The 55,173-nt window shown below is 64.3% G+C and carries 57 protein-coding genes (2 of these 57 running past the window's edge); 30 read left to right on the top strand and 27 right to left on the bottom strand.

Annotation, left to right across the window (positions count from 1 at the left end; genetic code table 11):
* A protein-coding gene (locus JMJ54_RS12730; protein ID WP_203538938.1) for a histidine kinase N-terminal 7TM domain-containing diguanylate cyclase crosses the window boundary here: on the top strand, window positions 1-878 show its 3' portion. Its footprint begins 745 nt before the window's first position; only the last 878 of its 1,623 coding nucleotides appear in the window; the start codon falls outside the window, past its left edge; it ends in the stop codon at window positions 876-878.
* On the top strand, window positions 871-1,617 hold the full coding sequence (locus JMJ54_RS12725; protein ID WP_203538937.1) for a UDP-2,3-diacylglucosamine diphosphatase: 747 nt from the start codon (window positions 871-873) through the stop codon (window positions 1,615-1,617). The genes JMJ54_RS12730 and JMJ54_RS12725 overlap by 8 nt, the downstream gene beginning before the upstream one ends.
* Window position 1,618: 1 nt before the next feature.
* Here JMJ54_RS12725 and JMJ54_RS12720 read toward each other — a convergent pair whose 3' ends face one another.
* Genes JMJ54_RS12720 through rnhA form a run of 6 tightly spaced genes read right to left on the bottom strand, consistent with a single transcriptional unit; the run spans window position 1,619 to window position 5,241 of the window.
* Entirely contained in the window at window positions 1,619-2,383 is a 765-nt protein-coding gene (locus JMJ54_RS12720; RefSeq protein WP_203538936.1) for a hypothetical protein, read from the bottom strand.
* Window positions 2,384-2,390: 7 nt separating this feature from the next.
* Window positions 2,391-2,891, bottom strand: a complete 501-nt coding sequence (gene ispF, locus JMJ54_RS12715) for a 2-C-methyl-D-erythritol 2,4-cyclodiphosphate synthase (RefSeq protein ID WP_203538935.1) — start codon at window positions 2,889-2,891, stop codon at window positions 2,391-2,393.
* Entirely contained in the window at window positions 2,888-3,376 is a 489-nt protein-coding gene (gene msrC / locus JMJ54_RS12710; protein ID WP_203538934.1) for a free L-methionine (R)-S-oxide reductase MsrC, read from the bottom strand. The genes ispF and msrC overlap by 4 nt, the downstream gene beginning before the upstream one ends.
* Before the next feature lies 1 nt (window position 3,377).
* Complete coding sequence (gene ispD, locus JMJ54_RS12705) at window positions 3,378-4,070, bottom strand: 2-C-methyl-D-erythritol 4-phosphate cytidylyltransferase (protein WP_203538933.1); 693 nt, start codon at window positions 4,068-4,070, stop codon at window positions 3,378-3,380.
* The gene (dnaQ, locus tag JMJ54_RS12700; RefSeq protein WP_203538932.1) at window positions 4,067-4,798 is read right to left on the bottom strand and encodes a DNA polymerase III subunit epsilon; all 732 of its coding nucleotides are present in this window, start codon (window positions 4,796-4,798) and stop codon (window positions 4,067-4,069) included. The genes ispD and dnaQ overlap by 4 nt, the downstream gene beginning before the upstream one ends.
* Window positions 4,798-5,241 carry a ribonuclease HI gene (gene rnhA, locus JMJ54_RS12695; RefSeq protein WP_203538931.1) on the bottom strand — a complete coding sequence of 148 codons (444 nt, stop codon included), beginning with the start codon at window positions 5,239-5,241 and terminating at the stop codon, window positions 4,798-4,800. Before rnhA ends, dnaQ begins: the two co-directional genes overlap by 1 nt.
* A gap of 18 nt (window positions 5,242-5,259) precedes the next feature.
* Here rnhA and JMJ54_RS12690 point away from each other — a divergent pair, with 18 nt between their 5' ends.
* A complete protein-coding gene (locus tag JMJ54_RS12690; RefSeq protein ID WP_203538930.1) occupies window positions 5,260-5,538 on the top strand; it encodes a hypothetical protein in 279 nt (92 codons plus the stop codon).
* 12 nt (window positions 5,539-5,550) lie between these two features.
* Here JMJ54_RS12690 and JMJ54_RS12685 read toward each other — a convergent pair whose 3' ends face one another.
* Window positions 5,551-6,327, bottom strand: coding sequence for a class I SAM-dependent methyltransferase (locus JMJ54_RS12685; protein WP_239000074.1), 777 nt, complete (start codon window positions 6,325-6,327; stop codon window positions 5,551-5,553).
* On the opposite strand from JMJ54_RS12685, the gene gloB reads away from it, so the two are divergent.
* Both gloB and JMJ54_RS12675 read left to right on the top strand, forming a co-directional pair.
* Window positions 6,326-7,078 (top strand): hydroxyacylglutathione hydrolase, encoded by a 753-nt coding sequence (gene gloB / locus JMJ54_RS12680; RefSeq protein ID WP_203538928.1) that lies wholly within the window; start codon window positions 6,326-6,328, stop codon window positions 7,076-7,078. The genes JMJ54_RS12685 and gloB overlap by 2 nt on opposite strands.
* Window positions 7,079-7,166: 88 nt before the next feature.
* Entirely contained in the window at window positions 7,167-8,726 is a 1,560-nt protein-coding gene (locus JMJ54_RS12675; RefSeq protein WP_203538927.1) for a lytic transglycosylase, read from the top strand.
* Between the two features lie 62 nt (window positions 8,727-8,788).
* On the opposite strand, the gene JMJ54_RS12670 is transcribed toward JMJ54_RS12675, so the two are convergent.
* The 4 genes from JMJ54_RS12670 to JMJ54_RS12655 all read right to left on the bottom strand — a co-directional run bounded on the left by JMJ54_RS12670 (window position 8,789) and on the right by JMJ54_RS12655 (window position 15,949).
* Entirely contained in the window at window positions 8,789-9,085 is a 297-nt protein-coding gene (locus JMJ54_RS12670) for a hypothetical protein (protein ID WP_203538926.1), read from the bottom strand.
* Window positions 9,086-9,093: 8 nt separating this feature from the next.
* Window positions 9,094-9,822: an LOG family protein gene (locus JMJ54_RS12665; protein ID WP_203538925.1), complete on the bottom strand. Its 729-nt coding sequence runs from the start codon at window positions 9,820-9,822 to the stop codon at window positions 9,094-9,096.
* 248 nt (window positions 9,823-10,070) lie between these two features.
* Window positions 10,071-11,084 (bottom strand): META domain-containing protein, encoded by a 1,014-nt coding sequence (locus tag JMJ54_RS12660; RefSeq protein WP_203538924.1) that lies wholly within the window; start codon window positions 11,082-11,084, stop codon window positions 10,071-10,073.
* Window positions 11,085-11,245: 161 nt separating this feature from the next.
* Entirely contained in the window at window positions 11,246-15,949 is a 4,704-nt protein-coding gene (locus JMJ54_RS12655) for a putative Ig domain-containing protein (protein WP_203538923.1), read from the bottom strand.
* Window positions 15,950-16,202: 253 nt separating this feature from the next.
* Here JMJ54_RS12655 and JMJ54_RS12650 point away from each other — a divergent pair, with 253 nt between their 5' ends.
* The 5 genes from JMJ54_RS12650 (at window position 16,203) to JMJ54_RS12630 (ending at window position 19,065) form a co-directional block, all read left to right on the top strand.
* Window positions 16,203-16,613: a hypothetical protein gene (locus tag JMJ54_RS12650; protein WP_203538922.1), complete on the top strand. Its 411-nt coding sequence runs from the start codon at window positions 16,203-16,205 to the stop codon at window positions 16,611-16,613.
* A 267-nt stretch (window positions 16,614-16,880) separates the two neighbouring features.
* Window positions 16,881-17,435, top strand: coding sequence for a phage tail protein (locus JMJ54_RS12645; protein WP_203538921.1), 555 nt, complete (start codon window positions 16,881-16,883; stop codon window positions 17,433-17,435).
* 9 nt (window positions 17,436-17,444) lie between these two features.
* The gene (locus JMJ54_RS12640; protein ID WP_203538920.1) at window positions 17,445-17,975 is read left to right on the top strand and encodes a phage tail protein; all 531 of its coding nucleotides are present in this window, start codon (window positions 17,445-17,447) and stop codon (window positions 17,973-17,975) included.
* Window positions 17,976-17,993: 18 nt separating this feature from the next.
* Complete coding sequence (locus JMJ54_RS12635) at window positions 17,994-18,509, top strand: phage tail protein (protein ID WP_203538919.1); 516 nt, start codon at window positions 17,994-17,996, stop codon at window positions 18,507-18,509.
* Window positions 18,510-18,570: 61 nt separating this feature from the next.
* On the top strand, window positions 18,571-19,065 hold the full coding sequence (locus tag JMJ54_RS12630; protein ID WP_203538918.1) for a GNAT family N-acetyltransferase: 495 nt from the start codon (window positions 18,571-18,573) through the stop codon (window positions 19,063-19,065).
* A gap of 65 nt (window positions 19,066-19,130) precedes the next feature.
* On the opposite strand, the gene JMJ54_RS12625 is transcribed toward JMJ54_RS12630, so the two are convergent.
* Window positions 19,131-19,628: a single-stranded DNA-binding protein gene (locus JMJ54_RS12625; RefSeq protein WP_203538917.1), complete on the bottom strand. Its 498-nt coding sequence runs from the start codon at window positions 19,626-19,628 to the stop codon at window positions 19,131-19,133.
* Window positions 19,628-20,992 carry an MFS transporter gene (locus tag JMJ54_RS12620; RefSeq protein ID WP_203538916.1) on the bottom strand — a complete coding sequence of 455 codons (1,365 nt, stop codon included), beginning with the start codon at window positions 20,990-20,992 and terminating at the stop codon, window positions 19,628-19,630. The genes JMJ54_RS12625 and JMJ54_RS12620 overlap by 1 nt, the downstream gene beginning before the upstream one ends.
* A gap of 162 nt (window positions 20,993-21,154) precedes the next feature.
* Here JMJ54_RS12620 and uvrA point away from each other — a divergent pair, with 162 nt between their 5' ends.
* Window positions 21,155-24,001 carry an excinuclease ABC subunit UvrA gene (gene uvrA / locus JMJ54_RS12615; protein ID WP_203538915.1) on the top strand — a complete coding sequence of 949 codons (2,847 nt, stop codon included), beginning with the start codon at window positions 21,155-21,157 and terminating at the stop codon, window positions 23,999-24,001.
* A gap of 65 nt (window positions 24,002-24,066) precedes the next feature.
* Here uvrA and JMJ54_RS12610 read toward each other — a convergent pair whose 3' ends face one another.
* From JMJ54_RS12610 to JMJ54_RS12600, 3 genes are all read right to left on the bottom strand, one after another.
* A complete protein-coding gene (locus JMJ54_RS12610) occupies window positions 24,067-26,094 on the bottom strand; it encodes a type IV pilus assembly protein FimV (RefSeq protein WP_203538914.1) in 2,028 nt (675 codons plus the stop codon).
* A gap of 29 nt (window positions 26,095-26,123) precedes the next feature.
* Window positions 26,124-27,260, bottom strand: coding sequence for a PilT/PilU family type 4a pilus ATPase (locus tag JMJ54_RS12605; protein ID WP_203538913.1), 1,137 nt, complete (start codon window positions 27,258-27,260; stop codon window positions 26,124-26,126).
* A gap of 67 nt (window positions 27,261-27,327) precedes the next feature.
* The gene (locus tag JMJ54_RS12600) at window positions 27,328-28,371 is read right to left on the bottom strand and encodes a type IV pilus twitching motility protein PilT (protein ID WP_203538912.1); all 1,044 of its coding nucleotides are present in this window, start codon (window positions 28,369-28,371) and stop codon (window positions 27,328-27,330) included.
* An 82-nt stretch (window positions 28,372-28,453) separates the two neighbouring features.
* On the opposite strand from JMJ54_RS12600, the gene JMJ54_RS12595 reads away from it, so the two are divergent.
* Genes JMJ54_RS12595 through JMJ54_RS12580 form a run of 4 tightly spaced genes read left to right on the top strand, consistent with a single transcriptional unit; the run spans window position 28,454 to window position 30,877 of the window.
* Complete coding sequence (locus JMJ54_RS12595) at window positions 28,454-29,149, top strand: YggS family pyridoxal phosphate-dependent enzyme (RefSeq protein WP_203539064.1); 696 nt, start codon at window positions 28,454-28,456, stop codon at window positions 29,147-29,149.
* A 25-nt stretch (window positions 29,150-29,174) separates the two neighbouring features.
* Window positions 29,175-29,999 carry a pyrroline-5-carboxylate reductase gene (proC, locus tag JMJ54_RS12590; protein ID WP_203538911.1) on the top strand — a complete coding sequence of 275 codons (825 nt, stop codon included), beginning with the start codon at window positions 29,175-29,177 and terminating at the stop codon, window positions 29,997-29,999.
* Entirely contained in the window at window positions 30,000-30,587 is a 588-nt protein-coding gene (locus tag JMJ54_RS12585) for a YggT family protein (RefSeq protein ID WP_203538910.1), read from the top strand.
* Window positions 30,587-30,877, top strand: a complete 291-nt coding sequence (locus tag JMJ54_RS12580; RefSeq protein ID WP_203538909.1) for a DUF167 domain-containing protein — start codon at window positions 30,587-30,589, stop codon at window positions 30,875-30,877. The genes JMJ54_RS12585 and JMJ54_RS12580 overlap by 1 nt, the downstream gene beginning before the upstream one ends.
* A gap of 16 nt (window positions 30,878-30,893) precedes the next feature.
* Here the strand turns inward: JMJ54_RS12580 and JMJ54_RS12575 are convergent, their stop codons facing one another.
* Window positions 30,894-31,310 (bottom strand): FxsA family protein, encoded by a 417-nt coding sequence (locus JMJ54_RS12575; protein WP_203538908.1) that lies wholly within the window; start codon window positions 31,308-31,310, stop codon window positions 30,894-30,896.
* Here JMJ54_RS12575 and cutA point away from each other — a divergent pair.
* The 3 genes from cutA to JMJ54_RS12560 are packed head-to-tail and all read left to right on the top strand — an operon-like array spanning window position 31,309 to window position 33,691.
* Window positions 31,309-31,656, top strand: a complete 348-nt coding sequence (gene cutA, locus JMJ54_RS12570; protein ID WP_203538907.1) for a divalent-cation tolerance protein CutA — start codon at window positions 31,309-31,311, stop codon at window positions 31,654-31,656. The two genes, JMJ54_RS12575 and cutA, sit on opposite strands and share 2 nt — an antisense overlap.
* Complete coding sequence (dsbD, locus tag JMJ54_RS12565; RefSeq protein ID WP_203538906.1) at window positions 31,653-33,221, top strand: protein-disulfide reductase DsbD; 1,569 nt, start codon at window positions 31,653-31,655, stop codon at window positions 33,219-33,221. Before cutA ends, dsbD begins: the two co-directional genes overlap by 4 nt.
* Window positions 33,218-33,691, top strand: a complete 474-nt coding sequence (locus JMJ54_RS12560) for a TlpA family protein disulfide reductase (RefSeq protein WP_203538905.1) — start codon at window positions 33,218-33,220, stop codon at window positions 33,689-33,691. Before dsbD ends, JMJ54_RS12560 begins: the two co-directional genes overlap by 4 nt.
* A 24-nt stretch (window positions 33,692-33,715) precedes the next feature.
* Here the strand turns inward: JMJ54_RS12560 and JMJ54_RS12555 are convergent, their stop codons facing one another.
* Complete coding sequence (locus tag JMJ54_RS12555) at window positions 33,716-34,027, bottom strand: ArsR/SmtB family transcription factor (RefSeq protein ID WP_229797584.1); 312 nt, start codon at window positions 34,025-34,027, stop codon at window positions 33,716-33,718.
* A gap of 161 nt (window positions 34,028-34,188) precedes the next feature.
* Here JMJ54_RS12555 and gpmI point away from each other — a divergent pair, with 161 nt between their 5' ends.
* The 6 genes from gpmI (at window position 34,189) to JMJ54_RS12525 (ending at window position 40,958) form a co-directional block, all read left to right on the top strand.
* Window positions 34,189-35,742 carry a 2,3-bisphosphoglycerate-independent phosphoglycerate mutase gene (gene gpmI, locus JMJ54_RS12550; RefSeq protein ID WP_203538904.1) on the top strand — a complete coding sequence of 518 codons (1,554 nt, stop codon included), beginning with the start codon at window positions 34,189-34,191 and terminating at the stop codon, window positions 35,740-35,742.
* A gap of 2 nt (window positions 35,743-35,744) precedes the next feature.
* Window positions 35,745-37,058, top strand: a complete 1,314-nt coding sequence (locus JMJ54_RS19560) for a murein hydrolase activator EnvC family protein (protein ID WP_203538903.1) — start codon at window positions 35,745-35,747, stop codon at window positions 37,056-37,058.
* 31 nt (window positions 37,059-37,089) lie between these two features.
* On the top strand, window positions 37,090-38,547 hold the full coding sequence (locus tag JMJ54_RS12540) for a S41 family peptidase (RefSeq protein WP_203538902.1): 1,458 nt from the start codon (window positions 37,090-37,092) through the stop codon (window positions 38,545-38,547).
* 100 nt (window positions 38,548-38,647) lie between these two features.
* A complete protein-coding gene (locus JMJ54_RS12535) occupies window positions 38,648-39,046 on the top strand; it encodes a hypothetical protein (protein WP_203538901.1) in 399 nt (132 codons plus the stop codon).
* A gap of 80 nt (window positions 39,047-39,126) precedes the next feature.
* On the top strand, window positions 39,127-39,966 hold the full coding sequence (locus tag JMJ54_RS12530) for a HesA/MoeB/ThiF family protein (RefSeq protein WP_203538900.1): 840 nt from the start codon (window positions 39,127-39,129) through the stop codon (window positions 39,964-39,966).
* A gap of 179 nt (window positions 39,967-40,145) precedes the next feature.
* Window positions 40,146-40,958 (top strand): hypothetical protein, encoded by an 813-nt coding sequence (locus JMJ54_RS12525; protein WP_203538899.1) that lies wholly within the window; start codon window positions 40,146-40,148, stop codon window positions 40,956-40,958.
* 69 nt (window positions 40,959-41,027) lie between these two features.
* Here JMJ54_RS12525 and trpS read toward each other — a convergent pair whose 3' ends face one another.
* Together trpS and JMJ54_RS12515 are read right to left on the bottom strand one after the other, a co-directional pair.
* Window positions 41,028-42,047, bottom strand: a complete 1,020-nt coding sequence (gene trpS, locus JMJ54_RS12520) for a tryptophan--tRNA ligase (RefSeq protein WP_203538898.1) — start codon at window positions 42,045-42,047, stop codon at window positions 41,028-41,030.
* A gap of 190 nt (window positions 42,048-42,237) precedes the next feature.
* Window positions 42,238-43,032 carry a TatD family hydrolase gene (locus tag JMJ54_RS12515; RefSeq protein ID WP_203538897.1) on the bottom strand — a complete coding sequence of 265 codons (795 nt, stop codon included), beginning with the start codon at window positions 43,030-43,032 and terminating at the stop codon, window positions 42,238-42,240.
* Window positions 43,033-43,126: 94 nt separating this feature from the next.
* Between JMJ54_RS12515 and JMJ54_RS12510 the strand changes: the two genes are divergently transcribed.
* Window positions 43,127-44,074, top strand: a complete 948-nt coding sequence (locus JMJ54_RS12510; protein ID WP_203538896.1) for a TerC family protein — start codon at window positions 43,127-43,129, stop codon at window positions 44,072-44,074.
* Window positions 44,075-44,123: 49 nt separating this feature from the next.
* Here the strand turns inward: JMJ54_RS12510 and JMJ54_RS12505 are convergent, their stop codons facing one another.
* Entirely contained in the window at window positions 44,124-45,185 is a 1,062-nt protein-coding gene (locus JMJ54_RS12505; RefSeq protein ID WP_203538895.1) for a DUF475 domain-containing protein, read from the bottom strand.
* Window positions 45,186-45,353: 168 nt separating this feature from the next.
* Here JMJ54_RS12505 and JMJ54_RS12500 point away from each other — a divergent pair, with 168 nt between their 5' ends.
* A complete protein-coding gene (locus JMJ54_RS12500) occupies window positions 45,354-46,214 on the top strand; it encodes a PIG-L deacetylase family protein (RefSeq protein ID WP_203538894.1) in 861 nt (286 codons plus the stop codon).
* A gap of 143 nt (window positions 46,215-46,357) precedes the next feature.
* Window positions 46,358-47,050, top strand: a complete 693-nt coding sequence (locus JMJ54_RS12495; RefSeq protein WP_203538893.1) for an aspartate/glutamate racemase family protein — start codon at window positions 46,358-46,360, stop codon at window positions 47,048-47,050.
* Here the strand turns inward: JMJ54_RS12495 and JMJ54_RS12490 are convergent, their stop codons facing one another.
* The 4 genes from JMJ54_RS12490 to coaD all read right to left on the bottom strand — a co-directional run bounded on the left by JMJ54_RS12490 (window position 47,051) and on the right by coaD (window position 50,512).
* A complete protein-coding gene (locus tag JMJ54_RS12490; protein ID WP_203538892.1) occupies window positions 47,051-48,490 on the bottom strand; it encodes an exonuclease domain-containing protein in 1,440 nt (479 codons plus the stop codon).
* Window positions 48,466-49,404, bottom strand: coding sequence for a class I SAM-dependent methyltransferase (locus JMJ54_RS12485; RefSeq protein ID WP_203538891.1), 939 nt, complete (start codon window positions 49,402-49,404; stop codon window positions 48,466-48,468). The genes JMJ54_RS12490 and JMJ54_RS12485 overlap by 25 nt, the downstream gene beginning before the upstream one ends.
* A gap of 111 nt (window positions 49,405-49,515) precedes the next feature.
* Window positions 49,516-49,716 (bottom strand): hypothetical protein, encoded by a 201-nt coding sequence (locus JMJ54_RS12480; RefSeq protein WP_203538890.1) that lies wholly within the window; start codon window positions 49,714-49,716, stop codon window positions 49,516-49,518.
* Window positions 49,717-50,017: 301 nt separating this feature from the next.
* A complete protein-coding gene (gene coaD, locus JMJ54_RS12475; RefSeq protein WP_203538889.1) occupies window positions 50,018-50,512 on the bottom strand; it encodes a pantetheine-phosphate adenylyltransferase in 495 nt (164 codons plus the stop codon).
* A 152-nt stretch (window positions 50,513-50,664) separates the two neighbouring features.
* On the opposite strand from coaD, the gene JMJ54_RS12470 reads away from it, so the two are divergent.
* From JMJ54_RS12470 to JMJ54_RS12460, 3 genes are all read left to right on the top strand, one after another.
* Complete coding sequence (locus JMJ54_RS12470; protein ID WP_203538888.1) at window positions 50,665-51,789, top strand: ABC transporter substrate-binding protein; 1,125 nt, start codon at window positions 50,665-50,667, stop codon at window positions 51,787-51,789.
* Window positions 51,790-51,865: 76 nt separating this feature from the next.
* On the top strand, window positions 51,866-52,213 hold the full coding sequence (locus JMJ54_RS12465; RefSeq protein WP_203538887.1) for a DUF4870 domain-containing protein: 348 nt from the start codon (window positions 51,866-51,868) through the stop codon (window positions 52,211-52,213).
* A gap of 144 nt (window positions 52,214-52,357) precedes the next feature.
* Window positions 52,358-53,803: a GGDEF domain-containing protein gene (locus JMJ54_RS12460; RefSeq protein WP_203538886.1), complete on the top strand. Its 1,446-nt coding sequence runs from the start codon at window positions 52,358-52,360 to the stop codon at window positions 53,801-53,803.
* Window positions 53,804-53,834: 31 nt separating this feature from the next.
* Here JMJ54_RS12460 and dnaJ read toward each other — a convergent pair whose 3' ends face one another.
* Both dnaJ and dnaK read right to left on the bottom strand, forming a co-directional pair.
* A complete protein-coding gene (gene dnaJ, locus JMJ54_RS12455) occupies window positions 53,835-54,965 on the bottom strand; it encodes a molecular chaperone DnaJ (RefSeq protein ID WP_203538885.1) in 1,131 nt (376 codons plus the stop codon).
* 71 nt (window positions 54,966-55,036) lie between these two features.
* Window positions 55,037-55,173 carry the end of a molecular chaperone DnaK gene (dnaK, locus tag JMJ54_RS12450; protein ID WP_203538884.1) on the bottom strand. Its footprint extends 1,789 nt past the window's final position, so only the last 137 of its 1,926 coding nucleotides appear in the window; its start codon lies beyond the right edge, outside the window — the gene reads right to left on this strand; the stop codon is at window positions 55,037-55,039.

The raw sequence follows: 55,173 nt of genomic DNA, 5'->3' as shown, positions 1-55,173 counted from the left end.
CCGATCCGGTGCTGGTGCTCGACCGGCGCCAGCGCATCATCGAGGCCAATCCGGCGGCGCGGCGCTGGCTGGGTGAGGAGGCCGTCGGCCGGCCATTGTCCGACTGGCCATGGCTGGCTGACGGACTCGCCCACGGTCATCAGTCGGTGCTGCATCACGGCGAACACGATTTCGAACTGAGCCGACAGCCGCTCGGCACCCCGGCGCAACCGGCTGGCGAACTGGTCCTGCTGCGCGACATCAGCCACCGCATCCGCATCGAACATGCCTTGTCGAGCGCGATGACCGTGCTTGAAACACAGCTCAGCGCCAACCAGCAATTGCAGCAAAAGCTGCACGACGCCGCGATTCGCGATCCGCTGACCGACAGCTACAACCGGCGCTTCCTGGCCGAGGTCGGGCCGCGCGAGCTCTCGCACGCCGCGCGCACCGGCCAGCCGCTTGCGCTGGTCATGATCGATTTCGACCATTTCAAGGCGCTGAACGACAACGACGGGCATGCCGTCGGCGATGCGGCGCTGATCGCGTTTGCCCGCTGCTGGCAGCAGCACGGCCGCCAGGATGACTACTGCTTCCGCTACGGCGGCGAAGAATGGATGCTGCTGCTGTCGGCCTGCACCGCGGCGCAGGCGTCCGAGCGCATCGACGCCTTGCGACTGGCGTTCTCCGCCCTGCCGATCGGCCCGCAGCGGCGCAGCCAGACCTTCTCGGCCGGCATTGCCAGCTTTCCGGCCGACGGCCATGATCTGGCCGCGCTGAGCGCCGCCGCCGACGCAGCGCTGTACCATGCAAAAGCAAGGGGACGAAACCGCGTGCAGACCGCCGAAGCGCCGACGGCCATCGCCGCCCCCTCAACCCACACCGAAACCGATGCCTGATCCTGTCCTGCTGATTTCAGACCTGCACCTGTCACCGGCCGACCCGGCGACGGTCGATGCCTTCGGCCGCTTTCTGGCCGGCCCGGCCCGGCACGCCCAGGCGCTGTACATCCTCGGCGACCTGTTCGAGGTCTGGATCGGCGACGACCAGCTCGGCGAGCCGTTCTACGCCGCACGCGCGACCGAGCTGCGCGCACTGTCGGCCAGCGGCATCCCGGTGCATTTCATGGCCGGCAATCGCGATTTCCTTTGCGGCACGCGCTTCGCCCGCGACGCCGGACTGGCGCTGATCGCCGATCCGACAACGGTTTCGCCGTTCGGCGCGCCGTTGCTGCTGGCGCATGGCGACGCCTACTGTACCGATGACGTCGACTACCAGCGTTTCCGCCGCATCGTCCGCAATCCGCTGGTGCAATGGCTGTGGCGCCGGCTGCCCTATCGCTGGCGCAATCGCGAAGCGGCCAAGCTGCGGGAAAAGTCGACCGCGATGAACCGCCGCAAGGCCGAAGCCATCATGGACGTCAATCCGGCGGCCATCGACACCGCGATGCGCAAGGCCGGCGTCGCCACGCTGATCCACGGCCACACCCACCGGCCGGCACGGCACGCGGAAACCGCCGGCACGCGCTGGGTTCTGCCGGACTGGCACAACGGCGACGGCGGTTACCTGCGGATTGCCGAAGACGGGATCGCGATGCTCACCCTCGACGACCGGCCGTTCCCAGGTACCGTTGCCTGAGTCACGGCGTCGCGTCGACACGCACCCAGACCGTGTAGCGGGTGGTCGCGCTCGCCGACGTGCCAATGCCTGAGGCACTGGCCTGCCGGGTCGTTTCACCGACCGGCAGCCATTCGCCGAGCGCGCCGGCGACCTCGCTGTAGACACCGCGATAGGCAATGCTGCCGTCGGCGTTGAAGCGGCTGCTTTGCGGATACAGCCGCAACCGGACCTCCCCGCCCTGCAAAGCCGGCGCAACCCAGAAACCGCTGCCGGCGTCCTGCCACTGGCCGCCGTAGGTCGCGATCCGGTAGCCGGGCCGGTACGACCACGACAGCACCGGCACGAAACGTGATTCGCCGAGCGAGATCATCGCCCGGCCGCCGTCCATCGTCGTGACCTTCTGCACCGCGCTGCGCGTCCCGCCCGACTGCGTGGCCCCCAGCCGGACCGCGGCAGCACTGCCGCTATTGGAAATGACGACCGCCGCATCCGTGTCGACACTGGCTTCGGCCCCCGATTCGCGCTGTTCGACGGTCACCGTCAGCCGCCGCGTCGGCGTATCGAGCCGCTCGACCAGCGCGGTAATCGCCGCCAGCGTCGCGGCATCGGGTGCGCGGACGATCAGCTGGTCGTAGAAGCCCTGAATGCCGGCATCGGGAAACGCCTGCTGCAGCGCCGGGACGATCTCGGCCGCCGGCTTGTGCCGCAACGGCACGGTGTCGACGACGTCGGCCATCGCAACGCCGGCGACAAGAACCGCGGCAAGGAGCAGCGGTGTGCGCATGACGGCTTCAGCGGCCCCAGGGGCCGGAGACGGTCGAGCGCCGTTCGAGCAGGCACACCGCCTGCGCCTCGACAGCTTCGGATGCACCGACCGGGCCGAGCTTCTCGTAGGTCTTGGCCTTGACGTTGACGTCGGTGATCTCGATGCCCAGATCGGCAGCGATGTTCGCGACCATCTGCGGAATGTGCGGCGCCATTTTCGGCTGCTGGATCAGGATGCTGGCGTCGACATTGCCGACGCGCCAGCCGGCCTCGGCCACGCGCCGTACCGCCTCGCGCAGCAGCACGCGGCTGTCGGCGCCCTTGAACTCGGCGGCGGTATCGGGAAAATGCCGGCCGATGTCACCGAGCCCGGCCGCGCCGAGCACCGCGTCGGTAATCGCATGCAGCAGCGCATCGGCGTCCGAATGGCCCAACAGGCCCTTCTCGAACGGGATCGTCACGCCGCCGAGGATCAGCGGCCGGCCTTCGACCAAACGATGTACGTCCCAACCCTGTCCGATTCTCATGCTGCCTCTCCATGGACGACCAGCGCGGCGATCGCTTCCAGCGCGCGCGCGTCGATGTCGTCGAATTCATTCAGGTGCTCGCTGTCGACATCGAGCACGCCGATCACGTCGCCATGGCTATCGCGCAGCGGCACGACGATTTCCGAACGCGACGCCGACGAGCAGGCGATGTGGCCCGGAAATGCATCGACGTCGGGCACGACCAGCGTTTCGGCGCGCGCCCAAGTGCTGCCGCAGACGCCACGACCGTGAGCGATCCGGAAGCAGGCCACCGGTCCCTGGAACGGCCCGAGCACCAGCTCGTCACCGTCGACCAGATAGAAGCCGACCCACAGCCAGTCGAAGGTCTGCTTGAGCGCTGCGGCGGCATTCGCCAGTCTCGCGGTCAGGTTCGGCTCGCCGGCCAGCAGTGCGGCCAGTTGCGGTTGCAGCAACGCATACCGCGCCGCCTTGTCGCCGGCGGCGACGTTCAGGCTTTCGGCCATTTCATTCCCCTCTCGCCGCCAGAATCAGGCTGGCGAGCTGCAGATCGTGCGGATAGGTCACCTTGAGGTTCCACGGGCTGCCCATCAGCAGTTGCGGTTGCGCGCCCTGCTTTTCCAGCGCACTCGCCTCGTCGGTGATGTCCGGGCCCATGCCGGTTTCCAGCGCGCCGGCCAGCATCGCCAGCCGGAACATTTGCGGTGTCTGTGCCTGCCACAGCCCGGCGCGCGGTGCAGTCTCCGTGATCCGCGCATCGTTGCCTTCACGCTTGAGCGTGTCGGCGACCGGTACGGCAAGAATGCCGCCGACCGGATCGTCGGCCAGCGTCGCGATCATGCCGTCGACCTGCGCAGGATCGACGCACGGCCGCGCCGCGTCATGCACCAGTACCCAGGCGTCCGACGGCGTGAACAGCGACAGCGCCTGCAGGCCGTTGAGCACCGACTCGGCGCGGGAGTCGCCGCCGCAACGCATCACCACCAGCCGGCCGAAACCGTCCCAGTCGTAGCCGTCCCACCATTCGTCTTCCGGCGAGATCACGATGAAGATCCGCTCCAGCGCCGCAACCTGGTGCAGCGCGTTCAGCGTGTGCCAGATCAGCGGCTTGCCGAGCAGGTCGAGGTACTGTTTGGGCGTATCGCTCGCCATGCGGCTGCCGCTGCCGGCGGCTGGGACCAGCGCGATCGCGCCCATCATTGCGCCTCGGCCGGCGGGTTGGTCAGCTCGCGCCACAGGCAGGTGCCCTTGACCGACTTGTCGAGCACGTCGAGGTATTCCTCGTGCTGCGCCAGATCGGCGGCCGGCACGGCGGCCCGGACCAGCGGCTTGCGCGGCCGCCCCTGGCTGAACGACGCGGCATCGGCCGCGGCATCGCCACTGGCAAAGTCGATCAGCAGACTGTCCTGGCCCCGGGTCAGCGCCAGATAGACTTCGGACAGCAGCTCGCAGTCGATCAGCGCGCCGTGCAGGGTCCGGCCGCTGCGGTCGATCTCGAAGCGGTCGCACAGGGCGTCAAGACTGTTGCGCTTGCCCGGGAACGTGTCCTTGGCCATCTTCAGCGTGTCGATCACGCCCGACACGTAGTCGGTGATCGGGCCGCGTCCGAGTTTGCCGAGCTCCATGTTCAGGTAGCCGACGTCGAACGGCGCATTGTGGATGATCAGCTCGGCGCCTTCGACGAAACGCAGGAACTCGTCGGCGATGTCGGCGAATTTGGGCTTGTCGGCAAGGAATTCGGTCGTCAGGCCGTGGACGTTCAGCGCGCCCTCTTCCGAATCGCGCCCCGGATTGATGTAGCGGTGCAGATGGCGATCGGCCGGCGACAGCTTGCGGTCGATCATTTCTACTGCGGCGATTTCAAGGATGCGGTTGCCGTCCTCGACGCGCAGACCGGTGGTTTCGGTATCGAGAATGATCTGCCGCATCAGGCTCTCCCCATCGCGACGTCGACACCGCGGTTGGCGAGCTGGTCGGCGCGCTCGTTGAATTCGTGGCCGGCGTGGCCCTTGACCCAGTGCCAGCTGACCGCATGGCGGGCGACCTCGAGGTCGAGCTGCTGCCACAGGTCGGCGTTCTTCACCGGCTTCTTGTCGGCGGTCTTCCAGCCGTTTTTCTTCCAGTTGTGGATCCAGCTCTCGATGCCGTTCTTCACGTACTGCGAGTCGGTCCACAGCGCGATGGCGCACGGGCGCTTGAGGATGGCCAGCGCCTCGATCACCGCGGTCAGCTCCATCCGGTTGTTGGTCGTCTCGCGTTCGCCGCCGAAGAGTTCCTTCTCCTGCTCGCCGTACTGCAGCAAAGCGCCCCAGCCACCGGGGCCGGGGTTGCCTTTGCAGGCGCCGTCGGTATAAATCGTAACTGTCGTCATATCTTGCGAAGGCCCGACATGCGCGCCCTCCTGTTCCTTTTGTGTGTCGCCACGGCCCAGGCCGCGACGTTCTGTCCGTACAAGCTGCCCGGCAACGACAAGAGCGAGCGCTGGGTCAACCTGACCGTGGTGCAGTATGTCGAGTTGTCCGACACCGAAGCGCACCTGATCTTCGGCGGCGGCAACCTCGGCAGTGGTCACGACGTGAAAATTCCGCTCAAGAGCCGCGATGACGGCCAGAAGCTGCTGCGCGATCTGGTCGAGACCTCGCGCCGTTGCGATCCGTCACCGCCCTGATTGCCGCGATACTCACTTGCAGCGATCCTTGGCTGCCTGCTGGCGCAAACGCTCGATCAGTGCGACCTGGTCAATCGCCGTGGCCGGTTTGGCTTTCGGCACCACCACCTTGCCCCGCCACGCCGGTCCGATCACCCGCATGCCGCGCACGCGCTTGACCACGTCGAGGCAGTAGATCCCGCCTGCAGCCGGCCACCAGCGATAACCGGCATTGTCGAACAGGTGCCCGCGCGCGATCCAGCGCTCGTGCTGCACCGGCAGGCCATAGCAGAGGAACTGGCTGCGCACCGTTTCCATGCCCAGCAGCTTGAGCCAGTCCTTGAGCCTCGGCAACGCCACAAAGTGGCCGCTCCACGGCGCGTCGTCGCGGTTGCGCCATTTGCGCACTCCCCAAAGACTCCAGGGGTTGAATCCGGTCACCAGCAGCCGGCCCTCCGGCACCAGCACCCGCTCGACCTCGCGCAGTACCGCATGCGGATCGGTGCAGAAATCGAGCACATGCGGCAATGCCAGCAGATCGAGCGACTGGTTCGCGAACGGCAGCTGCTCCGGCGCGCAATGCAGTGTGCAGCCGGCACTGCGGCCGGCGATCGTCCGCCACGACATCCGGTTGGTCGCCAGCGCGTCGAGCTGCGGCAGCTCCAGCTGCACGGCCTTGTAGCCGAACAGGTCGGCCGCGGTACGCGCGTACCATCCGCGCTCCTGTCGGGCGACGTCCTGCCCTAGCGGCGTCGCCAGCCAGTCGGCAAAATGGTCGAACGATGTATTGCAGTCCACGAGACCCGTCATGCTGAAACTCATCCCGTTACCGATCTTCGACGACAATTATATCTGGGTTTTGCACGACCACCGCCGCGCGCTGGCCGTTGACCCGGGACTAGCCGCACCGCTCGAAGACTTCCTGACCGCAAGCGGCCTGCAACTGGCGGCGCTGCTCGTGACCCATCACCACCTTGACCACACTGGGGGGCTGGCCGGGCTGCTCGCCTCCCGTCCCGACCTGCCGGTTTACGGCCCGGCCCGCGTCGCCGGGGTCAACCGGCCACTGGTCGGCGGCGAAACGGTTTCGGTCCTCGATCACGACTTCGACGTCATTCCGGTGCCGGGCCACACGCTCGACCACCTCGCCTACTATGCCGCGCCTTGGCTGTTCTGCGGCGATACGCTGTTTGCCGCCGGCTGCGGCCGGCTGTTCGAGGGCAGCGCGACGCAGATGCACGCGTCGCTGACCCGGCTGGGCGCGCTGCCGGCCGATACGCTGGTGTGCTGTACACACGAATACACGCTGTCTAACCTGAAATTTGCCAGGGCAGTCGAACCGGCGAATGCCGAGCTTCGCGAACGCGAAGTCGTCGAGCAGGCCAGACGTGCACAAGGACTGCCAACCCTGCCGAGCAACATGGCGCTGGAACGGGCGACCAACCCCTACCTGCGCTGTGCCGAACCCGGCGTGATTGGAGCAGCCCGACATCATGGCGCGACCGACGATACCGAGCCCGAGGTACTTGCAGCGATCCGTCGCTGGAAAGATCATTTCTGACCGCCTGGCGCCAGATCAAACGCTTGCGTTGACACGCCCGGCAGGGGTCGGCACCATCGCGCCACTGATTAAAAAACGAGCGCGTCACATGCGGTTCCTTTCCCTCGCCGGGCTGCTCGCCGGCCTGAGCTTTGCCAGCGCCATCGCCGCGCCCGCCCAAACCGACCTCAACACCAGCGGTCAACTGAACAACCCCCAATTTCGCGTCACCGACGACACCAACCGCACCGTCGACCTGCTGTTCGGCGAAGTCTCGCGGATGCAGTCGTACGACGACCTCTGGGCGCGCGTCCGCGCCGGTTTCGCCATGCCCGAACTCGACGACCCGCTGGTCGAGAAATGGGAAAACTATTACGCCAGCCGTCCCGACTACCTGAACCGGATCATCGAGCGCGGTGGCCGCTACCTGTACTTCGTTGCGGACGAAGTCGAGCGCCGCGGCATGCCGATGGAGCTGGCGCTGTTGCCGATGATCGAATCGGCCTACAACCCCAAAGCCGAATCGTCGGCCAAGGCCGCCGGCATGTGGCAGTTCATGCCCGCCACCGGCAAGCAGTACGGGCTGGAGCGGACCTGGTGGTACGACGGCCGCCGCGACGTGGTCGCCGCCACCGACGCCGCACTCGACTACCTCGGCACGCTGCACGGCCAGTTCAACGACTGGCAGCTGGCGCTGGCCTCGTACAACTGGGGTGAAAACGCCGTTGCCCGTGCGCAGGCGAAGAACACCGCAGCCGGCCTTGGCACCACGTACAGCGATCTGCGCATGCCGAACGAGACGCGCAACTACGTGCCCAAGCTGATGGCCGTGCGCAACATCATCGCCAACCCGTCGGCCTTCGGCGTCACGCTGGCCAGCGTGCCGAACAAGCCCTACTTCGCCGCGATCACCACCGGCCGGCACATGGACGTCCAGGTCGCCGCCGAGCTGTCCGAAACGCCGGTGCAGGAACTGTTGCGCCTCAATCCCGGTTTCATCCGCCCGGTGATCGCCTACAAGGATGATCGCAAGCTGGTCGTCCCGGCCGACAAGGTGGCGGCCTTCCAGCGCAACCTCGCCAACTACGACAAGCCGCTCCTCAACTGGCAGCCCTACGTGACCAAGCGCGGCGAATCGTTCGCCCAGCTGGCCAGCCAGTTCGGCATCGACGTCAGCGAGCTCAAGGACATCAACGACATCGGCGGCGACGCCAGTGCGCGCGGCCAGACGATTCTGGTGCCGAACATCCCGGGTCTCGACGTCTCCAACCGGCAGACGCTGGTCGCGCTGCATGAAAACCGCGCAGCCGATCCGATCGATACCGGCGCGAGCGATGCGCCGCTGGCGGTCATCAAGTACCGCGTCGCCCGTGGCGATACGCTGTACAACATCGCCAGCCGCTACGGCATGAACGTGGCCGACCTGCGCAAGCTGAACCAGCTCAAGGGCGACGATGTCCGTCTCGGCACGACCCTCAAGGTTGCCAGCGTGACGCGTACCGCCGCGGGCAAGAAGGCACCGATCCAGCGCGAGTACGTGGTCAAGAACGGCGATACGCTGGCGTCGATCGCACGCAAGCATCGTGTCGATGCCGACGACCTGAAGCGCTGGAATCCACAGAAGCTGTCGCCGGGCATCCGGCTGGTGATTTACCAGCAGCCGGGCTGATCCCCCCGCCCAAAGAAAAAGCCCGTCATTCGACGGGCTTTTTCTTTGGGCGTTTCTCGCCGTCAATCCGGCGTGTAGTCCGCCACATAAGCCAGCAGCGCTTCGACGCGACCGCGCATGCCGTCGTAACGACAGTACAGCAGGTGACGTTCGGTGGAGCCCTTCTTCAAGCCGTTGAGATACCAGGTCACGCCACCGCTGCTGGCCTGATACGGGCTGGGAAACTTCAGCTGCTTGTAACCGGCGGCACGGGCCGCGCTTGCGCAGGCATCGCGGGCAACACCGGCGGTTGCCTTCCAGGCTTCGTTACTTGTCGCCAATGCCGGGCCTGCCAGCAGGCAGGCCGCAGCCACCATCATCCGGCTTTTCATTCCGATGCAGTACCGTCCGGCTGACCTTCGGCCAGCCATTTGGCGTGATGCTCGCGCATCAGGTGCACGGCGTCCTCGATCGTATCGACGACCACCGGAATCTGCATGTCGACGCCACTGGCCAGACCGGCGCCATTGTCGACCATGTAGCGCTGCGCCCAATCGACCAGCTCGTGCCACATGTCGCCCACCAGGATCAGCGGCGTGCCGTACAGCTTGCGCACCTGCAGCAGCTGCCAGACCATCGCCAGCTCCAGCAGCGTACCGACGCCGCCCGGGGTCACGATGAACGCATTCGAGCGCAGGATGAAGTGGTGCAGACGGGAGAAGAAGGTCTTGTGCTCGAACACACGACCGACGAAGTCGTTGACGTGCTGTTCGAAGTCGAGATCGATACGGATGCCGACCGATGCCTCCGGTTTGTCCGGTGCGCCTTCACGGGCGCCTTCGTTGGCCGCCTGCATCAGGCCCGGCCCGCCACCGGTGACGATGCGACAACCCATTGCAGCCAGCTCGGCCGCCAGCTGCTTCACCGCTTCGTACGCCGGTGTTGCTTCCTCGATCCGTGCCGAGCCGAAAATCGTCACGTGGTAATGCGGGGTGTGCTGCGGACGCAGCTTCGACAGGTCGTCGACCACATCCCACAGCTTGAGCACGGCGCCAGTCACCAGACGCAGCGTTGCTTCGCTGTCAGCCGGGGCGCCGGATTTTACGATTTGATCCATATCGCTCTGTCGTACATCCAAAGTTTGAAACCCAAAGTAACCCTGAATTCGGAAAAGGAGAAATTCAAAGCAACGCCTCACGCCCCGGCCGGGCCCGATCCCATCGGCTGCACCATGGCGGGTCGGCCATGGTAGCAGATTGCGCGGTGCACAATACGGCCGCCGGCGCTCGCCGATGCCGGAATGCATCGGGAGAGGCTCAGCCACATACGCCAACGACTGCCCTGGCGGATCGGCGGCGGGTCAGCTCAGCGGCGTGCGGTGATCGCCGCCTTGTCGGCGGCATGCAGCGTCAGGGTGCCGTCGTCGGCCACCGAAAAACGCTGCACCTGCCCCAGCGTCTGCAGGAAGGCTGCCTCCTGCTTCATCACCGCCGGATCGCATGCCATGCGCGTCGTCGCGACGGAACCGATCTTCAGCGCATCGCCATTCTGTGTGTACTGGCCGAAATAACGATTGCAACCGGCGAAACCACTGATGCGGCCATCGGCAGCAAAGTTCAGCGTAGCCGGACGCGGTCCGGCATCGGCCACCCGCCATTCGGCGCCCTGCAGTGCATTAGCCTTCATGCTTTCGGCCCCCTGCTTCACCGGTACACACTCGGGATAGCTTTTCCCGTTCAGTTGCAGCATGCCGCCCCGACCCTTGGACCAGAACCAGGTCTGCGGATCCGAATTGGCCACGTACTTGGCACCCGATGCGGTCCGTACCTGACTCAGGTCGAACCGTTTCTGGCCCGCTTGCAGCACCATCGTGTCGCCCTTGAAGCCGACGTCGATCTGCTGATCGCCGCATTGCAGGCGGCTGGAAAACGCCAGCGCCTCGTACGGCTTCAGCAGCACGGTTCCCAGCTGCAGCGCCCCGACCTGTTGTGACAGCTTCACCGGCTCGCTGACCCAGGTCGCCTGCCCGGCCTGCTTGATGCCGCCACGGATCTCGTAGTCGCCATCGGCACGCAGCGCGCCGTTCGGTACCGTCAGCAGCATCGGCACCGGCACCTGCCTGCCCTTGAGTTCGATGCGCTGCTCGGCCACGACCTGACCGGAATCCAGGTCACGAACCTCGAGTACGGCAACCGCATTGTCGGGCAATGCGATCCGGGCGCGATAAGCGAGCGATCCCATGATGACCAGCTCGCCGCTCGGCGCACTCGGCAAGGCCGTCGCCTGCGTCGATTCGTTTCCGGACGACCCGGACATCGTCGTGCAACCACCCAAAACGAGCCCGGTGCTCAATACAGCCAACAGCATGGTTCTGGTCATCGGCTTCTCCTCCTCGCGATATCGTCTCGTCCACAGTCTAACCAGCCGTCATCTTCGCGGCACGGGATTAATGGCATCGGCGCCCGACGATCTGTCCGGCGCAAAAAAACAGCCCGGCGACAAGCCGGGCTGCGATGGATCGAACGATACAGCGGTTTGGATCAGAACGGCATGCCCAGCATCAGCCGGATTGCCTGCTCATAGCCCGAGCCGTTGTTGAGCGTGCTGCTGTAGTCGAGCGACAAGGTCAGCTCGTCGCGCAGCGCCAGCTTGCCGCCGACTTCGATGATCCACTGGTTCTGCTCCATCGGTACCAGGTGGGCCACATAGCCCAGACCGTAGGCGGCCAGGTCGGCGTAGCCCATGCGTGCATCGTCACTGCCTTCGAACTGGTGCTGATACTCGATCCGCACGCGCGGCATGAGCTTGCCGACCGAGACGTCGAAGCTGGTTTCGCCACGCAGGCCCAGCTTGCCGGTCGTCATCCTGACCTTCTGCTCGCCATAGCTCAGCGCGTTCAGTCCGGCGGCCGACTCGGTATACGCGTCCAGCGTCGCCGACATCAGGTCAACCCGGCCATACGGCGAGACCAGCCAGTTGCCGTTGCGATACTCGTAGCCGGCAGCGAGCAGACCGAACAGCTGGTTGCCGTCACGCGAACCCGAGGCAAAGCCGCCGTTGCCGGTGATGTAGCGGTCCACGTCGAAACTCAGCCAGCCGTAGCCGAGCATGCCGTCGACAAACAGCGATTCGGCCGGGCGCAGGGTGCCGTAAATCGCGACGACGCCGTTGCGGCCTTCGCTCTTCGAACCGTTGTCGCCCACGTCGCTGACGTCGCGGGCAAAACCGCCACCGACACCGATCGACAACAGATCGTTGACACGATAGTCGCTACCGATGCTGATGCCGTCGGTATTGAAGCGGAACTTGTCCTGACCGACCTCGCCGTCACGACGACCGAAGTTGAGCGCACCACCGATCCAGAACGCCAGCTCGTCGCGCTGCACTTCCTTGTTGTCGCCGGCGCTGGCGTCGGTCTTGCTGGCATTGCGGCCCGACGCATCGGCCAGTCGGGTCTGCTGCCGGCGCGCATCGGCTGCGGCTGCGCGGTCGCCGCGCGTGCCATAGGCATTGGCACTCACGCCGAAATCGGTCGCCCCCCAGCCGTCGCCATGCAGACTTTCCAGGCGACGGCTGAAGTTGTCGAGCTGGGCACGGGCAAAGCGCCGCGTCGCCTCGGTCTGCGCCGACAGCAGTCCGGTTACTTCCGCATCCTTCGACGGATCCGGGCGGGCGTTGACGGTCACCGTCGCGATGCCCTGGGTCGTACCCCAAGCGTTGCTCAGTGCATAACCGATCGTGACTACGCCGGCAAACATCGGGCCCGAAGTATAGACGATGCTCTGCCCGCGCACTTCGGCCGTGCCATCGGCCGGCGGCGTGACGATGCTCAGGCCGGTGAACGGACCACCGGTTGCCTGCGCGGTCACGTCGAGCGTCACCGGCGCACCGGACACCGTTGTCGCGCTCACTGGCGCCAGCACCGGTGCCGGCGGCGTCACCTGCAACGTCACCGTTGCCGCCGCCGACGTACCGGCCGCGTTGGTCGCGGTGTAGCTGAAGCTGTCGGTGCCGGCAAAACCCGGGGTCGGCGTGTACGTGACCGCAGGCTGCGTGCTGCCCGGCGAAGCGATGCTGGCAAGCACCTTGCGGTTGGCACCGAGGCCGACGATCTCCAGCTTGCCGTGCTGCGGTGGTGCGACGACCGCGATGCTGGTTACCGGACCACCGTCGATCTGCAGCGCAATGACGTTGCCGCCACTGTTGGCCACGACCGTGGTCGCCATCGCCTGCGGCACGGGGAGCGGCGGGTTGACGACGATGTCGACCTTGCCCGGCGCCGATGTGCCACTGGCGTTGGTACCGGTGTAGGTGAAGCTGTCGGTGCCGGTATAGCCGGCGGTCGGTGCATAGCTGATCGTCGTACCGCTGACATTGACGGTGCCGTGCGCCGGTGCCGTCGCGACAGCAACGCTGGTGACCGCGCCGCCGCTCAGGTTGAGCGCAATCGGATTGGCACCGCTGTTGAACGCCACGGTTGCGGCAACCGCACCGGCAACGACGCCTTGCGGGTTGACCGTAATGCTGACGATCGCCACCGACATGCCGCTGACGTTGGTGGCGGTATAAGCGAAGCTGTCGCTGCCCGAGTAGCCCGGTGCCGGCGTATACGTCGCCACGGAACCGCTGATCGTCACGCTGCCGTGTCCCGCCGCCGTGCTGACCGTCACGCTGCTCGCCGGCCCGCCAGTCATCACCGTCGCCAGATCGATCGGCGTTGCCGTATTCCAGGGCACGGTTGCGCTGATTGGCCCTGCAACCGGCACAGCCGGATTGGTCAAGACGCTGTAGCTACGGCTGGTCGTGAACGCGTGGGCATCGGTCGCGGTGATGGTGAAGGTAGAGCCGCCGGTCGCCGTCGGCGTACCGGACAGCACACCCGCACTGCTCAGCGTCAGCCCGCTCGGCAGGCTGCCGGTCGTCACTGCATAGCTGTAGGGCGCGCTGCCGCCGGAGGTGCTCAGCGTCTGGTTGTATGCCGTGCCCTGGACCGCGTTCGCCAGCGTACCCGGCGACAGTGCCAGCGTCGGCGCCGCCACCGTCAGCGTGTACGAGTGGGTGACCGGGGTCGAGCCGGCACCGCCGGTGCTGTCGGAACCGGTGATGTCGAACGCCACTGTGCCGGCGCTGGTCGGCGTCCCCGACAGGGTGCCGCTTGCGGTATTGAACCCCAGCCCGGTCGGCATGGTGCCGCCGGTCACCGACAGCGTAGCGAACTGGTACGGCGCCACCCCGCCGGAAACGACAAAGCTCTGGCTGAAACCGGTCCCGACGTTGCCGTTGAATGCGCTGCCACTGGCCGGACTCATCGCCAAGGTGGACGCACTGACGTTCAGCGTATAGGTGCGGCTATTTTGGTACGGTGCACCGGTACCGGTACTGCTGTCCGTTGCCTCGATCGTGAAATTGAACGGACCAGCCGCCGTCGGTGTACCGCTGATCGTGCCGTTTGCCGCATTCAGGCTCAGGCCCGCCGGCAATGCGCCGGACTTCACCGAAAAACTGTACGGCGCGGTGCCACCGCTGGCCGAAACCGTCTGGTTGTAGCCGGCCGCCACCGTGGCTGCCGACAGGCTGGTCGGCGAGACCGAAATCGTCGGCGCCCCGACGGTCAGCGTGTAGGACTGAATGCCGTTGTACGGGCCGCCACTGGCGCTATCGGTCGCCTTGAGCTGGAAGTTGTACGTGCCGCCGGCAGTCGGCGTACCGCTGATGCCGCCGGTACTGACGTTCAGGCTCAAGCCTGGCGGCAGCGCGCCGGAATTGAGCGTGTAGGTATAAGGCCCTACCCCGCCCGACGCGGAGACGGCCCCGCTGTAGGACGTTGCCACCGTGGCCGATGCCAGCGTGGTCGGATTGAGCGAAATCGTCGGCGAGCTGATCGTCATCGACAAGCCGGTCGTGATCTTGTTGAACGGCCCGTTGCCGGTACTGCTGTCGGTTGCCTTGATCGTGAAGTTGAAGGTGCCGTGCCCGGTAGGCGTCCCCGACAGCAGACCGTTGCTGGCCAAGGTCAGCCCCGCCGGCAGGCTGCCGGTTTCCAGGGTGTAGATATAAGGTGCCGTACCACCACTCGCCCCGCCCAACGACTGGCTGTACGCCACGCCGACCGTGCCGTTGTTGGGCGTGGGCGCGTAGCTGATCGTCGCGTCGCTGACAGTGATGGAGACCGTTGCCGGTGCCGACGTACCGCTGGCATTGGTCGCGGTATAGGTGAAACTGTCGGTCCCGGAGTACGACGAGACCGGGGTATAGCTGATCGTGGTGCCGGATGCGGCCGCCGTGCCGTGCGCCGCCTGGGTGCCGACGGCCACGCTGGTCGCGGTTCCGCCGGAAAGGTTCAGGGTAATCGTATTGCTGCTGCTGCCATGGCTCACAGTGGCACTGGCGCTGCCGGCGACCGGGGCTGCTACATAGGTGAACTGATCCGCTGCACTGGTCGTGCTGGTGCCGCCGGGCGTCGTCACGGTGACGTCTACGGTCCCCGAACCAGCCGGCGACGTTGCGGTAATCGAGGTCGCACTGTTGACGACGACGGAGCCGGCATTCGTCGCACCGAACTTGACCGCGGTCGCACCGGTAAAATTGGTACCGGTGATCGTCACGCTGGTGCCGCCTGCGGTCGGGCCGGAGTTGGGGGAAACACCGGAAACGGCCGGCGCGGGCACGGTGTAGGTGAACTGATCCGCTGCACTGGTCGCGCTGGTACCGCCGGGCGTGGTCACGGTGATGTCAACTGTGCCCGAACCGGCCGGTGATGTCGCGGTAATCGAGGTATCGCTGTTGACGATAACCGAACCGGCATTGGTCGCGCCGAACCTGACCGCATTTGCACTGCTGAAGCCGGTACCGGTGATCGTCACACTGGTGCCGCCCGCCTCCGGGCCGGATGACGGTGAAACCGACGTCACGGTCGGCGCAGGCGCGACGTAAGTGAACGCCCCGGTCAACGTAGCGGTGCCGCCGGGCGTCGTCACGCTGACGTTGACGGTGCCCGAGCCGGCTGGCGATGTCGCGGTGATCGAGGTCGCACTGTTGACGACAACCGAGCCGGGGGCGGCATTGGTCGCTCCGAACTTGACCGCGGTCGCACCGGTGAAGCCGGTACCGGTGATCGTGACGCTGGTGCCGCCGCCGGTCGAGCCGGAGGTCGGGGAAATGGACGTGATTGTCGGTACAGGCGTACCGCCGGTCACGTTGATCGTGACCGTGATCGTATCTCCGAGCGCGTTGTACCAAGCCACGTTCTTGGTGCCTGAATATGCCGGGTTGGGCAGCGTGTAATAAAGTTTATTGACAAATTCATCCACGCCCTTAACGCCGCCGTCAGGCTCGGTAAAATCGGCTGTGCTGCCCCCCATCGAGGTGTAGACACCGCCACTCCCGTTGCCAGGATCACAAGCGCTGTTGTCGGCGCCAGAGAGCGTGTAGGAATAGGCGCCAGCTTGGCCGTTGTTGGTCAGATTCCAAGTGATGGAGCAGGATGCGGCGGCTGCCATGGACGACGACAAACCGATCATCAGTCCCGCCAACCAGGCCAGCCGCGAGCGGCGAAGCATGCCTGCCACCGAGTCGGTCAACGGCATGATCCGTCTGCCCAGGCCGACAAGCGCCAAAATCAACGCCAGCACGCCGGACAGGCTTTGCAGCCGGAGCCTCGCCCCTCCAAGCACATCGCAGTTACCCATTCCCGCCCCTTCCCGCCTTACACGGAATCATTTTTTATCTGAAGTTCAGGCCGCCACCCACAGTAACCCGGCGACGGAAAAACCCTTCTCCCGAAGCCATGCGCCAAGCAAAGCCACTCAACCTTACTACCTGGAATTTACTGCCGACATCAATTGCCTGGCTGATGTGCATCGCTTGTCCATCCTGACCAGCGAGCCGGATTCAGCGCCAAACAATTGAAAAAGCAACACTATACCGAGAGGATACTTGCATTATTCTGCAAAGCGTGGCGAAAGCTCATATCAGCTTCATTGTGGTGTTTGTATGCAACGCACCCACACTCAAGACAGGCTTTTCATTACAAACACCAAAATAACCGCGTATATCATCTGTCGATTAAATACGGGCGGGCTGGTCGCGAATTGCGTCCGGCTCGCCCTCCCCGCTTGCCGGTCGCGGCAAGCGTTTTGTCGACGCAGCGCTGAGTAACATCAGAAGGAGGTTGTTGTGGATCCCTACCTCGGAGAAATAAAGCTGTGCGCCTTTCCGATCGCCCCGAGAGGCTGGGCGTTCTGTAATGGCGCGTTGCTCCCGATCAATCAGAATCAAGCCCTGTTTTCACTTCTGAACACGCAGTACGGCGGCAACGGCACCACCAACTTTGCCCTGCCCGACCTGCGCGGCCGCACGCCAGTTCATCGGAATCCGGCCGACATCAACTACCAGCAAGGCAAGAGTGCAGGCCAGGAAACGGTGGCGCTGACGACGGCCAATCTGCCGCCGCATACCCACACCTTCGCGGTATCCGGGCAACCGGCGACGGCAGCGAATGTCGGCACGAACGGCGACAGGCTGCTCGCGACCAGCAACCTGCACAGTGATACCGACCCCAATATCTCCGGTGCCGGCCCCAATCTGTACGCCAGCGCAGCCAATCTGACGGCCCTGCAGGATGAAGCCTGCGGCATCACCGGCAGTGGCGAAGCCCGCAACAACATGCAGCCCTCGCTGGTGATGAACTACATCATCTGCCTGAGCGGTATCTACCCGACCAGATCCTGAGGAGAGACCATGTCAGAACCGTTTGTGGGTGAAGTACGGCTGTTTGCCGGCAAATACGCACCGGTGGGCTGGGCCTTTTGTCAGGGTCAGGCATTGCCGATCAGCGAAAACGAGGTGCTGTATACCCTGATCGGCACCACCTACGGTGGCGATGGCGTCACCACCTTTTGCGTCCCGAACCTGACCGGCCAGTTGCCGATCGGCCAGGGGCAGGGGCCGCAAACCAGCAACCGCGTCATCGGCCAGAAGCTGGGGACCGAAAGCGTCACCCTGACCCAAGCCCAGCTGCCGGCACACACGCACACGCTGTCCGTCAGCAGCAATCCGGCCACCAATATCGGTGCCGACAACAACTTCGCGCTGGCGACCGGCCCCGTTGCCTTTTACAACAGCGGCCTTGCCAACTCGCCGACCAAACAGCGGCTGTCGCCGCAGGCGCTGGGCAGCACGGGCGGCAACCAGCCGATCCCGAACCTGATGCCGACGCTGTCGATCAACTACATCATCGCCACGACGGGTTACTTCCCGTCGCAAGGCTGAGTGAGAGGAGCCAGAGACATGTCAGATCAGTACATCGGAGAAATCCGGATTTTCGGCTGCAACTACGCACCGGAAGGCTGGGCATTCTGCGACGGCCAGATTCTGCCGATTTCGCAGAACACCGCGCTGTTCACCCTCCTCGGGACGACCTATGGTGGCGACGGCAGGACGACGTTCGGCTTGCCCGACCTGCGCGGCCTGGCGGTCATCGGCACGGTCAACAACCAGTACGGCGAACGCCTGGGCACTGCAAGCGTCACGGTCACCACGGCGAACATGCCGAACCACACTCACACTGCCTACGCCGACATCGGCCGACCGGCATCGGCGACTGGCACGGGACGTTTGCCTGCCCGACTCCAGGCACCGAACAGCAATACTTACATCTCGGCCGACAAGGCGGCCCCGTTGACCGCACTGGCACCGCAGGTCGTGCAGGCTGTCGGCGGCGGCACCGCACACGAGAACCGCCAGCCCTACCAGGCAGTCAACTTCTGCATCGCCCTGCAAGGCGACTTCCCGCCCCGGCCGTAACCGGGTCCAGGCCGGCCGCTCGGGCGGCCGGCCCCGTTTCTCCTCGCCACGCTGGAACGCCATGCACGCAACGATCGACGCCCCCGCTCTCGTTCATCCGCACCTGCGTCTGCGTACGGTGACCGCGGAAGACCAACCTTTCCTGCTGCGGCTTTACGCATCGACCCGCGCCGACGAACTGGGCGCACTGGGCTGGCAGGACGCGCAACGCGACGCCTTCGTGCAGATGCAGTTCGTCGCCCAGCAACGGGCGTACTTTGCCTACCCAGATGCCGCGTTCTGGCTGGTCCTGCATGACGACACGCCCGTCGGTCGCCTCTACCTCCAGCACGCCGAGGAGGCCTTGCGCATCATCGACCTGAGCCTGCTGCCCGAGTACCGCAATCGTGGGCTCGGCACGGCACTGCTCACGGCCTGCTTTGCACAGGACAAGCCCGTGCAGCTGCATGTCGACAAAACCAATCCAGTGTTGCAGCTTTACCTGCGGCTCGGCTTTGTCCCCATCGAGGACAAGGGCGTGTACCTGCAAATGGAACGGCGACCCGATCCGCACTAGCCGGCAACAAAAAACCCCGCGATGTCGCGGGGTTTTTGCTGGCACCTCGGATTGCAAGGCACATTTCAGAACGGGATATCGTCCTCGAAATCGTCGAAGCTGCGCTTCGGTGCCGGTGCGGCCTGCGGACGTGCCGCCGGCGCAGCAGCCGGGGCCGGGGCGTAGCTCTGGTTGAAGTCGTCGTAACCGCCACCGCCCTGGTCCATCGAGCCACCACCGCCGCCACCCGAGCGGCCGCCGAGCATCTGCATCTGGTCGGCGATGATTTCGGTGGTGTAACGGTCGGCGCCGGTCTGCTTGTCCTGCCACTTGCGGGTCTGCAGCTTGCCTTCGATGTAGACCGAGCTGCCCTTCTTCAGGTACTGGCTGGCGATTTCAGCCAGACGGCGGTACATGGTGATGTTGTGCCACTCGGTTTTTTCCTGCTTCTGACCGGACTTGTCCTTCCAGTTTTCGGTCGTCGCGATGCTGAAATTGCATACCGCGTCGCCGTTGGGCAAGTAGCGAACCTCGGGATCGCGCCCGAGGTTGCCGATCAGGATGACCTTGTTCAAGGAAGCCATCAGTGCGTCTCCATAATCAATTGTTTAGCCTCGTCTTCATTCCAGCCGTCCTGCATCACCTTGAGCAGGGCCACCCGCTCGTCCAGCAACACGACGGCTTCGGAAACGCCGGCAATCCGTGAAAGTTTATCAGACAGCGCGGCCGGATCGCCCTGCCATCCCTCGCCAATGTGAAAGAGTTGGGTCCTGACCGGCTTGGGCGCACGCATCCGCCACGCCACGAGCAGCCAGAGGCCGACAAAAGCGGCCGACAGCGCGAACACCGGTGCCGGCGAGTCGTAGCGCTGGTACAGCCAGCCCGCGAGCGCCGAACCGAGGAACATCGCCGCGGACTGGCAGGTGTTGTAGACCCCCATCGCCGTTCCCTTGGCATCCGCCGGGGCGATCTTCGAAATCAGGCTGGGCTGGATTGCCTCGAGCACGTTGAAGGCGATGAAATACAGCGCCAGCCAGACGACGATCATCGTCAGGCTGGGCATGTAGAGCGTCATGCCGATCTGCGCGGCGAACATCAGTCCGATCGCCCAGAGAAAGACACGCTTGAGCTGGCGTTTCTTCTCGCCGTAGATCACCGCCGGCACCATCAGCACGAAGCTGAGCAGGACCACCGGCAGGTAGATCCACCAGTGCCGCGACACATCGAGATGGCCGACCTTGGCCAGCAACAGCGGCATGACCGTGAACATCGCCATCTGCGCGGCATGCAAGGCGAATACGCCGTAGTTGAGCCGCAGCAGCTGCGGATCGCGCAGTACCGCCGGCAGCCGGCTGGCCTTGGTCTCGGCGTCCGAATGGAAACGCGACACCGTCGGGCTCGGAATGACCTTGGCAACGCCGACGATGGCGATCAGCGCCAAGGCGGCCGTCAGCATGAAAATGCCCGGCAGGCCGATCCAGTCGGCCAGCTTCGGCGCCACGACGAGGGACACCGCGAAAGTGCCGGCGATGCTGGCACCGATCATCGCCATGGCCTTGGTCCGGTGCTCTTCGCGCGTCAGATCGGCCAGCAAGGCGGTGATGGCCGCCGAAATCGCACCGGCGCCCTGCACGGCGCGACCGACGATCAGCCAGACGATATGGTCCGCCATCGCACACATGATGCTGCCGAGCGCAAACAGCGCCAGACCGATGTAGATCACCTTCTTGCGACCGACGCGATCGCTCCACATCCCGAACGGCAGCTGCAACAGCGCCTGCGTCAGGCCGAAGGCACCGAACGCCAGCCCGACGAGAGCATGGTTGTCACCGCCGGGCATGTGACCGGCGTAGACGGCGAAGACCGGCAGCACGAGGAACATGCCGAGCATGCGCAGGGCGTACAGCCCGGCAAGCCCGGAGGCGGCACGAAGTTCTAGCGGGGACATGAGCGGCAGCGGTTGGAGCGAAAGACGCGATTCTAGCAAAACCGGCGGGTTCGCCGCAGCCGGACGCAATCGGCTGGACGTTGCGGGCAAGATCGGCATGCACGCCGACAAATGTTCTCCGGTAAACTAGGTGGTTGCCTTTTCAACCTTGACGAGCATGCCATGAGCTACCGCCCCGCCGACGCAGACACACCGCTGATCCGCATCCGCGGCGCACGGACGCACAATCTGAAGAACGTCAATCTCGACATTCCGCGCGGCAAGCTCGTGGTGATCACCGGCCTCTCGGGTTCCGGCAAGTCTTCGCTGGCGTTCGACACGCTCTATGCCGAAGGTCAGCGGCGCTATGTCGAATCGCTGTCGGCGTATGCGCGGCAGTTCCTGCAGCTGATGGAAAAGCCCGACGTCGACCTGATCGAAGGCCTTAGCCCGGCGATCTCGATCGAGCAGAAGGCCACCAGCCACAATCCGCGCTCGACCGTCGGCACCGTCACCGAGATCCACGACTACCTGCGTCTCCTGTTCGCGCGCGTCGGTACGCCCTACTGCCCCGATCACGAGCTGCCGCTGCAGTCGCAGACGGTAAGCCAGATGGTCGACCACGTGCTGGCGCTGCCCGAAGACACCAAGCTGATGGTGCTGGCGCCGGTCATCGTCGGCAAGAAGGGCGAAAACCTCGACCTGTTCGACGAGCTGCGTGCACAGGGCTTCGTCCGCGTGCGCGTCGACGGCGAAGTCTACGAAATGGACGCCGTCCCCAAGCTCGACAAGAACAAGAAGCACACGATCGACGTCGTCATCGACCGGCTCAAGGTGCGCGAGGACCTTAAGCAGCGTCTGGCCGAATCGTTCGAGACCGCGCTGCGCCATGCCGACGGCCGAGCGATCGCGCTAGAAATGGACAGCGGCAAGGAACACTGGTTTTCGGCCAAGTTCGCCTGCCCGGTGTGCAGCTACAGCCTGCCCGAACTCGAACCGCGGCTGTTCTCGTTCAACAACCCGATGGGCGCCTGCCCGAAGTGCGACGGCCTGGGTCAGATCACCTACTTCGATCCGAAGCGCGTCGTCGCCCATCCGGAGCTGAGCCTCGCCGCCGGCGCGATCAAGGGCTGGGACAAGCGCAACCAGTTCTATTTCCAGATGCTGCTGAGCCTGGCGAACCACTTCGGTTTCGACGTCAACACGCCGTGGAATGAACTGGGCGACACCGTACAGCAGGTGGTGCTGCACGGTTCGGGGCGCGACGAAATCGCCTTCACGTACATGAACGAGCGCGGCAGCAAGTTCGAACGCATCCACGCCTTCGAAGGCATCATCCCGAACCTCGAGCGCCGCTACCGCGAAACCGACTCGTCGGCTGTTCGCGAAGAACTCGCCAAATACCAGAACAACCAGCCCTGCCCCAGTTGCTTGGGCTCACGCCTGCGCCGCGAGGCGCGGCATGTGAAGGTTGGTACCGAGAACCTGCACAACATCGCGCAGATGGCGCTGCGTGATACCGCGGCGTTTTTCGAAGGGCTGCAGCTTGAAGGCGCAAAAGCCCAGATTGCCGAAAAAATCGTCAAGGAAATCCGCGAACGGCTGGGCTTCCTCGTCAACGTCGGTCTCGACTACCTGAGTCTGGAGCGCAGCGCCGACACGCTGTCGGGCGGCGAAGCACAGCGCATCCGGTTGGCGAGCCAGATCGGTTCGGGCCTGACCGGCGTGATGTACGTGCTCGACGAACCGTCGATCGGCCTGCACCAGCGCGACAACGACCGCCTGCTCGGTACGCTGGTGCGGCTGCGCGACCTCGACAACAGCGTCATCGTCGTCGAGCACGACGAAGACGCGATCCGCGCCGCCGACTTCCTCATCGACATCGGCCCCGGCGCCGGCGTGCACGGCGGCGAAGTGATCGCCGCCGGCCACCCCGACGACATCATGAAGGAGCCGCGCTCGATCACCGGCCAGTTCCTCTCCGGCGCACGCAAGATCGCGATCCCGGCCAAGCGTCGCGATCCGGAACCGGATCGCTGGCTGACGCTCAAGGGCGCGCACGGCAACAACCTCAAGTATGTGAATCTGGCGCTGCCGGTCGGCCTGTTCGTCGCGATCACCGGCGTGTCGGGTTCGGGCAAGAGCACGCTGATCAACGATACGCTGTACACGCTGGCGGCGAAGGAACTCAACGGCGCATCGGCCGAACCGGCGCCGTTCCACGACGTCAACGGCATGGACCATTTCGACAAGGTGATCAGCGTCGACCAGAGCCCGATCGGCCGCACCCCGCGCTCGAACCCGGCGACCTATACCGGCCTGTTCACGCCGATCCGCGAGCTGTTTGCCGGCGTGCCGTCGAGCCGTGAGCGCGGCTACGGCCCGGGCCGCTTCTCGTTCAACGTCAAGGGCGGCCGCTGCGAAGCCTGCCAGGGCGACGGCGTGCTCAAGGTCGAGATGCACTTCCTGCCCGACGTCTACGTGCCGTGCGACGTCTGCCACGGCAAGCGCTACAACCGCGAAACGCTCGAGGTCCAGTACAAGGGCAAGAACATCACCGAAGTGCTGGAGATGACGGTCGAGCAGGCGCTGGCGTTCTTCGAGGCCGTGCCGACGGTGGCGCGCAAGCTCAAGACGCTGATGGACGTCGGCCTCGGCTACATCCGCCTCGGCCAGAGCGCGACGACGCTGTCGGGCGGCGAAGCGCAACGGGTCAAGCTGGCGCTCGAACTCTCCAAGCGCGATACCGGTCGCACGCTCTACATCCTCGACGAGCCGACCACCGGCCTGCACTTCCACGATATCGACCTGCTGCTCTCGGTACTGCAGCGCCTGTCAGGGCATGGCAACACCGTTGTCGTGATCGAGCACAACCTCGACGTGATCAAGACGGCCGACTGGGTGATCGACCTCGGCCCGGAAGGCGGTGCCGGCGGCGGCCAGATCATCGCCTGCGGCACGCCGGAAGCCGTCGCGGCCAATCCGGCCAGCCATACCGGCCACTATCTTGCGCGCGTACTGGCAAACTGACCGCGCTCGCGCTCGAAAACAAAGCCGCCCTTGGGCGGCTTTGTTTTTTCGGTGTCACAGCGTCGTCAGATGCCGCGTACCGGCGCCAGCTTGTCGAGCCACTTCATCGCCGTCAGCCGCTGTTCCATGCTGTTGCCGTGCAGCAGCGCCTGCTCCAGCAAGCGATACGCCGCCTCGGTTTCACCCTGCGCCAGATGGCGCGCCACCTGCTGCAGCAGCGGGTCGTCGCTGACGAAATCGGCCGGGTCGACGCTCCGTACCGGCGGCGGCTCGGGCAGCAGCGGCGCCGACGGCATCGCCAGCACCGACGGCGCTTCGGCAAACGGCTCGAGCTGGAAATCCAGCTCCTCGATCGACGGCAGCGGCGGTACGCCATCGTCGTCCTCGGGCACCTCGACCACCGAGGCCGGTGGTTGCAGACCGGCATCCTGATGCATCGCGGCGGCAAAATCGAACGCATCCGGCACGATCATCGGCTCGGCGGCGGTCCTCAGATCGAGCTGGTGATCGATGCTGTCGTCGAGCGAGCGGTACAGCGGATTCTCCGGATCGACCCGCTGGCCGATCCCCTGGACCTGCTGCCACAGCGCATCGCTGGCAAACTGCAGCCGGAACGCAACCGCGCGTTCCTGGAAAGGCTGCTTCATGTCGTTCTGGCGGTAAACGTCGAACAGCTTCATCCACAATGCCAGCGCGGTCGGATGCTGCTCGATCTCGTGATTGAGCAGATTGATCGCCTGCTGGATCAGGCCGTGATCGATGAGCAGCTGCGCTTCTTCCGAAACGTTGCCCGGCTGAACGACATCCACATCGTCGTTGTGGAATTCGTCGGCGATCTGGCCGATGTTCTGCACCAGCGTCGTCGCACCGAGCGCCGAACGGATGCGCGGCTCGGACGGCGGCATCGTCGCGGCACGCATCATGATCGTTCCGCCGCTTTCGCGCGGGTGGGCCAGCGAGAAGGCGTCGCCGTAATCCTGCTGCCGGGTACGCCAGCGCCAGCCGACAAAACCGAGCGGAATCAGCAGCAACAGCGACAGCCACCACGGTGAAAAACCGTCATCGGCAGGGTCGCGGCCCGGCTTCACCGCGCTGGCATGCGTCACGGACGGCCTGTCCTGCCGCAGCGTGTTCAACTGCTTTTCAAGCTGTGCGACCTGATACTTGAGCGCCATCAGCTGTGACGTCTGGTCATCGGAGGTCAGCGTGAGCAAGCGCTCGCGCAGCTTGAGCCGCTCCTCTGGCGACAATTCGGACTCGCGGCCGATATCAAGCTGGCCGGACGACAATTGCAGCCTGAACTCCCCGTCCGCCTGCGGCGCCCGGGTCGTCGGCAGCGCGGGGACTGTCGGTAGCGGCTCGGGAACCGAGACACTGAGCGTATCGGCTACTTGCGGCGCTGGACGCAGCTGCGGCTGTATGGGGGGCGCGACCGGCTTCGGCACGGCAGCGCCGCCGGCACGCGGCAGGGCCAGCAAGACATCCTCGGGCAACGGCGCCTCGAGACCTTGTGGCAAATCCGGATTCTGCTGATACAGGTCGTCGATGAAGCGCGCACGCCCTGCCCGGTCATTCGGAAAATAATGCCGCGCCAGCTGCGCGACCGTATCGCCGTCGGCCACCCGCAAGCTGCCACCAAGTGCCGGATAGCGCCGTTCGTTCCGGACCGGCGCCGCACGCCGGTTGCCACGCGACGTCGTATAGTCGCGCGGGTCGACCAGTACGTTGTAGCTGCGCTGGAAACGCGGCTGCTCGTCGTCACGGCACTGCACGCGCACGACCAGTTGCAGCATCGGCTCCTGCAACGGTTCGATACCGACAATCTGCAGCTCGCCACGCGCGCCCTCGCCCTGATAGCGCAGCCGGGCATTGACCAGCGAGGCCGCATCGCCTTCGACCGCATCCGCTACCAGGCGGAAACAGGCGCTGCCCAAGTTTTCACCCGCCGCAAGCCGGACCGGGATCGACGCGTCGAAGCGCTCGCCCAGCGCCGAGTGCAGCTGCAACTCGCCCAGCGAGGCAGCGTGCACCGCGACCGCAGGGGCACCGAGCATCAGCGCCATCAAACAGCGGGACAACGAACCGGCTTTCATGAACATCACCGCAGAAAGGGGTCGCCGTTTCAAACGATATCCAGATGATCGAAACCGCTCAGCACGTCCTTCTGCTTCGCCTCGGAGCCGTTGAGCTTGATCTGCAGCCGCAAGTCGTTGACCGAGTCGGCATTGCGCAAGGCGTCTTCGTAACTGATCTTGCCTGCTTCGTAGAGTTCGAACAGGCTCTGGTCGAAAGTCTGCATACCCAGCTCGCGCGAACGCTTCATGATTTCCTTGATCTCGTGGACATCGCCCTTGAAGATCAGTTCAGAAATCAGCGGACTGTTCAGCATGACTTCCACTGCCGCAACGCGGCCCTTGCCGGCGCGGTGCGGCACCAGACGCTGCGACACGAAAGCCTTGAGGTTGAGCGACAGGTCCATCAGCAGCTGGGCTTTGCGCTCTTCGGGGAAGAAGTTGATGATCCGGTCGAGCGCCTGGTTCGACGAGTTGGCGTGCAGGGTCGCCATACACAAGTGGCCGGTTTCGGCGAAGGCGATCGCGTAGTCCATCGTCTCGCGGTCGCGGATTTCACCGATCAGGATCACGTCCGGCGCCTGCCGCAGCGTGTTCTTCAGCGCCGCCATCCACGAATCGGTATCGACGCCGACTTCACGTTGCGTGACGATCGAGCGCTTGTGCTCGTGCACGTATTCGATCGGGTCCTCGATCGTGATGATGTGGTCGTAAGCCGTTTCATTGCGATGGCCGACCATCGCCGCGAGCGAGGTCGACTTGCCCGAACCGGTACCGCCGACAAAGATCACCAGCCCGCGCTTGGTCATCGCGATGTCTTTCAGCACTGGCGGCAAGCCGAGATCCTCGAGCTTCGGAATCTCAGAGTTGATCGTCCGCAACACCATGCCGACGCGCCCTTGCTGGATGAAGGCATTGACGCGGAAACGCCCGAGGTTGCCCGGGCTGATCGCGAAGTTGCACTCCTTGGTGCCTTCGAACTCTTCGGCCTGACGATCGTTCATGATCGCCCGCGCCAGCTCCTTGGTGTGCTGTGCGGAAAGCACCTGGTTCGAAACCGGCGTGACCCGGCCGTCGATCTTCATCGCCGGCGGGAAGTCGGCGGTGATGAATAGATCGGATGCTTCCTTGGCGCGCATGTGACGCAGCAAGTCGTGCATGAACTTGGCGGACTGTTCTTTCTCCATGATCCTGCTCTTCTTCTATGGCGAAGCCGCCTTGTGATTGTCGTTGCTTCGGCGGGTCCGTACGGACTCAGCCCTTGAAGTGGTCCGGATTGGCCGCCTTGGTCCGCGCTTCGGCGGCCGAAACGATATTGCGCTGCAGCAGGCCCTGCAAGCACTGATCGAGCGTCTGCATGCCGTACTGCTGGCCGGTCTGGATCGACGAATACATCTGCGCGATCTTGTTCTCGCGGATCAGGTTACGGATTGCCGGGATGCCGATCATGATTTCGTGCGCCGCAACCCGCCCCTGGCCGTCCTTGGTCTTCAGCAGCGTCTGCGAAATCACCGCACGCAGCGATTCGGACAGCATCGCCCGGACCATTTCCTTTTCGGCGGCCGGGAACACGTCGACGACACGGTCGATCGTCTTCGCCGCCGAGCTGGTATGCAGCGTCCCGAACACCAGATGGCCGGTTTCGGCCGCGGTCAGCGCCAGCCGGATCGTTTCGAGGTCGCGCAATTCGCCGACGAGGATGACGTCCGGGTCTTCCCGCAGTGCCGAACGCAGCGCGTTCGAAAAGCTCATCGTATGCGGACCGACTTCGCGCTGGTTGATCAGGCACTTCTTCGACTGATGGACGAATTCGATCGGGTCTTCGACGGTCAGGATGTGGCCGTAATCGTTTTCGTTGATGTGGTTGACCATCGCGGCCAGCGTCGTCGATTTGCCCGAGCCGGTCGGTCCGGTGACGAGCACGAGGCCGCGGGGATTCTGGGCGATCTCGGTGAACACGCGCGGCGCATTCAGCTCCTCGAGCGTCAGCACCTTGGACGGAATGGTCCGGAACACGGCGCCGGCACCGCGGTTCTGCACGAAGGCATTGACCCGGAAGCGCGACAGATTGGGGATCTCGAACGAGAAGTCGCACTCGAGCGTATCCTCGTAGATCTTGCGCTGGCCGTCGTTCATGATGTCGTAGACCATGTCATGAACGTCTTTGTGGTCCATCGCCGGCAGGTTGATGCGCCGGACATCGCCGTGCACGCGGATCATCGGCGGCAGGCCGGACGACAGGTGCAGGTCGGATGCCTTGTTCTTGACGGCAAAGGCCAAGAGTTCAGAAATTTCCATTTATAATTTTGTCCTTCTGCCGTGGCAGATCCGAACGCAGAAAAGGGCCGCAAGACGAGGGCCAGATCAAGGCAAATCCATTATGGCAACGATGTTTGAAGCGTGGCAAGACGTGCTCCGGCGCATCGACGAGGCGGTTGTAAGCATCCAACGCCCTCGCGATTCGGTGCGTCTGCTCGCGGTCAGCAAAACATTCCCGGCCGAGGCGGTCCGCACGCTGTACGGCCATGGCCAGCGCGCCTTCGGCGAGAACTATGTCCAGGAGTTCGCCGCCAAGCGAGCGGCCTTGGCCGACCTGGATGAAATCGAATGGCATTTCATCGGTCCGTTGCAAAGCAACAAGACGCGTAGCGTCGCCGAAGGCGCCGACTGGGTACACGCCGTCGATCGGCAGAAGATCGCCGAGCGCCTGTCGGCCCAGCGCCCGGACACGCTGGGCGAACTGAATGTCTGCATCCAGGTCAATGTATCCGGCGAGGTCAGCAAGTCGGGCGTCGCGCCCGACGAGGTCGTGACGCTGGCGAATGCGATTGCGGCCCTGCCGCGGCTGAAGCTGCGCGGGCTGATGTGCATCCCCGAACCGACTGACGACACGCGCAAACTTTCGACGCAGTTCGCACTGTTGCGCAAACTGCAGCAACAGCTGAATGACGAAGGCTACAGGATCGACACGCTCTCGATGGGCATGTCGGCCGACCTGGAGGTCGCGATCGCCGAAGGTGCGACCCTAGTCCGTATCGGTACGGCAATTTTCGGTCGGCGCACGACCCCACACTAACAAGATGAAAACAGGAGACAGCGGAATGCGAATTACCTTTATCGGTGGCGGCAACATGGCGACCGCGATGATCGGCGGCATGGTCGCACGCGGCTTCGCCGGCAGCGAAATCCACGTCGTCGAACCCGATGCGGCCAAGCGTGCACAACTGCACGCCGATTTCGGCGTTTCCGCTTCGGCGCCTGACGAAGCGCTCCCGCCGAGCAATGCCGTGGTATTCGCGATCAAGCCACAGCAGTTCCGCACCGTGGCCGAAGGCATCGCGCCGCAACTCGGCGATGCCCTCGTCGTCTCGATCGCGGCCGGCATTCGCTGCGATGCAATCGGCCGCTGGCTGGGCGGCACCGAACGCATCATCCGCGTCATGCCGAACACCCCGGCGCTGGTCCAGGCCGGCATCTCCGGTGCCTACGCGGCGCCGGCGAGCAGCGACGCCGACCGCCAACTGGCCACGCGCCTGCTCGAATCGACCGGCGAGATCGTCTGGGTCGACGACGAGGGCGATCTGGATGGCGTCACCGCGATCTCGGGCTCGGGCCCCGCGTATGTCTTCTACTTCATGGAATCACTGCAGGCCGCCGCACGCGCGCAAGGCTTCGACACCGACACCGCACGCCGCCTCGCCTACCAGACCTTTGCCGGTGCGGTGAAACTGGCGCAGCAAAGCGACGATGATGCCGCGACCTTGCGCCAGAAGGTCACCAGCAAGGGCGGCACGACCGAGCGCGCCATCAACGCACTCGAAAACAGCCAGGTTCGCAGCACGATCATTGCCGCCGCCTCGGCCGCCGCCGCCCGCTCGAAAGAACTCGGCGACGAACTCGGTCGCGATGCCGACGAAGGACGATGAATGCTGACCGATACGCTCAACTTCCTGATCCGCAATCTGGCGGAGTTTTTCATCCTGCTGCTGCTGACGAGATTTTTCCTGCAGGCCGCCCGCGTATCGTTCGCGCACCCGCTCGGCCAGTTCGTGCTGGTGTTGACCAGTTGGGCCGTACTGCCGGTACGTCGCTGGATCAAGCCGTTCCGTGGCTACGATACCGCCAGCCTGCTGCTGGCCTGGCTGACCGCGCTGCTGATGCACGGCCTGCTGTTGGCGATCACGCCCTGGCCCTTCGTGTTCGGATCGCTGACGACTGCCGTCGCACTTGCACTGGTTGCCGTGGTCGAGCTGGTGAAGCTGTCGCTCTATCTGCTGTTCGCCGCGGTGATCGGCCAGGCGCTGATGTCATGGATTGCGCCGTACAACCCGTTGATGCCGATCCTGAACGGCCTGACCGGCCCCTTCCTGAAGCCGCTGCGCCGGATCATCCCGCCGATTGGCGGCGTCGACATCACCCCACTGATCCTGATCCTGCTGATCCAGCTGGTGCTGTCGGTCTTTGTCGCCCAGCTTGAGCCCGCGATCCTGCAGCACGTCAGCGTCGCCAGTTGATGACGTGGTACGACCTCGGTGCCGGGACCGTGCAGCTCAGGCTGCACGTGCAACCCGGCGCGAAGCGCACCGAAGTCGTGGGCCTGCATGGCGATGCACTGAAATTGCGGCTGGCGGCACCGCCGGTCGACGGCAAGGCCAATGCCTGCCTGATTGCGTGGCTGGCCGATGCCTTCGCGGTGCCGCAACGGCAAGTGACGATCAAGTCCGGCCTGTCGTCACGCCGGAAAGTTGTCGTCACCCATGGCTGCAACACCCTTCCCGCAGACCTGCTGAACGAGGCGTCCTAGCCGCGTTGAGCCCGGCTCAGCGTTCGTCGAGCCGGCGCTGGGCGTCGTTGCGCGGATCGACACGCCGGTACTCGCCTTCAAGCGTATCGGACGACATCGGCGGAACCTTTGCGTCGCCACGCCGTCCCCAAGGCAGCAGCATCACCACCGCGGCAATATCACCGATGAAGCCCGGGACGATGAACAGGATTGCGGCGATATAGTAACGGGCCACCCAGAACAGGCTTTGCGGCGTCAGCCGGCCGCTTTTCAGATCGTTGACCAGCGACCATGCGACGGCGATACGATGGTGGCGCAGCATGCCGATACCGATCAGCGCCGACGCGAGCAGGGCGAGAAACACCCAGCCGGCGCCGATCCAGTCGGCCATGACCACCATCGAGGCGATCTCGGCCAGCGGATAGACAATAAAGGCGAGAAACAAATAAGGCATGAATACTCCCGATCAATCAGCCACGCCGCACGGCGCCGTGGTCATCATCTGTAATTGCCCCGATGCAGCGGTTGCGGACCGGCTTGCAGCGGGGCTGGTCGAGGCGCGGCTGGTGGCCTGCGTCAACCGGTTGGCGCCTGTCCGGTCGACCTACCGCTGGGAAGGCAGAATCGAAACCGCCGAGGAAGTTCCGTTGTTGGCAAAAACCACACTGGCGGCCTATGCCGCCGTAGAGGAGTGGCTGAGCACGCACCACCCTTACACGTTGCCTGAAATCATTGCGCTACCGGTGGCGGCAGGCTTGCCCGCCTATCTGGCCTGGCTGGGCAACGAGGTGAATCCATGATGGTACGCCTCTTGCTCGGCCTGTTGGCGGCAATGCTCACAGCATTGAGCCATGCCGATCCGGCCTCTCTATTGCCCCCCGACGAGGCTTTCCGCGCGCAACTGGTGCAGACAGCAGATGGCGGCTACGCCGTGCATTTCAACGTCGCACCGGGTTATTACCTGTACCGCGACCGGATGAGCTTCAGCTCCGAACCGGCAGCTGCGCTGAAACCGGCACTGCCCAAAGGCGAGTTCAAGGACGACCCGAGCTTCGGCCGCGTCGAGGTGTTCAAGCATGACGTCACCGTCGCGCTGCAGGGCAAGCCACCGATCGGCACGGCGATCCGTGCCAAATTCCAGGGCTGCGCCGATGCCGGCGTCTGCTATCCGCCGCAAACCAAGCTGCTGCACCTGGGCGACGGTCAGGACGGCGGTGTCGCAGCGCTGTTCGGCGCAAGTACCCGTGGCAGCGGCGGCGATCGCGGTGGCGCCGACCTGTCGGGTGGTACTGCCGGTGACGACGGTTACTTCAGCGGCAGCAAGGCCGCGACCATCGCGCTGTTCTTTCTGGCCGGCATCGGCCTTGCGCTGACCGCCTGCATGTACCCGTTGCTGCCGATCATTTCCGGCATCGTGCTCGGGCCGGGCAGCACCGGTCGCGGTCGGGCGCTGTGGCTGACGGCCATCTACGTGCAGGGTCTGGCCCTGACTTATACGCTGGTCGGCGTCGCCGCAGCGCTGACCGGCACACTGCTGACGGTCTGGCTGCAGCAGCCGGTGGTCATCGGCGCGTTCGCACTGTTCTTCGTGGCCATGGCGGTCGCGATGTTCGGTGGCTACCAGCTGCAACTGCCCGGCAGTTGGCAGAGCCGACTCAACGACGTCGCCAACCGCTTGCCCGGCGGCCATGCCGGCCCGGTCTTCGTCATGGGCGCGTTGTCGGCGCTGATCGTCGGCCCCTGTGTGGCACCGCCGCTTGCCGCCGCGCTCGCCTATCTGGGACAGCAGGGTGACGTTGCACTCGGCGGCGGTGCGCTGTATGCGCTGGCGCTGGGCATCGGCACGCCATTGCTGATCATCGGCGCAGCCGGCAGCGCGGTACTGCCCCGATTGTCCGGCAAGGCCATGGGCCGCATGAAAATGCTGTTCGGGGTCGTCCTGCTCGGCATGGCGGTGTGGATCGCCCGTCCGCTGTGGCAGGGCTGGCTGCCGAGCGAACATGCGGTCACCTTCGAGCCCGTGGCGTCGGTCGCCGAACTGCAGGACAAGGTCGCCGCGGCACGCGGCAAGCCGGTCATCGTCGACTTCTACGCCGACTGGTGCGTCAGTTGCATCGAGTTCGAGCGTGAAACCCTGCCGGACCCACGCGTCAAGGCGAAGCTCGACGGCTTCGTGCGCCTGCGTGCCGACGTCACCGGCAACACCGCCGCCGACGCCGAACTGCTCAGGCACTTCGGCCTGTACGGTCCGCCTGCCTTGCTGTTCTACGATACCGAGGGCAAGCTCGTCCGCCAGCGCGTCATCGGTTTCCAGAACGCCGACGCTTTTCTCGCCACGCTGCAAACCGTTGAAGGATCGCCGTGAAATCACGCCACGCCCTGCTCGCCCTCACGCTCGCCTGCGCGGCCCTGACCGCCCACGCCGGCAGCTTTTTCGACGCCGAACTGAAGGACCTGTCGGGCAAACCGCAGAAGCTCTCGTCGCTGAAGGGCAAACCGGTGGTGGTCAATTACTGGGCGACATGGTGCTCGCCATGTCGCGAGGAAATCCCGGAGTTCGTGACGCTGGCCAGGCAGTACGCCGGCAAGGTCCGTTTCATCGGCATCGCGATCGACGACGCTCCGGCCGTCAGCGCTTTTGCCAAGCAGTACAAGATGAATTATCCGACGCTGCTCGGCGAGGCCGACGCCATGGCGCTGATGAAACAGGAAGGCAATACGGTGGGCGGACTGCCGTATACGGCGATCTATGACAGTCAGGGCAAGCGTGTCGCGACGCACACCGGCCGGATCAGCGCGGCCCAACTCGAAGCAACGCTGAAAACGCTGCGCTGATTCCGGCCGAATTTTGCGCGACGCTTACTTCGAGAAGCCGCAGAACACGTCGCGCAACAGCTCGACCAGCTCGAGCGTACGGATGTCGCCCACGCGGTAGAACACGCGATTGGCGTCCTTGCGCGTGCGCAGCACGCCCTTCTCGCGCATCAGCGCCAAGTGCTGCGAAATGTTCGACTGCGTCGTGCCGACGGCATCGACGATGTCCTGCACGCTCACCTCGTTTTCGCCCAGCACGCACAGAATCTTCAGCCGCAGGGGGTGCGACATCGCCTTCATGGCACGCGACGCTTGCTGGATGTGCTCGTCGCTCATCAGTTCGGGGGGGTTGAGCATGGCGGTAACTAGTAATCAGGTGGCGAATCGGCGCGGCCGAAGGCGGAATTTGTGACGACGGCAAAGCGATGCCATTGCGGTAGAATACTACCGATATTTGCAACCCGACCGCAACGCCAGCTTACAGCCCCGTCGCGGTTTTGCCTAAAGGTACTAGCAAGATGACGCAAGCGAACTCTGCCGTATCGGTCAAACCCGTCCTTCTCCTGATTCTCGACGGTTACGGTTACCGCGAAGAGACCCAAGACAACGCGATCGCGGCAGCAAAAAAACCGAACATCGACCGCGTGCTCGCGCAGTACCCGTGGACCACGATCAATGCCTCCGAACAGTTCGTCGGTTTGCCCGATGGCCAGTTCGGCAATTCCGAAGTCGGTCACCTGAACATCGGCGCCGGCCGCGTGCTGCTGCAGGACATCAGCCGCATCGACGTCGATGTCGCGGCCGGCAAGCTCGGCCAGAACCCGGTATTCGCCGAGGCAATCGAAAAAGCCAAATCCACCGGCAAGACGCTGCATGTGATGGGCCTTGTTTCCGACGGCGGCGTACACGCCCACGAAGCGCACATTCATGCCCTGATCAAGGATGCCGCCGCCGCCGGGGTCAAATCGATCCACGTCCACGCCTTCCTCGACGGCCGTGACACGCCGCCGCGCAGCGCCGAGCAGTATCTCGCCAAACTGCAAAAGGTCTGTGACGACGCCAGGGTTGCCCGCATCGTCGGCCTCGTCGGCCGCTATTGGGTGATGGACCGCGACAAGCGCTGGGAGCGCGTTGCGCCTGCGTACGAGCTGATCGTCGACGGCCAGGGCCTGCACCACGCAGAGACCGCAATCGACGCACTGAATGCTGCCTATGCGCGCAACGAAAACGACGAATTCGTCGGCGCCACCAGCATCGGCGCACCGGCGCGCATCGAAGACGGTGACGTTGCCGTATTCATGAACTTCCGAGCCGACCGCGCCCGCCAGATTGCCGTTGCGCTGACCGACGCTGCATTCGACGGTTTCGCCCGTGCACGCGTGCCGCAATTCGGCTTTTTCTGTACCGCGACTCGCTACGCCGAAAGCTACCCGTTCCCGGCCGCGTACGAGAAGGAAAAGGTCAAGAACAGCTTCGGCGAGTACATCAGCTCGCTGGGCCTGAAGCAGCTGCGCATCGCCGAAACCGAAAAGTATCCGCATGTCACCTACTTCTTCTCGGGTGGCGAAGAGAAGGAATTTCCGGGCGAAGACCGCGTGCTGGTGCCCAGCCCCAAGGTCGCGACCTATGACCTGCAGCCGGAAATGAGCGCGCTCGAAGTCGCCGACAAGATCGTCGCCGCAATCGAATCGCAGCAGTATGCCGCGATCGTCTGCAACCTCGCCAACGGCGACATGGTCGGCCACACCGGCATTTTCGACGCGGCAGTCAAGGCAGTGGAGACGCTCGATATCTGCGTCGGCAAGTGCGTCGAGGCGATGCAGAAGATCGGCGGCGAAGTGCTGATCACCGCCGACCACGGCAACTGCGAACTGATGTACGACAAGGATTCGCACCAGCCGCACACGCAGCACACCACCGACGTCGTCCCGTTCATTTACATCGGCCGCGAGGCAACGATGGCAGAACGCGGCACCGGTGCGCTGCGCGACATCGCGCCGACGATGCTCAAGCTGATGGGACTGCCGCAACCGGTCGAGATGACCGGCCGCTCGCTCGTCGACTTCGCCTGATCGTGCGGCGCGTCCTCGCCCTGACCCTGCTGCTCTCGGCCGGCGCCGTCGCGGCGCCGGCCGAGCCCGTTTCCCGCAAGCAAAGCGTCGAGAAGCAACAGGAGCTCAAGTCGCTGCGTGGTCAGATCGACGCGCTGAAGAAGGACCTGGCCGACACCGAGTCGGATCGCAAGGAAGCCAGCGATGCGCTCAAGGATTCCGAATCGGCGATCTCCGACGCCAACCGCATCCTCGGCGACCTGAACTCCCAGCGGGCGATGAGCAGTGCCGAACTGACGAGACTGGAAGGCGATATCGCCGCCGTGCGCAGCAGGATCGAGCAAAGCCAGCGACGCCTCGCCAAACTGATCAGGACGCGTTACAAAAGCGGCGAACTCGAAGCCTGGCGCCTGCTGCTCAACCAGCAGGATCCAAATCAGGTCAACCGCACGCTCGGTTATTACCGCTATCTGGTCGCCGCGCAGCAGCAGCTCGCCAGCCAGCTCGAAAACCAGCTTGCCACGCTGAATCAGCTCGCCGATGAAATCCGCGCCAAGCAGGATGAACTGGCGGCGATCAGCACCGAAAAACAACGGCAGAAAAGCCGCCTGCAATCGGAACAGAACAAGCGCCAGGCGCTGGTCGAACAGCTGTCGGCCGAGATCAGCAGCCAGCGCGGCCAGATCCAGAAGCTCAGCGCCGATGAAAAACGCCTGACCGGGCTGATCGACCGGCTCAACGCACTGATCAAAAAGCAGGAAGCCGAACGCGCCCGGCTGGCCGCCAAAAAACGGGCGGAAGCCGCCGCACGGGCCAAAGCCGTGCGCGAGGCCAATGCGCGCGCAGCAGCCCAGGCCAAGGCAGAAGGCAAGGCCGCGCCGAAACCGGTGCCGGAGCCCAAGGCGGAGGTCAACGACGACCTGCCGGATGCCAGCCTTTCCGGCAAGGCCTTCGCTTCGCTCAAGGGCAAGCTCAAGCTGCCGGCCAAGGGCGAAATCGTCGGCCGCTACGGCGCACAGCGCGCCGAAGGCACGACGTGGAAAGGCATGATGATCAAGGCCGCGCCTGGTCAGCCGGTGCACGCGGTCGCCAGTGGCCGCGTCGTGTTTGCCGACTGGCTGCGCGGTTTCGGCAACCTCGTCATCGTCGAACACGGTGGCGGATACATGACCCTCTACGCCGGCAACGAAGCCGTGCTCAAGCATGTCGGCGACAGCGTCAATGCGGGCGACACCATTGCGACCAGTGGCAACACCGGTGGCATGGCGGATTCCGGTGTATATTTTGAACTCAGACAGAACGGCCGTCCGCTCGACCCGCAGGGCTGGATAGGCTAAAACCTTTACCCGGATAAAAAAGCCCCTCACGATGAAGCAAAAACTGCAGAAACTGGGTCTCCTGTGCGTCGGCGCCGGCGTCGGCGTCGCTGTCTCCCTGTCGTTCAACGCCGTTGCCGACAAGGACGCGAACACCAATCCCCTGCCGATCGACGAACTCCGGGCCTTCTCCACCGTTTTCGGTCTGGTGAAGCAGAATTACGTCGAACCGGTCGATGACAAGAAGCTGATCTCCGAAGCCATCAAGGGCATGGTCTCGGGCCTCGACCCGCATTCGACCTACCTCGATGCCAAGGATTTCAAGGACCTGCAGGAAACCACGCAGGGCGAATTCGGCGGCCTGGGTCTCGAAGTGAACATGGAAGACGGGCTGGTCCGCATCGTCTCGCCGATCGAGGATACGCCGGCCGACAAGGCCGGGATCAAGGCCGGCGACTACATCGCCAAGATCGACGACACCCAGGTCCAGGGCATGTCGCTGACCGACGCCGTGAACAAGATGCGCGGCAAGGCCGGCAGCAGCGTCACGCTGACGATCCTGCGCAAGGGCGAAGCCAAGCCGCTGGTGCTGACGCTGAAGCGCGCGGTCATCCAGGTGCAGAGCGTCAAGTTCAAGCTCGCCGAGCCGGACTACGGCTACATCCGCGTGACCCAGTTCCAGGAACGCACGACCGAAACGCTCGCCAAGGCGATCGAGACGCTTTACAAGGACAACAAGGCACCGCTGAAGGGCATCGTCCTCGATCTGCGCAACGACCCGGGCGGCCTGCTCAACAGCGCCGTCGGCGTGTCCGCCGCCTTCCTGCCCAAGGGCTCGCTGGTCGTCTACACCGAAGGCCGCACCGCCGATGCCAAGATCCGCCTGACCGCGGATCGCGAGAACTACCTGCGTCCGGGCAACAAGGGCGATTACCTCGCCAGCCTGCCGAAGGACATCAAGAACGTACCGCTGGTCGTACTCGTCAACGGCGGTTCGGCCTCGGCATCGGAAATCGTCGCCGGTGCGCTGCAGGACCACAAGCGCGCGCTCGTCGTCGGCACGCAATCGTTCGGCAAGGGCTCGGTGCAGACCATCCTGCCGGTCGACGCAACCTCGGCGGTCAAGCTCACCACTGCGCGTTACTACACGCCGAACGGCCGTTCGATTCAGGCCAAGGGCATCACGCCGGACATCGAGATCGAAGAAGCCACGCTGAACGGCCGCGAAGACAACGGCCTGCGCGTGCGCGAATCCGACCTCGAACATCACCTCAACAATCCGAACGACAAGGACGGCAAGGGTGAGGCATCCAAGCCCAAGGCCGTGATCCGTCCGAAGACCCCGCTACCCAAGGTCGACGCGAGCGAGCCGGACGCGGACAGCCCGCGCGAACTGGTCTCGAAAAAGGATTACCAGTTGCAGCAGGCGTTCAACGTGCTCAAGGTCCAGCAGCTCTTGCAGCAGAAGGATCAGCCCAAGGCCGATCCGGCCAAACCCAAAGCGAAGTAATGGATAAAAACCCCGCCAGATGGCGGGGTTTCTTTTTGCACCGCACGATGCGCCCGCCGGACCGCGGGACTAGACTGGGGTACGACGAAGGGAGATCGCCATGACCGACCTCAACGACATCCGGCAGCGTGATCTTGCGCTGGCACCCGGCACAACAGCGGAGCAGACCGCCCGGGCTGCTGCCCTGCTCGACGAACTTCCCGGTGTCTCGTCGATGCCGGGCCCCGAAGACGGAACGCTGCATGTCCGCTATGCCCTGTCGTCCTGTACGCTGGCCGAACTAGAAGCCCTCCTTGCTGCGCACGGCATCGACCTGGACCAGCGGACGTCGCAAAAGCTCAAGCGCACCGTTGCCCACTATGCCGACGATGTCGAACGCGACAATCTCGACCTGCCGGAGCACAACGTCAAAACCCGCGATGTTTACGCCACGCTCTGGACGCGCCATCCGCATGGCGACCATGACGACACCCCTGACGAGTTGCGGCGCTACCTTTGATTGAATTGCGCTGCGCCAACGCAAGATTCGGGGTCAAGGACGACGGGTATACTGTCGGCTGAACGTCCAGCCCGATTGCCATGACCCAGTACGCCTCACCCGCCCCCTCCGAAAACGCCGACTTCGACGATACCGCCCTGCTGCGCTACAGCCGTCACATCCTGCTCGACGAAATCGGTGTCGAGGGCCAGCAGGCCATCGCCCGGGCCCATGCACTGGTCATCGGCGCCGGCGGCCTCGGCTCGCCGGCCTTGCTGTATCTGGCCAGCGCCGGCGTCGGCACGATCACCATCGTCGATGACGACGCGGTCGACCTGACCAATCTGCAGCGCCAGATCGCCCACACCGAAGCACGCGTCGGGGTCAACAAGGCAGAATCCGCCAAAACGGCCATTCTGGCACTCAACCCGACGCTGGCCGTGCGCGCACTGAACGAACGCGTCGATGCAGAACGGCTGGCCGAGCTGGTGGCCACGGCCGACGTCGTGCTCGACTGCTGCGACAATTTCGCCACGCGCCATGCGGTCAACCGGGCCTGTGTCGCCGCACGCGTTCCGCTGGTTTCCGGCGCGGCGGTCCGGTTCGACGGCCAGTTGACGACGTTCGACCTGCGCGCCCCGGGCAATCCGTGTTACCACTGCCTGTTCGGCGAGGAAGGCGACGCATCGGATGGCCCTTGCGCTACTTTCGGTGTGTTTGCCCCGCTGACCGGCCTCATCGGCGCGGCGCAGGCGGCCGAGGCGCTGAAACTGCTGATCGGTCTGCCCACCTTGGTCGGCCGCTTGCAATTGCTCGACGCCCGCACGCTGCAATGGCGCGAGATGAAGTACCGCCAGGATCCGGCCTGCCCGGTATGTGGCACCCTTCACACAGGCCGAGTACGGGTTTCCCCGCATTCCAAGCTGGACTCATCCGCGTAGAGTGCAATCCATGAACGCCAAGTCCCTGCCCCTTTCCCGCCAGAATTATTGGTACCGCCCGTATATCTAAAGGCGGCCAGGACTACACACGAACACATGCCGCCGATCAGGCGGCATCGTTGTTTCAGCACCCAAGATACCCTCCCTGGTCGGTGGTCCAAATCCAAAGGACCGATACCATGACCGAACCCCGCAATCCCGTCACCATCCTGCTCGGCAACCCGGCACAGCACGCCATCACCGTCGGCGATACGCTGGCTACGCTGAACCGCCGCCTGCCCTTCCTCGAGCGCCATCGTCCGTTCCTGATGCTCGACGACGGCGCCGAGGCACCGCTCGAAACGGTACTCGACCATCTGGCCGTCGGCATCGATGCCGAGCAGTGCACGATCTTCGTTGCCGAACAGGTCCCGGAACTGGGCGAAATCGGCCGCTGCTTCGCCCCGCTGCTGCCGGCCAGCCGCACGGCGACCGCAATGACCGCGATCCGTCCGGCGCTGGCCGCGCTGCCGCAATCGGCACAGCTCTCGGAAGCCAACCGCATTGCCCGTCACTGCAACCACCTTGCCGGCCGCGAATTGCTGCCGGAAGCCTTGGCACTGCCCGACACCCGCCGGGCGCTGGCACCGCTCGGCCGCGACGTCCGCCTGAATTCGACGCCCGCCGAACTGCGCGCAGCCGTCCTGACCATGGCCTTGCCGACCGAAAAGTGCAGTGTCGAACAGCACCCGATTTTCGCCTACCTCGATGCCTTCGAAACCGACATTCCCTTCCTTGACGACCTGAAGGCCAAATTCCGCCGTGGCGGCCTCGCCGACGATGTGCTGCAACTGCATCTGGCCCATTGCCTCGAAGCCTTTGTCGCGCCGCTGCGCGAGTGCCGTGCCGCACTGTCGCGCGATGCCGTGACGACGCAACTGCAACGCGGTATCGAGCGGACACGCGATGTGGCGGCACGCACCCTGATCGAGGTCCGGCATGCGCTGGGCTGAACGCAGGCCCTTCACATGCAAAAAAGCGAGGCGCCTGCCTCGCTTTTTTCGTTCCGGCGCCCATGGCACTCAGAAGTAGTTGAGCCCCAGCGCGGCTTTGACTTCGGACAGCGTCTGCGCTGCGACAGCGCGTGCCTTGTCGGTGCCCTGCGCCAGCATCCGCATCACTTCGACCGGATCCTTGGCGAACTCGGCACGACGCTCGCGGATCGGCGCCAGCAGCGCCTGCAACCGTTGCTCGAGGTGGCGCTTGATCACCATATCGCCCAGACCACCGCGGCGGTACTTGGCCTTCAGGTCGTCAACGAAGGCGATATCCGGCTCGAAGGCGTCGAGGTAGGTGAACACCACATTGCCCTCGACCTGACCCGGGTCGTCGACGCGCAGATGGTTCGGGTCGGTGTACATCATCTTCACCGCCTTGCTGACCTCGTCGGCGCTCGCCGACAGCGCCAGCGCATTGCCGAGCGACTTGCTCATCTTGGCCTTGCCGTCGATCCCCGGCAGCCGGCCCAGCGCCGGAATCACCGGCGCGGCTTCGACCAGGATGTCCTGGCCGACATTGGTGTTGAACTTGCGGACGATCTCGTTCGACTGCTCGATCATCGGTGCCTGATCGGCTCCCACCGGTACCAGCGTGGCCTTGAATGCGGTGATGTCGGCCGTCTGGCTGACCGGGTAGGCGAGGAAGCCGGCCGGAATGTCACGCTGGAAGTCGCGCAGGCGGATCTCCTCCTTCACCGTCGGATTGCGCTCCAGCCGCGCCACGGTGACCAGATTCAGATAGTAGAACGTCAGCTCGGTCAGCTCCGGCAGCTGCGACTGGATGAAGATCGTGCTTTTCGCCGGATCGATGCCGACGGCCAGATAGTCGAGCGCGACCTCGAGCACATTGCGGCGCACCTTGTCGCGGTCGCCCATATTGTCGGTAAAGGCCTGCGCGTCAGCCAGCATTAGGAACTGCGTATGCTGGTCCTGAAAAGTGATGCGGTTCTTCAGCGAGCCGACGTAGTGGCCCAGATGCAGCGGTCCGGTCGGCCGGTCGCCGGTCAGGATGATCTGGTTCGGGGGAATGGCGTTGCTGTTCATCGTGCGGGCTCCCTGATCGGAATGGTCTGAGCCGCTGAACCGGTACCGCAAAAACACACATGCCGCCCGGTCCGGCGGCATGGTTCGCGCAAACATCGCGGCCTGCCGCTAATTCAGCGGCGCCACCAGCGGCACGAGGCCGGACGGATGATTGCAGGTATCGGGTACATGCAGGGCATTCTGGTCGCGATCAGCCCGGCTGTCCAGCCTGCAGCCTGCCCAGCGGCCCGAGTACCGCCTCGGTATTGGTCATGCAGACGTGCTGCACCGTATCGACATCAAGGCCGCGCAATTCGGCCAGCACCGCTGCGATGCTCGGCAGCTGGTCCGGCGCGTTGCGGCCCGGTGGCGGACCGGCGAGCCACGCCGGCGCGATGTCCGGGGCGTCGGTTTCGAGCACGATGCCGTCGAGCGGCAACTCGGCCGCCAGTCGCCGGATGCGCTGCGATCCGCTATAGGTCATTGCGCCGCCGAAGCCGAGCTTGAAGCCCAGCTTGAGGAATGCCTCTGCCTGCTGGGCGCTGCCGTTGAAGGCATGGGCAATGCCGCCGCGAACCCGCCACTTGCGCAGGTACTTGAGCACCTGATCCTGGCTGCGACGGATATGGACGATCACCGGCAGGTCGGCCTCGCGCGCGATGCGCAGCTGGGCCTCGAAAAGTGCCACCTGCCTTGCTGCATCCAGCCCGGGCACATAGAAGTCGAGACCGATCTCGCCGACTGCAACCGCAGGTTCCCGCGTCAGCCGGTCGCTGAGCGCCTGAAGGTGTTCGTCACGGTGTTCGGCCACATAGATCGGGTGCAGGCCGTAAGCGACGGCACAGCCGTAACGCTCGCGCATCTGCCGCGTGGCATCAAACATCGCGGCGCCGACGGACGGTACGACCAGCTGCCCGACCCCCGCGGCGATAGCAGCAGCAACGACCCGATCACGGTCGGCATCGAATTCGGGGGCATCAAGGTGACAATGACTATCGATCAGCACGGAACTCTCACGAGCATTTACTATCTGTGTCTAACTGGCGGCCGCGCACTGCGGCCACTACATCAAGAATAGTGCCATACCGAATGGGGATCATATGGGCAGTGAATTATGGATTTGGGGCGTGTTCATCGGCGTGGTTCTCACGCTGCTCGCCTTCGACCTCGGCTTCCTGAACCGCGGCAACAATGAAATCAGCATCAAGAAGAGCCTGAAGCTCTCGGCGTTCTACATCGGCGCAGGCCTGCTGTTCGGCGCTTGGGTCTGGTCGTTCAAGGGCCCGCAGGCCGGGATGGATTACTTCACCGGCTTCCTGGTCGAGAAATCGCTGTCGATGGACAACGTGTTCATCATCTCGCTGATCTTCACCAGTCTGGCGATTCCGCGCGAGCTGCAGCACCGCGTGCTGTTCTGGGGCATTCTCGGCGCCATCGTCATGCGGGCGGTCATGATCGGCCTCGGCGCGGCGCTGGTCCACCAGTTCAGCTGGATCCTGCTGGTGTTCGGAGCCTTCCTGATCATTACCGGCATCAAGATGCTGCTCGCCAACGACGAAGACCCGGATATCGAGAACAACCGGATGTTCAAGTTCTTCAAGCGTCATCTGCGCATGGTGCCGACGCTACAGGGCAACCACTTCTTCGTCCGTGGCGAGTCGATCGGCAAGAAGGCCGGCTGGTGGGCGACACCGCTGTTCCTGGCGCTGGTGATGGTCGAAGCCGCCGACCTCGTGTTCGCGGTCGACAGCATCCCGGCGATCTTCGCGATCACGCAGGATCCGTTCATCGTCTACACGTCGAACATCTTCGCCATCCTCGGCCTGCGCGCGCTGTACTTCGCGCTGGCAGCGATGGTGCACCGCTTCCACTACCTCAAGTACGCGCTGGCCGTGGTGCTGGTGTTCATCGGCTGCAAGATCGGTCTCGTGTACATGAACGTGAAGATCCCGTCGGTGCTGTCGCTGACGGTGACCTTCGGCCTGCTGCTCGCCGGCGTGCTGTACTCGCTGTACAAGACCCGCGGCGAACCGCTACCGAAACACTGATTCCCTGCTCGGGACTCACCATGAAAAACGGCCCCTCGGGGCCGTTTTCTCATTTGCGGTCGGCCTCGCGGCGATTCAGCCACCACGAGTGCAGAGCGGCAACGACAATCAGCACCGCTGCGATCCCCCCGGTCATGGCCTCGGGCACATGGACCAGCGGTGCCAGCAGCATCACCGCAGCCAGCGAGCCGATGGCCCAGAACGCCCCGTGTTCGAGATAGCGGAGCGTCGACAGCGTGCCTTTCTCAACCAGCAGGATCGTGAAGCTGCGGACGAACATCGCGCCGACACCGAGCCCGATCACGATCAGGAAGATGTTCTTGGTCAGCGCAAACGCACCGAGCACACCGTCGAACGAGAACGATGCATCGAGCAGCTCTAGATAGATGAAGCCTGACCAGCCGGTCTTGGCCGCCGCGCCGTCATCACCCAATAGTGCCCCGAGACTTTCGACGATGGCATAGGTCACCACGCCCCACAGGCCGGCGGAGAGGAAGCGGTAAGCCTCGTGCTCGGGCAGCTCGCTCGCAAGCGCCAGCAGCACGGCCAGCGACAGGATCGCCGCCGCCATGTTCAACCGGCCGATGTGGGCCAGCCCGGCCTCCAGCGGCTTGATCCAGTGCTCGCGCTTCTCGCGGTTCAGGAAGAACGCCCAGAACACCATCATCAGGAAGGCACCGCCGAACGCGGTCACCTCGATGTGCGCCGACGTCAGCGTCGCGGCATAGTGGTCGGGGCGCATGATCGCCATCGTCAGCACGTCGCTGGCGGGCCAGTGGCCATTGATCGCCCATTCGTACAGCGAGATCGGCCCCGGCAGCGGCGACGCCTGCGCGATCACGCCGACGATCACCAGCGGGAACAGCAGACGCATGCCGAATACGGCAATCAGCATCCCCCAGAGCAGGAAGCGGCGGCGCCACTTCTCGTCCCAGTGTTTCAGGATCGACGCGTTGACGACGGCGTTGTCGAACGACAGGCTGGTTTCGAGCAGGGCCAGATTGAAGGTGACCCAGAGCCCGACCCAGCCGCCGATCATCCACGCCAGTACAAGGCCGACCGCGGTAACGGCAAACGAAGTGTGGAAATAGCGCAGCATGACGAACAGCATAGTGGCAAAGCGCCATTATGCCTGCGAAACCGGCCTGCCCAGCCAGGCGACAGCCGGCCTCGTCTGATCCAGCACAAGCCCGGGTACGGTGGGCTTGGTCCGCGTCAGCCAATGCCTCTATACTTTTGGCTTTGCACAATACGCTGTTTCCCCCGAACGGAGCCCCGCATGAGTCACGCCTATCACGATCTGGTTCAAGCGCATGACGCGCTGCTGCAAAAACAGGATGCCCCGCTGTACAGCTCGCTCGAAGGCCTGAATCTGCCCACCCGCGCCGCGCCCGCCGCCGACGCCCCGGTCGTCATGATCTTTGCGCCGCATCCGGACGACGAATGCATCATCGGTGCCCTGCCGCTGCGACTTGGCCGCGAAGCCGGCTTCCGCGTCGTCAACGTGGCCGTTACCCAGGGTTCCAACCTGAAGCGTCAGCCGGAGCGCTGGGTCGAAGTGTCGAACGCCTGCGAGCTGCTCGGCTGGGAACTGCAGGAAACCATTCCCGGCGGCCTGATGGGCGTATCGCCGAAGACCCGCAACGATGACCCGGTGGCCTGGGCCGAGAAGGTCAGCGTGCTTGCTGCGCTGATCGAAAAATACCAGCCGGCCGTCTGTGTGCTCCCGCACGACAACGACTACCATTCGGCGCACATCGGCACCCACTTCCTGGTCATCGACGCACTCAAGCGGGCCGGCCACGCCTGCACCGTTGCGCAAAGCGAATTCTGGCGCCAGATGGACGCACCGAACGCGCTGATCGCCACCAGCAACAGCGATACCGCCGACCTGATCGCCGCGCTGGCGTGCCATGTCGAGGAAGTACGCCGCAACCCCTATCACCTGCGACTGCCGGGCTGGATGGCCGACAACGTTCGCCGTGGCGCCGAAGTCTGCGGCGGCCAGGGTGCGGCTGCGCCGACGTTCTCGTTCGGCACGATCTACAAGGTCAGCCGCTTCGACGGTGGCCAATTGCTCGACAACCCGGCCAAATACACGCTGGCCGAAGGTGACGACATCAAGGCGCTACTGGGCTGATTCGCTTCATCCGCCCTGCTTGAGAAACGGCTGCCCTGGCAGCCGTTTTTTTTGTATCGGGATCGTCGGCGATCAGGTGTATCTGTCGGCCCCGGTCACGATCGGCGATGCTGAAGGCAATGACTGCATCCATGGAGAAACCGATGAAAACCATCGGACTGATCGGCGGCATGAGCTGGGAATCGACCGTCGTCTACTACCAGGAAATCAACCGTCGCGTCGCCCGACGCCTCGGCGGCATGCACAGCGCGCGCATCGTTGTCGACTCGATCGATTTCGCCGAACTGGTGCCGCTGCAGGAGCGCGGGGACTGGGAGGCGGCTGGTGCCTTGCTCGCCGCGTCGGCCCGGAGGCTGGCCGCCGCCGGCGCCGATGTCGTGCTGATCGGTGCCAATACCATGCACAAGGTCGCCGCCGACGTCGAAGCCGCCACATCGTTGCCCCTGCTGCATATTGCTGACGCCACCGCAGCCCGGCTTCGCGCCGCAGGCCACACTTGCATCGGCCTGCTCGGCACCCGTTACACGATGGAGCAGGCCTTCTACACCGGCCGGCTCGCAGAGCACGGCATCGAAGTCCTGATCCCGGACACCGGCGGCCGCGAACGCGTTCACCGGGTCATTTACGACGAACTCTGCAAGGGCGTGTTCTCCGAGTCGGGTCGTACGATCTACCGCGAGGAGATGGCTGCACTGGCGACCCGTGGCGCCAGCGCCATCGTGCTCGGCTGCACCGAAATCGGCCTGCTCGTTTCCGCCGGCGACAGCCGGGCTCCCCTGTTCGATACCGCGCTGATCCACGCGCAAGCCGCCGCCGACTGGGCGCTGGGCACCTGACTAGAAGCGCAGCACCTCGCCGGCACGGCGCTTGAGTTCGAACTGGATCAGCTTGTAGCCGTCGAAATCGAATTCGGCCGGCCCCGCAGCCAGCAAAGCCTCAAGCTCGCTGGCGTCGTGGATTACGCCGAGATGGCACCAGCGGTCGATGACATGGATCTCGGGCGCCCACGCCGGCCCTTCGGCCAGCCCCACCGGCCCCGGGTATGGCCAGTCGGCAAAGCTGTGCTTGGCCAGCAGCGACAGCAGCCGGGCATTGTGCGTCGCCAGCGGCTCCCGGCCCACGCAGGCCCCCCGGCATTTGCCCAAGGGCTGGGCGCTGCAGGGTGCTGCAACGACGGGGCGCGGCTCGAGGCCGAGCAGCTGCCGGCACAGACCCGTGCCATCGGCCAGCTTGTCGAGCAGGCGTTGTGCATCGCGGCGCGCGCGAAACGGGCCGAACACGAAGTCGCGTTGCGGATCGACAGGGCCCAAGACGGCAAGATCGACGACCTCGGGCAGCAGCGCCGCATCGCACGCCTCGCGCAGGCGCAGCACGCACGCGCCGGCACTTTTCTTCGGCCGCGGGTTGTAGACCGGCTTGAGGGTGCGGATCAGCCTCGCCTCGTCGAGCATCGCGCCGAATTCGCCGGCCGATTCGCGCCAGTCGATGCGGGCCAGCCTGCCCAGCATTTCCAGCTCGCGCGGTTTGCGTGCATCGGCGGCGAAATGCTGCAACACCCGCTTGCGGATGTTGTGGCTGCGCCCGACCAGCAGGACCGTACCGTCGGCGGCATAAAAGGTGTAGCAACCGCCGGTTTCCGGCAACTCGTCGACCACCGCCGGGTCAAGTCCGGCCGGGATGCGTGGCTGGCGCAACAGCTCGGCAATGGCCTGGTGCAGTGCCTCAAACGGATGCTCGCGCAGCACCACGTCGAGAAAGGCCGGCAGCAGCGCGGCATCGCTCAGGGCGCGGTGGCGGTCCCCGTCGATCGCCAACTGGTGCCGTGCGACCAGCGCATCGAGGCTGTGCTTGAACTGGTCCGGATAGAGCTTGCGCGACAGCTTGACCGTGCACAGCACCGGCGCCGAAAAACGCAGCCCCAGCCGCTGGAATTCCTGCTTCAGGAAGCCGTAGTCGAAACGGGCGTTATGGGCGACGAACACCCGGCCCTGCAGCTTTGCCAGCACCGTTTCGGCCAGCTCGGCAAACGTCGGCGCGCTGGCAACCATGGCGTCGTCGATCCCGGTCAGCCGCTGGATGAAGGGCGGAATCGGCTGTTGCGGATTGACGAGGCTGGACCAGCTGCGCACGCCGTCGTCGTCGACCTGAACAATGCCAACTTCGGTGATCCGGTCGCTGGCCGGAGTCGCACCGGTGGTTTCGAGATCGACGAAAACCAGCGGTTCGCTGTAATAGGGATTCGCCACGCGGTTCAACGTTTCACGAAACGGAAGCACTGGTGGATCCGCTTGTTGCGGAAATCCTCCGGCACCGACTGCGCCGAGATGTCCTCGCACAGGGGCAGCAGCGATTCGTCGAGCTTGAAGCGCCGCAGGTTGTTCGAGAAATACAGCACACCGCCCGGATTGAGGAGATCGAGGGCGGTTTCGACCAGATAGCGCTGGTCGCGCTGCACATCGAGAATGCCGGCCATTTTCTTCGAGTTCGAGAACGACGGCGGATCACAGACGATCAGGTCGAACTTCTCCCCGGCCCGTTCGGCATCGCCGAGCCATTGCAGGACATCGGCACGGACCTGCGTATGCGCCGGGGTATCGAGGCCGTTTTCGGCGAGATTCCGCTTGGCCCACGCCAAGTAGGTGTTCGACAGATCGACCGAGACCGTCTCGCGCGCGCCACCGGCCGCCGCATAGACCGAAAACGCTCCGGTGTAGCAAAACAGATTGAGCACGCGCTTGCCGGCCGACTCGGCGCGCACGCGCTTTCGGGTGTTGCGATGGTCGAGAAACAGACCGGTATCGAGATAGGCATCGAGATTGACGATGAAACGCAGCCCGTCTTCCTCGACGATGAACTCGTCGCCCTCTGCGCCGGTTTTCTCGTACTGCGATTCGCCCTTCTGGCGCCGGCGCAGCTTGATGGCAATGTCATCCTCGGCAATGCCGAGCGCCTCGCCCGTGGCATACCAGATTTCCGCCAGCCAGGCTTCGTGATCCTCGTCGGTCTGGACCCAGCCGGTTTCGACCTCGGCCAGATGCACCTTGCCCGCGTACCAGTCGACCACCACCGGAAACTCCGGCACGTCGCGGTCGTACAGCCGGTAGCACTGAATGCCGTGACGGCGGGCCCACTTGCCCCAATGCTTGGCATTCTTGGCAAGGCGGTTCTTGTAACTGGAAAGGTCGCTCATCGGGCGGCACAACACGAAGGGTAAAGCCGCATTCTACCGGATGCACCGGCATCGCCGGACGTGCAAAAGGCGGCACATGGCCGCCTTGTCTTCAACAGTAACGACACCCCGTCACATGCCGCCACCACCGCCACGACCTCCGCCGCCAGCGTTGCTGCCCGGCCCGGCCTGCTTTTGCAGCCAGTTGATCTGATCCAGACCCGAACCATGATCGCTGGTCGGAATGTCATTGGGCGCGACCATTGCGGCAAACGCCGCAGCCGAGAACAGACTGGCGAGTAAAAAGGCGATCCACTTGGAAAGAGTACGCATTATTGCAGTCCTCCTTGTTGAGGTCCTGCTTTGACCCCACCGTCTCCCTCAAGTGCCGTACGCCGATACCAGTCCGGATGGACGGAGCAAGCCGACGACGTTGGTCGGCGTACCGTCGCCCCATCGGCACACGCAAACTTACTTCAAAGCGTCGCCATCTCACCCGAACAACGGCAAAACCCGCAAAAAACAAAAGATTTCTACAGTTGATTCCCCGCAGGTCGCCTACCGGGCGGCAATACCAGTCGTCACCTTACACCCCCAATGCGGCAGTGCACCTAGCCTACCTACCGGGCAGTCCTCAGCCCTGCGCCTGCCAGTGCAGCAGACGTTCGAACACCGCCGTGGGGACGTACTGGCGCACCACGCCCTCCCAGCCTTGCGGCCCGACCAGCCCCTTGACCATGGTCGAGCTGATTTCGGCAATCTCGCGTGGCGGCATCAGGAAGATGGTGTCGATATGCGGTGCCAGATCGGCGTTCACATAGCGCATCTTGCGCTCGAACTCGTAATCGGCAGCCTCGCGAATGCCACGAAGGATGTAATGCGCGCCTTCCTCGCGCGCATAGTCGACCAGAAAGCGGTTCTCGAAGGTCTCCACCCGAAGATTGGTCAGGTGCGCGGTGGTTTCGCGCAGCATGGCCACCCGCTCGTCCTGCGAGAAGGTGTAACGCTTGTCCGGATTTTCACCGATCGCGATGATCATCTCGTCGAAGAGCTGAACACCGTGCTCGATCATCCACAAATGACCATTGGTCACCGGATCAAAACTGCCTGCGTAAACGCCTCGCCGCATGGGCGCCATCCGCTGTCTGGGTTGTCGATGACGTCACTATAACATCGCGTCAAGTCGGCTATGTTGCGCCATGTCGATGCCCCGGCTACCCCGGTTTGTCTGGCAGCACGCGCTAATTTAAGATGGGCCGACATCAAAATGAGGAGATCGCCGTGTTGCGCAAGTTTCTGCTGGGAGCGGCACTGGTGCTGTCCCCGCTCGCCCAGGCCGATATCGTCATCGGCCAGTCGGTACCGACCACCGGCCTCGTCGCCAACACCGGCAGGGCGCTGGCGCTGGGCGCCTCGCTGTACTTCTCGCGCGTCAATGCCACGGGCGGCATCAACGGCGAACCGATCAACCACGTCGTCCGCGACGATGGCTACGATCCGAAACGGACCATCGCCAATACGCGCGAGCTGATCGACAAGGAAGGCGCAATCGCGCTGGTGTCGTACTACGGCACCGCGACCATGGCCGAGCTCGAAAAAACCAAGCTGCTCGACAACGCCGGCATTCCGCTCGTCGGCGTGCATTCGGGTGCCGACGTCCTGCGCACATCGAGCAGCAGCCCGTTCGTATTCCATACCCGCGCCAGCTACCGCCAGGAAGTCGAGCGCATCGTCAAGCTGCTCGCAGGCAATCTCGGCGTGACCCGGATCGGCGTCATCGCGCAGCAGGACGGCTACGGTCAGGCGGGCTACAACGCGCTGAAGGATACGCTCGCCAAATACAACCTGACCCTCGCCGGCGAAGCCTGGTACGACCGCAGCAACGGTGATACCAGCAAGGCCGCCAAGGAACTGGCCAAGATCAACCCGGAAGCCGTCGTCCTGATCACCGTGTCCAAACCGGCCGCCACGTTCGTCAAACAGTTCCGCACCGCCGGCGGCACCGCCCAGCTGTACGGCCTGTCGCCGATCCAGTTCGAGGAAGTCATCCAGACCGTCGGCAAGAAAAACGCGCATGGCCTGGGCATTTCCGAAGTCCTGCCCTATCCGCGCAACGAGCAGCTGCGCTTCGTACGCGAATTCCAGCAGGATGCCGGTGCCGTGCTGCGTGACGGCAGCACGCCGTCGTACGCCGTCATGGAAGGTTATCTGTCGGCACGCCTCGTCGTTGAAGCCCTCAAGCGTGCCGGCAAGAGCCCGACGCGCTCCGCGGTCTACAACGGGCTCACCTCGCTCAAGCACTATGATCTTGGCGGTTTCACCATCGATTTCGGCGACAAGAAACGCAGCGGCAGCAACTTTGTCGAGCTGACGATGATTTCGCCGACCGGTACACTGACACGCTGACGCGAGCAGTGACGATCCTGACGATGCCCCGCCCGCGGGGCATCGTCATTTCGCCCCTAACTAAAAGGAGACCGCCATGAACGACTTCCCCCGCCCGACCGGTGCCACCGACAAGAACAGCCAGACTTTTGCCGTCCTGGTCTGGATCGGCACGATCTTCTTCAGCTTCGTGCCGGCGCTGATCGTTTATCTGCTGAAGAAGGACGATGCCTTCCTGCAGGAGCACAGCAAGGAAGCGCTGAACTGGGCGATCACGATGCTGCTGCTGACGCTGATTGGCCAGGTCCTCACCATCGTGCTCGTCGGCTTTTTGCTGATCGGCATCATGGTGATTGCCCAATTGATCTTCTGCATCATCGGCGCCGTCAAGGCCAGCAACGGCCAGCCCTGCGTACTGCCGTTCAATATCCGCCTGATCAAGTAAGGCCGCGGCCAATAAAGCCGCATCCGACAAAAGCCGTCTTCAGGACGGCTTTTGTACATTCGACGCGCCGAAACCAAAAAAACCTTCCCAAGCCGCGCCGGCTCGCGTTGAATTAATGCAGTACCTCTTGCGCCCATCTTCGCCATGACGACGAAAAGCACGCTGCACGATCAACGCACTGGCTGGCCCGTCCACCATGCGCTGTCCAACGCGCTGCTGATCGGCTTGCTGACCTTCGGCATGGCCCTGCTGGGCATCATTACCCGGCCCATGGGTTTGCTCGCGGCATTCTGGCCGGCCAATGCCGTCCTGCTGGGCGTTTTCGTCCGCCACCCCCGCACCGCAAGGTGGCCATCCTGGCTTGGCGCACTTGCAGGGTTTGTTGCCGCCGATCTGCTGACCGGCAGCACCTGGACCAAGTCGCTGCTCCTGACGGCGGGCAACTTCGCCTTCGTTCTGGTCGGACTGCTGATCTATCAGACGCAGCGCGAGGAAATCCGCCTGCTGCGCCGCCCCGAATCCATCGTCTATCTGGTACTGATCATCGTCGCCGGCGCCCTGGCCGAAGGCGCCGTCGGCAGCGTCATCAATCCGGTCCTGTTTCACGGCAGCGCCGAGGCCGGGTTCTCGTACTGGTTCTCGGCCGAACTGGCCAACGCGCTCGCGATCGTGCCGGTGATCCTTGCCCTGCCGACCTGGCGCGCCTCGTCACCGGGCCGCGCCCGATTGATACGCTGGCCGACGATGGCGAAGTGGATGCCGGCGGCGGTCTTCGTCGCCAGCGTCATGATCGCAATCAGACTCAACGATTCGGGCTCGATTGCCTATCCGATTCCTGCGCTGCTCTGGTGCGCGATCAGCTACAGCCTGTTCACCACCAGCCTGCTCACGTCGATGTACGGCATTGCCATGATGCTCAGCATCTCGACCGGCCAGATGAGCCTCGGCGCCGCCACGTCCGACCTGCACACGCTGTTGGCGCTTCGCATCGCCATCGCCCTGATCGCGCTGGCGCCGCTGATGGTCGCGAGCGTCATGGGGGCACGCAACGCGCTGCTCAAGCAGCTGCAGCATCTCGCGTCCCACGATCCGCTCACCGATGCACTCAATCGCGGCGGGCTCATGGAGCGTGCCGATATGCTGATGCGGCAGCTCCACGACGCCCGGCAACCGGTATCGGTACTAATGCTCGATATCGACCACTTTAAATCGGTGAATGACCAGCACGGTCATGCCACCGGCGACCGTGTCCTGCGCGAGTTTGCCCGCATCGTCCACGGCATGCTGCGCGATACCGACGTGTTCGGCCGCATCGGTGGCGAGGAGTTTGTTGTCGTTCTGCCCAATTGCGGTCAGGACAACGCCTGGCAGATTGCCGAACGGATCCGCGCCCAGTTCGGTCAGCATGCGCTTTCATCCGAGGCTGCGGTACCGCTGCGCGCCACCGTCAGCATCGGCATCGCCAGCGCCGGGATTGCCATGCCGTCGCTCAGTACCCTGCTGCCCGATGCCGACCACGCGCTCTACCGGGCCAAGCATGCCGGACGCAATTGCGTCGCTGCCGCCGGAACAACAAAAAACCCCGGCTAAGCGGGGTTTTTTGCATCAGGAGCAACCTGCCTCAGGAAAAGAAATCCTTCACCTTGTCCATGAAGGACTTGGCACGCGGATTGTGCTTGCCCGGCTCGCCCTGGCTGATCTCCTCGAACTCCTTGAGCAGTTCCTTCTGGCGACTGGTCAGGCTCACCGGCGTCTCGAGGACGACGTGGCACATCAGGTCACCGGTGATCGCGCTGCGCACGCCCTTGATGCCCTTGCCGCGCAAGCGGAACACCTGCCCGGTCTGCGTGCCGGCCGGAATCGAGATCCGCGCCTTGTTGTCCAGCGTCGGAATTTCGATCTCGCCACCCAGCGCCGCCACGGTAATGCTAATCGGCATTTCGCAGTGCAGGTCGTTGCCTTCGCGTTCGAACACGCTGTGCGCCTTCAGGTGCACCACGACGTACAGATCGCCCGGCGGGCCGCCGTTGACGCCCGGCTCGCCTTCGCCGGACAGGCGGATGCGGTCGCCCTCGTCGACGCCGGCCGGAATCTTCACCGCCAGCGTCTTGTTCGACTGCACCCGGCCGGTGCCGTGACAGTTGCGGCACGGATCCGGAATGTAGCGGCCGCTGCCGTGGCAGGTCGGGCACGTCTGCTGGATGCTGAAGAAGCCCTGCGACACGCGCACCTGGCCGGCACCGCCGCAGGTATGGCAGGTCTTGGCCTCGGTACCCGGCTTGGCGCCGCTGCCGTGACACAGCTCGCATTCGTCGTGCGACGGGATCTTGATCTGCTTCTCGACGCCGCGCGCGGCTTCTTCGAGCGAGATTTCCATGTTGTAACGCAGGTCGGCACCGCGATAGACGTTCGAACGCCCGCCACCACCACGCTGACCGCCGCCGAAAATGTCGCCGAAGATGTCGGAGAACGCATCGGCAAAGCCGCCGGCACCGCCACCGAAACCGCCGCCCATCCCGGCCTGCGGGTCGACCCCGGCGTGGCCGTACTGGTCGTACGCGGCGCGTTTCTGCGGCTCGGAGAGGATCTCGTAGGCCTCCTTGGCCTCCTTGAACTTCTCTTCGGCTTCCTTGCTGTCCGGATTGCGGTCCGGATGGTACTTCATCGCCAGCTTGCGATACGCCTTCTTGATGTCGTCGTCGGAGGCATCACGATTGACCCCGAGCACATCGTAAAAATCTTTTTTTGACATGGATTCCACCTAAGCAAAAAGGCACCGGCCCGCCATGCGCGCCGTGTGCCTTTTCCAATACCGAGACCAGATTACTTGCTGTCTTTCACTTCGGTGAATTCGGCATCAACGACGTTGCCGTCATCCTTCTTGTCGTCGCCGGCAGCCTGTGCGCCAGCCGCGCCGGCGTCACCGCCCTGCTGCGCGTACATCTGCTCGGCCAGCTTGT

Source organism: Jeongeupia naejangsanensis (assembly GCF_016865585.1).
Taxonomy (GTDB): Bacteria; Pseudomonadota; Gammaproteobacteria; order Burkholderiales; family Chitinibacteraceae; genus Jeongeupia; species Jeongeupia naejangsanensis.
This window is presented reverse-complemented; position numbering and strand designations above follow the sequence as displayed.

What these genes read in the sequence shown, in the direction of transcription:
- cutA (WP_203538907.1), top strand. Translation starts at nt 31,309, where the DNA reads ATGAATACTCCCGATCAATCAGCCACGCCGCACGGCGCCGTGGTCATC.
- JMJ54_RS12660 (WP_203538924.1), bottom strand. Translation starts at nt 11,084, where the DNA reads ATGACCAGAACCATGCTGTTGGCTGTATTGAGCACCGGGCTCGTTTTG.
- JMJ54_RS12595 (WP_203539064.1), top strand. Translation starts at nt 28,454, where the DNA reads ATGGCAACGATGTTTGAAGCGTGGCAAGACGTGCTCCGGCGCATCGAC.
- JMJ54_RS12495 (WP_203538893.1), top strand. Translation starts at nt 46,358, where the DNA reads ATGAAAACCATCGGACTGATCGGCGGCATGAGCTGGGAATCGACCGTC.
- JMJ54_RS12625 (WP_203538917.1), bottom strand. Translation starts at nt 19,628, where the DNA reads ATGGCTTCCTTGAACAAGGTCATCCTGATCGGCAACCTCGGGCGCGAT.
- dnaQ (WP_203538932.1), bottom strand. Translation starts at nt 4,798, where the DNA reads ATGCGGCAGATCATTCTCGATACCGAAACCACCGGTCTGCGCGTCGAG.
- JMJ54_RS12725 (WP_203538937.1), top strand. Translation starts at nt 871, where the DNA reads ATGCCTGATCCTGTCCTGCTGATTTCAGACCTGCACCTGTCACCGGCC.
- JMJ54_RS12620 (WP_203538916.1), bottom strand. Translation starts at nt 20,992, where the DNA reads ATGTCCCCGCTAGAACTTCGTGCCGCCTCCGGGCTTGCCGGGCTGTAC.
- JMJ54_RS12635 (WP_203538919.1), top strand. Translation starts at nt 17,994, where the DNA reads ATGTCAGATCAGTACATCGGAGAAATCCGGATTTTCGGCTGCAACTAC.
- JMJ54_RS12675 (WP_203538927.1), top strand. Translation starts at nt 7,167, where the DNA reads ATGCGGTTCCTTTCCCTCGCCGGGCTGCTCGCCGGCCTGAGCTTTGCC.
- JMJ54_RS12480 (WP_203538890.1), bottom strand. Translation starts at nt 49,716, where the DNA reads ATGCGTACTCTTTCCAAGTGGATCGCCTTTTTACTCGCCAGTCTGTTC.
- trpS (WP_203538898.1), bottom strand. Translation starts at nt 42,047, where the DNA reads ATGAACAGCAACGCCATTCCCCCGAACCAGATCATCCTGACCGGCGAC.
- JMJ54_RS12665 (WP_203538925.1), bottom strand. Translation starts at nt 9,822, where the DNA reads ATGGATCAAATCGTAAAATCCGGCGCCCCGGCTGACAGCGAAGCAACG.
- JMJ54_RS12685 (WP_239000074.1), bottom strand. Translation starts at nt 6,327, where the DNA reads ATGACGGGTCTCGTGGACTGCAATACATCGTTCGACCATTTTGCCGAC.
- JMJ54_RS12640 (WP_203538920.1), top strand. Translation starts at nt 17,445, where the DNA reads ATGTCAGAACCGTTTGTGGGTGAAGTACGGCTGTTTGCCGGCAAATAC.
- ispF (WP_203538935.1), bottom strand. Translation starts at nt 2,891, where the DNA reads ATGAGAATCGGACAGGGTTGGGACGTACATCGTTTGGTCGAAGGCCGG.
- JMJ54_RS12500 (WP_203538894.1), top strand. Translation starts at nt 45,354, where the DNA reads ATGAGTCACGCCTATCACGATCTGGTTCAAGCGCATGACGCGCTGCTG.
- JMJ54_RS12585 (WP_203538910.1), top strand. Translation starts at nt 30,000, where the DNA reads ATGCTGACCGATACGCTCAACTTCCTGATCCGCAATCTGGCGGAGTTT.
- JMJ54_RS12540 (WP_203538902.1), top strand. Translation starts at nt 37,090, where the DNA reads ATGAAGCAAAAACTGCAGAAACTGGGTCTCCTGTGCGTCGGCGCCGGC.
- dnaJ (WP_203538885.1), bottom strand. Translation starts at nt 54,965, where the DNA reads ATGTCAAAAAAAGATTTTTACGATGTGCTCGGGGTCAATCGTGATGCC.
- JMJ54_RS12605 (WP_203538913.1), bottom strand. Translation starts at nt 27,260, where the DNA reads ATGGAGAAAGAACAGTCCGCCAAGTTCATGCACGACTTGCTGCGTCAC.
- JMJ54_RS12580 (WP_203538909.1), top strand. Translation starts at nt 30,587, where the DNA reads ATGACGTGGTACGACCTCGGTGCCGGGACCGTGCAGCTCAGGCTGCAC.
- JMJ54_RS12510 (WP_203538896.1), top strand. Translation starts at nt 43,127, where the DNA reads ATGGGCAGTGAATTATGGATTTGGGGCGTGTTCATCGGCGTGGTTCTC.
- ispD (WP_203538933.1), bottom strand. Translation starts at nt 4,070, where the DNA reads ATGATGGGCGCGATCGCGCTGGTCCCAGCCGCCGGCAGCGGCAGCCGC.
- JMJ54_RS12525 (WP_203538899.1), top strand. Translation starts at nt 40,146, where the DNA reads ATGACCGAACCCCGCAATCCCGTCACCATCCTGCTCGGCAACCCGGCA.
- uvrA (WP_203538915.1), top strand. Translation starts at nt 21,155, where the DNA reads ATGAGCTACCGCCCCGCCGACGCAGACACACCGCTGATCCGCATCCGC.
- JMJ54_RS12485 (WP_203538891.1), bottom strand. Translation starts at nt 49,404, where the DNA reads ATGAGCGACCTTTCCAGTTACAAGAACCGCCTTGCCAAGAATGCCAAG.
- gloB (WP_203538928.1), top strand. Translation starts at nt 6,326, where the DNA reads ATGCTGAAACTCATCCCGTTACCGATCTTCGACGACAATTATATCTGG.
- dsbD (WP_203538906.1), top strand. Translation starts at nt 31,653, where the DNA reads ATGATGGTACGCCTCTTGCTCGGCCTGTTGGCGGCAATGCTCACAGCA.
- JMJ54_RS12575 (WP_203538908.1), bottom strand. Translation starts at nt 31,310, where the DNA reads ATGCCTTATTTGTTTCTCGCCTTTATTGTCTATCCGCTGGCCGAGATC.
- JMJ54_RS12690 (WP_203538930.1), top strand. Translation starts at nt 5,260, where the DNA reads ATGCGCGCCCTCCTGTTCCTTTTGTGTGTCGCCACGGCCCAGGCCGCG.
- JMJ54_RS12720 (WP_203538936.1), bottom strand. Translation starts at nt 2,383, where the DNA reads ATGCGCACACCGCTGCTCCTTGCCGCGGTTCTTGTCGCCGGCGTTGCG.
- JMJ54_RS12630 (WP_203538918.1), top strand. Translation starts at nt 18,571, where the DNA reads ATGCACGCAACGATCGACGCCCCCGCTCTCGTTCATCCGCACCTGCGT.
- JMJ54_RS12610 (WP_203538914.1), bottom strand. Translation starts at nt 26,094, where the DNA reads ATGAAAGCCGGTTCGTTGTCCCGCTGTTTGATGGCGCTGATGCTCGGT.
- JMJ54_RS12465 (WP_203538887.1), top strand. Translation starts at nt 51,866, where the DNA reads ATGAACGACTTCCCCCGCCCGACCGGTGCCACCGACAAGAACAGCCAG.
- JMJ54_RS12535 (WP_203538901.1), top strand. Translation starts at nt 38,648, where the DNA reads ATGACCGACCTCAACGACATCCGGCAGCGTGATCTTGCGCTGGCACCC.
- coaD (WP_203538889.1), bottom strand. Translation starts at nt 50,512, where the DNA reads ATGCGGCGAGGCGTTTACGCAGGCAGTTTTGATCCGGTGACCAATGGT.
- JMJ54_RS12600 (WP_203538912.1), bottom strand. Translation starts at nt 28,371, where the DNA reads ATGGAAATTTCTGAACTCTTGGCCTTTGCCGTCAAGAACAAGGCATCC.
- JMJ54_RS12555 (WP_229797584.1), bottom strand. Translation starts at nt 34,027, where the DNA reads ATGCTCAACCCCCCCGAACTGATGAGCGACGAGCACATCCAGCAAGCG.
- rnhA (WP_203538931.1), bottom strand. Translation starts at nt 5,241, where the DNA reads ATGACGACAGTTACGATTTATACCGACGGCGCCTGCAAAGGCAACCCC.
- gpmI (WP_203538904.1), top strand. Translation starts at nt 34,189, where the DNA reads ATGACGCAAGCGAACTCTGCCGTATCGGTCAAACCCGTCCTTCTCCTG.
- msrC (WP_203538934.1), bottom strand. Translation starts at nt 3,376, where the DNA reads ATGGCCGAAAGCCTGAACGTCGCCGCCGGCGACAAGGCGGCGCGGTAT.
- JMJ54_RS12670 (WP_203538926.1), bottom strand. Translation starts at nt 9,085, where the DNA reads ATGATGGTGGCTGCGGCCTGCCTGCTGGCAGGCCCGGCATTGGCGACA.
- JMJ54_RS12460 (WP_203538886.1), top strand. Translation starts at nt 52,358, where the DNA reads ATGACGACGAAAAGCACGCTGCACGATCAACGCACTGGCTGGCCCGTC.
- JMJ54_RS12650 (WP_203538922.1), top strand. Translation starts at nt 16,203, where the DNA reads ATGGACGACGACAAACCGATCATCAGTCCCGCCAACCAGGCCAGCCGC.
- JMJ54_RS12530 (WP_203538900.1), top strand. Translation starts at nt 39,127, where the DNA reads ATGACCCAGTACGCCTCACCCGCCCCCTCCGAAAACGCCGACTTCGAC.
- JMJ54_RS12505 (WP_203538895.1), bottom strand. Translation starts at nt 45,185, where the DNA reads ATGCTGTTCGTCATGCTGCGCTATTTCCACACTTCGTTTGCCGTTACC.
- proC (WP_203538911.1), top strand. Translation starts at nt 29,175, where the DNA reads ATGCGAATTACCTTTATCGGTGGCGGCAACATGGCGACCGCGATGATC.